44 protein-coding genes and 1 riboswitch (1 of these 45 running past the window's edge) are annotated in these 45,850 nt (G+C 54.4%); of the genes, 30 read left to right on the top strand and 14 right to left on the bottom strand.

Translation table 11 applies throughout. The annotated features are described in order from the left end of the window. The 4 genes from ACLD4K_RS10790 to ACLD4K_RS10775 form a co-directional block, all read left to right on the top strand. Positions 1 to 233, top strand: a 233-nt coding sequence (locus ACLD4K_RS10790; RefSeq protein WP_139654397.1) for a sodium ion-translocating decarboxylase subunit beta, incomplete at its 5' end; no start/stop codon positions are given. Positions 234 to 351: 118 nt separating this feature from the next. Continuing rightward, positions 352 to 1,050: a triphosphoribosyl-dephospho-CoA synthase gene (locus tag ACLD4K_RS10785; RefSeq protein ID WP_411011843.1), complete on the top strand. Its 699-nt coding sequence runs from the start codon at positions 352 to 354 to the stop codon at positions 1,048 to 1,050. Positions 1,051 to 1,428: 378 nt separating this feature from the next. Next, positions 1,429 to 2,508, top strand: a complete 1,080-nt coding sequence (locus ACLD4K_RS10780; protein WP_183059017.1) for a FecCD family ABC transporter permease — start codon at positions 1,429 to 1,431, stop codon at positions 2,506 to 2,508. Then, positions 2,508 to 3,284, top strand: coding sequence for an ABC transporter ATP-binding protein (locus tag ACLD4K_RS10775; protein ID WP_411011842.1), 777 nt, complete (start codon positions 2,508 to 2,510; stop codon positions 3,282 to 3,284). Before ACLD4K_RS10780 ends, ACLD4K_RS10775 begins: the two co-directional genes overlap by 1 nt. 90 nt (positions 3,285 to 3,374) lie before the next feature. Here the strand turns inward: ACLD4K_RS10775 and gpmA are convergent, their stop codons facing one another. From gpmA to modE, 8 genes are all read right to left on the bottom strand, one after another. Further along, positions 3,375 to 4,127, bottom strand: coding sequence for a 2,3-diphosphoglycerate-dependent phosphoglycerate mutase (gpmA, locus tag ACLD4K_RS10770; RefSeq protein WP_000301554.1), 753 nt, complete (start codon positions 4,125 to 4,127; stop codon positions 3,375 to 3,377). 223 nt (positions 4,128 to 4,350) lie between these two features. Then, positions 4,351 to 5,391, bottom strand: a complete 1,041-nt coding sequence (galM, locus tag ACLD4K_RS10765) for a galactose-1-epimerase (RefSeq protein WP_000931428.1) — start codon at positions 5,389 to 5,391, stop codon at positions 4,351 to 4,353. Further along, positions 5,385 to 6,533, bottom strand: a complete 1,149-nt coding sequence (gene galK, locus ACLD4K_RS10760; RefSeq protein WP_411011841.1) for a galactokinase — start codon at positions 6,531 to 6,533, stop codon at positions 5,385 to 5,387. Before galK ends, galM begins: the two co-directional genes overlap by 7 nt. Before the next feature lie 2 nt (positions 6,534 to 6,535). Then, a complete protein-coding gene (gene galT, locus ACLD4K_RS10755) occupies positions 6,536 to 7,582 on the bottom strand; it encodes a galactose-1-phosphate uridylyltransferase (RefSeq protein ID WP_411011840.1) in 1,047 nt (348 codons plus the stop codon). Positions 7,583 to 7,592: 10 nt separating this feature from the next. After that, positions 7,593 to 8,609 carry a UDP-glucose 4-epimerase GalE gene (gene galE, locus ACLD4K_RS10750; RefSeq protein WP_001265465.1) on the bottom strand — a complete coding sequence of 339 codons (1,017 nt, stop codon included), beginning with the start codon at positions 8,607 to 8,609 and terminating at the stop codon, positions 7,593 to 7,595. A 221-nt stretch (positions 8,610 to 8,830) separates the two neighbouring features. Continuing rightward, positions 8,831 to 9,739 carry a DUF2167 domain-containing protein gene (locus ACLD4K_RS10745; protein WP_000885519.1) on the bottom strand — a complete coding sequence of 303 codons (909 nt, stop codon included), beginning with the start codon at positions 9,737 to 9,739 and terminating at the stop codon, positions 8,831 to 8,833. A gap of 170 nt (positions 9,740 to 9,909) precedes the next feature. Further along, entirely contained in the window at positions 9,910 to 11,385 is a 1,476-nt protein-coding gene (gene modF, locus ACLD4K_RS10740) for a molybdate ABC transporter ATP-binding protein ModF (protein ID WP_411011839.1), read from the bottom strand. Between the two features lie 67 nt (positions 11,386 to 11,452). Beyond that, complete coding sequence (gene modE, locus ACLD4K_RS10735; protein WP_001147416.1) at positions 11,453 to 12,241, bottom strand: molybdenum-dependent transcriptional regulator; 789 nt, start codon at positions 12,239 to 12,241, stop codon at positions 11,453 to 11,455. 128 nt (positions 12,242 to 12,369) lie between these two features. Between modE and ACLD4K_RS10730 the strand changes: the two genes are divergently transcribed. The 4 genes from ACLD4K_RS10730 to modC all read left to right on the top strand — a co-directional run bounded on the left by ACLD4K_RS10730 (position 12,370) and on the right by modC (position 15,209). Beyond that, entirely contained in the window at positions 12,370 to 12,519 is a 150-nt protein-coding gene (locus ACLD4K_RS10730; RefSeq protein WP_000891513.1) for an AcrZ family multidrug efflux pump-associated protein, read from the top strand. Positions 12,520 to 12,685: 166 nt separating this feature from the next. Beyond that, positions 12,686 to 13,459 (top strand): molybdate ABC transporter substrate-binding protein, encoded by a 774-nt coding sequence (modA, locus tag ACLD4K_RS10725; RefSeq protein ID WP_000951407.1) that lies wholly within the window; start codon positions 12,686 to 12,688, stop codon positions 13,457 to 13,459. After that, on the top strand, positions 13,459 to 14,148 hold the full coding sequence (gene modB / locus ACLD4K_RS10720; RefSeq protein WP_000604026.1) for a molybdate ABC transporter permease subunit: 690 nt from the start codon (positions 13,459 to 13,461) through the stop codon (positions 14,146 to 14,148). The genes modA and modB overlap by 1 nt, the downstream gene beginning before the upstream one ends. Positions 14,149 to 14,150: 2 nt before the next feature. Then, on the top strand, positions 14,151 to 15,209 hold the full coding sequence (gene modC / locus ACLD4K_RS10715) for a molybdenum ABC transporter ATP-binding protein ModC (protein WP_000891715.1): 1,059 nt from the start codon (positions 14,151 to 14,153) through the stop codon (positions 15,207 to 15,209). Here modC and ACLD4K_RS10710 read toward each other — a convergent pair whose 3' ends face one another. Then, on the bottom strand, positions 15,210 to 16,028 hold the full coding sequence (locus ACLD4K_RS10710; RefSeq protein ID WP_001748281.1) for a pyridoxal phosphatase: 819 nt from the start codon (positions 16,026 to 16,028) through the stop codon (positions 15,210 to 15,212). Between the two features lie 163 nt (positions 16,029 to 16,191). Between ACLD4K_RS10710 and pgl the strand changes: the two genes are divergently transcribed. After that, on the top strand, positions 16,192 to 17,187 hold the full coding sequence (gene pgl / locus ACLD4K_RS10705) for a 6-phosphogluconolactonase (protein WP_411011838.1): 996 nt from the start codon (positions 16,192 to 16,194) through the stop codon (positions 17,185 to 17,187). Positions 17,188 to 17,304: 117 nt separating this feature from the next. Here pgl and ACLD4K_RS10700 read toward each other — a convergent pair whose 3' ends face one another. Beyond that, positions 17,305 to 18,237, bottom strand: a complete 933-nt coding sequence (locus ACLD4K_RS10700) for a LysR family transcriptional regulator (protein WP_183059010.1) — start codon at positions 18,235 to 18,237, stop codon at positions 17,305 to 17,307. A gap of 197 nt (positions 18,238 to 18,434) precedes the next feature. On the opposite strand from ACLD4K_RS10700, the gene ACLD4K_RS10695 reads away from it, so the two are divergent. The 3 genes from ACLD4K_RS10695 (at position 18,435) to ACLD4K_RS10685 (ending at position 23,367) form a co-directional block, all read left to right on the top strand. Next, positions 18,435 to 19,490, top strand: coding sequence for a 4-oxalomesaconate tautomerase (locus ACLD4K_RS10695; protein ID WP_411011837.1), 1,056 nt, complete (start codon positions 18,435 to 18,437; stop codon positions 19,488 to 19,490). Between the two features lie 82 nt (positions 19,491 to 19,572). Beyond that, positions 19,573 to 21,006 carry an anion permease gene (locus tag ACLD4K_RS10690; protein WP_411011836.1) on the top strand — a complete coding sequence of 478 codons (1,434 nt, stop codon included), beginning with the start codon at positions 19,573 to 19,575 and terminating at the stop codon, positions 21,004 to 21,006. A 102-nt stretch (positions 21,007 to 21,108) separates the two neighbouring features. Next, entirely contained in the window at positions 21,109 to 23,367 is a 2,259-nt protein-coding gene (locus ACLD4K_RS10685; RefSeq protein WP_411011835.1) for a hydratase, read from the top strand. Between the two features lie 60 nt (positions 23,368 to 23,427). Here the strand turns inward: ACLD4K_RS10685 and ACLD4K_RS10680 are convergent, their stop codons facing one another. Next, positions 23,428 to 24,711 carry a putative acyl-CoA thioester hydrolase gene (locus tag ACLD4K_RS10680; RefSeq protein ID WP_001094776.1) on the bottom strand — a complete coding sequence of 428 codons (1,284 nt, stop codon included), beginning with the start codon at positions 24,709 to 24,711 and terminating at the stop codon, positions 23,428 to 23,430. A gap of 237 nt (positions 24,712 to 24,948) precedes the next feature. Between ACLD4K_RS10680 and hutI the strand changes: the two genes are divergently transcribed. The 5 genes from hutI (at position 24,949) to hutH (ending at position 31,284) form a co-directional block, all read left to right on the top strand. Then, positions 24,949 to 26,172, top strand: a complete 1,224-nt coding sequence (hutI, locus tag ACLD4K_RS10675; RefSeq protein ID WP_079981580.1) for an imidazolonepropionase — start codon at positions 24,949 to 24,951, stop codon at positions 26,170 to 26,172. After that, positions 26,169 to 27,110: a formimidoylglutamase gene (gene hutG, locus ACLD4K_RS10670; protein WP_411011834.1), complete on the top strand. Its 942-nt coding sequence runs from the start codon at positions 26,169 to 26,171 to the stop codon at positions 27,108 to 27,110. The genes hutI and hutG overlap by 4 nt, the downstream gene beginning before the upstream one ends. Positions 27,111 to 27,154: 44 nt before the next feature. Then, positions 27,155 to 27,880: a histidine utilization repressor gene (locus ACLD4K_RS10665; RefSeq protein WP_411011833.1), complete on the top strand. Its 726-nt coding sequence runs from the start codon at positions 27,155 to 27,157 to the stop codon at positions 27,878 to 27,880. A 196-nt stretch (positions 27,881 to 28,076) separates the two neighbouring features. Then, on the top strand, positions 28,077 to 29,762 hold the full coding sequence (gene hutU, locus ACLD4K_RS10660) for a urocanate hydratase (protein ID WP_411011832.1): 1,686 nt from the start codon (positions 28,077 to 28,079) through the stop codon (positions 29,760 to 29,762). A 1-nt stretch (position 29,763) separates the two neighbouring features. Beyond that, positions 29,764 to 31,284 (top strand): histidine ammonia-lyase, encoded by a 1,521-nt coding sequence (gene hutH, locus ACLD4K_RS10655; RefSeq protein ID WP_411011831.1) that lies wholly within the window; start codon positions 29,764 to 29,766, stop codon positions 31,282 to 31,284. Positions 31,285 to 31,368: 84 nt separating this feature from the next. Here hutH and ACLD4K_RS10650 read toward each other — a convergent pair whose 3' ends face one another. Continuing rightward, complete coding sequence (locus tag ACLD4K_RS10650) at positions 31,369 to 31,845, bottom strand: kinase inhibitor (protein ID WP_000767403.1); 477 nt, start codon at positions 31,843 to 31,845, stop codon at positions 31,369 to 31,371. A gap of 57 nt (positions 31,846 to 31,902) precedes the next feature. Continuing rightward, complete coding sequence (gene bioA / locus ACLD4K_RS10645; protein ID WP_411011830.1) at positions 31,903 to 33,192, bottom strand: adenosylmethionine--8-amino-7-oxononanoate transaminase; 1,290 nt, start codon at positions 33,190 to 33,192, stop codon at positions 31,903 to 31,905. A gap of 86 nt (positions 33,193 to 33,278) precedes the next feature. On the opposite strand from bioA, the gene bioB reads away from it, so the two are divergent. From bioB to uvrB, 5 genes are all read left to right on the top strand, one after another. Beyond that, positions 33,279 to 34,319: a biotin synthase BioB gene (gene bioB / locus ACLD4K_RS10640; protein WP_411011829.1), complete on the top strand. Its 1,041-nt coding sequence runs from the start codon at positions 33,279 to 33,281 to the stop codon at positions 34,317 to 34,319. Then, positions 34,316 to 35,473 carry an 8-amino-7-oxononanoate synthase gene (gene bioF, locus ACLD4K_RS10635; protein WP_411011828.1) on the top strand — a complete coding sequence of 386 codons (1,158 nt, stop codon included), beginning with the start codon at positions 34,316 to 34,318 and terminating at the stop codon, positions 35,471 to 35,473. The genes bioB and bioF overlap by 4 nt, the downstream gene beginning before the upstream one ends. After that, positions 35,457 to 36,212 carry a malonyl-ACP O-methyltransferase BioC gene (gene bioC, locus ACLD4K_RS10630; protein WP_411011827.1) on the top strand — a complete coding sequence of 252 codons (756 nt, stop codon included), beginning with the start codon at positions 35,457 to 35,459 and terminating at the stop codon, positions 36,210 to 36,212. Before bioF ends, bioC begins: the two co-directional genes overlap by 17 nt. Continuing rightward, positions 36,205 to 36,891 carry a dethiobiotin synthase gene (gene bioD / locus ACLD4K_RS10625; RefSeq protein ID WP_411011826.1) on the top strand — a complete coding sequence of 229 codons (687 nt, stop codon included), beginning with the start codon at positions 36,205 to 36,207 and terminating at the stop codon, positions 36,889 to 36,891. The genes bioC and bioD overlap by 8 nt, the downstream gene beginning before the upstream one ends. Positions 36,892 to 37,541: 650 nt before the next feature. Further along, the gene (gene uvrB, locus ACLD4K_RS10620; RefSeq protein ID WP_097363394.1) at positions 37,542 to 39,563 is read left to right on the top strand and encodes an excinuclease ABC subunit UvrB; all 2,022 of its coding nucleotides are present in this window, start codon (positions 37,542 to 37,544) and stop codon (positions 39,561 to 39,563) included. Between the two features lie 86 nt (positions 39,564 to 39,649). Here uvrB and yvcK read toward each other — a convergent pair whose 3' ends face one another. After that, positions 39,650 to 40,558 (bottom strand): uridine diphosphate-N-acetylglucosamine-binding protein YvcK, encoded by a 909-nt coding sequence (gene yvcK, locus ACLD4K_RS10615; RefSeq protein ID WP_001246033.1) that lies wholly within the window; start codon positions 40,556 to 40,558, stop codon positions 39,650 to 39,652. A 264-nt stretch (positions 40,559 to 40,822) separates the two neighbouring features. Next, positions 40,823 to 40,967: riboswitch (molybdenum cofactor riboswitch) on the top strand. Here yvcK and moaA point away from each other — a divergent pair. The 8 genes from moaA to ACLD4K_RS10575 all read left to right on the top strand — a co-directional run. Then, a complete protein-coding gene (gene moaA, locus ACLD4K_RS10610) occupies positions 40,955 to 41,944 on the top strand; it encodes a GTP 3',8-cyclase MoaA (protein ID WP_411011825.1) in 990 nt (329 codons plus the stop codon). Its footprint overlaps the riboswitch before it by 13 nt. Before the next feature lie 21 nt (positions 41,945 to 41,965). Further along, on the top strand, positions 41,966 to 42,478 hold the full coding sequence (gene moaB, locus ACLD4K_RS10605) for a molybdenum cofactor biosynthesis protein B (RefSeq protein WP_000084604.1): 513 nt from the start codon (positions 41,966 to 41,968) through the stop codon (positions 42,476 to 42,478). Between the two features lie 2 nt (positions 42,479 to 42,480). Next, positions 42,481 to 42,966: a cyclic pyranopterin monophosphate synthase MoaC gene (moaC, locus tag ACLD4K_RS10600; RefSeq protein ID WP_000080894.1), complete on the top strand. Its 486-nt coding sequence runs from the start codon at positions 42,481 to 42,483 to the stop codon at positions 42,964 to 42,966. Continuing rightward, the gene (gene moaD, locus ACLD4K_RS10595) at positions 42,959 to 43,204 is read left to right on the top strand and encodes a molybdopterin synthase sulfur carrier subunit (protein WP_000598596.1); all 246 of its coding nucleotides are present in this window, start codon (positions 42,959 to 42,961) and stop codon (positions 43,202 to 43,204) included. The genes moaC and moaD overlap by 8 nt, the downstream gene beginning before the upstream one ends. Before the next feature lies 1 nt (position 43,205). Beyond that, positions 43,206 to 43,658: a molybdopterin synthase catalytic subunit MoaE gene (moaE, locus tag ACLD4K_RS10590; protein ID WP_001209385.1), complete on the top strand. Its 453-nt coding sequence runs from the start codon at positions 43,206 to 43,208 to the stop codon at positions 43,656 to 43,658. A 47-nt stretch (positions 43,659 to 43,705) separates the two neighbouring features. Continuing rightward, positions 43,706 to 44,410 (top strand): Bax inhibitor-1 family protein, encoded by a 705-nt coding sequence (locus ACLD4K_RS10585; protein ID WP_000373611.1) that lies wholly within the window; start codon positions 43,706 to 43,708, stop codon positions 44,408 to 44,410. Between the two features lie 145 nt (positions 44,411 to 44,555). Continuing rightward, positions 44,556 to 45,263 carry a Bax inhibitor-1 family protein gene (locus ACLD4K_RS10580; protein WP_411011824.1) on the top strand — a complete coding sequence of 236 codons (708 nt, stop codon included), beginning with the start codon at positions 44,556 to 44,558 and terminating at the stop codon, positions 45,261 to 45,263. Positions 45,264 to 45,286: 23 nt separating this feature from the next. Continuing rightward, a protein-coding gene (locus tag ACLD4K_RS10575; RefSeq protein ID WP_411011845.1) for a hypothetical protein crosses the window boundary here: on the top strand, positions 45,287 to 45,850 show its 5' portion. 45 nt of this gene lie beyond the right edge of the window; the window shows 564 of its 609 coding nt (coding positions 1-564); its start codon is at positions 45,287 to 45,289; its stop codon lies off the right edge, out of view.

The raw sequence follows: 45,850 nt of genomic DNA, 5'->3' as shown, positions 1-45,850 counted from the left end.
GGGTGCTGATGGCGAAGCTGCTGAACCTGTGCAGTAAGAACAAAATCAACCCGCTGATAGGTTCGGCGGGGGTGTCGGCGGTGCCAATGGCAGCCAGGGTGTCGAACAAGGTGGGCCTGGAATCAGACGCACAGAACTTCCTGCTGATGCACGCGATGGGGCCGAACGTGGCGGGGGTTATCGGTTCGGCCATTGCGGCGGGCGTGATGCTCAAGTACGTGCTGGCGATGTAAATCTGTTCCTTTCCCGGAGGCGGCGCGTTGCGCCTGTCCGGGCTACCGAATTGCATGGATCTGTAGCCCGAACAGATGCGCAGCATCGTCTCCCGGAATGTCCCATAAGGAGACTTTGATGAATGAAACCATAGCATTTCGTCCGGAAGGCCGGGCGTCGACAAAAGATGTGGTTGTCAATTACACGCTGGCGTCACTGGACGAGCTTGAACAACTGCACCCGGCGCTGAATCTGCTGGCGTGCCCGTCAATCGTCCGTGGCAGCCATGATTTCTTTGTCCGTTGTTATGACTCGGGCGTACAGCATGCGCAGGCCGGGGCGGCTGAAACGGTAGCGGTTTTGCCTGATTCGCTGCCACAAGAACGGCAAAGGAGCGGGCTGCTGTGTGCCGCAGCAGGTCGTCTGGATGCCCTGCGCCAGCCGATGACGCACAATCGTTTATGTGACCTGGCCAGTCAGTTCTGTGCTGGCATGGCAGATGTTGACAGCGAAACCCGCAGCGGTTTTTATACCGTGCGCAGCATATCGCTGCCGGTTTACCGGCGGCTGTTGCGGGATCAACATTCTCACAGTGTCTGCCTGCAGCAGGCTCTGCTGCACCTGCTGGCCTGGAAGAGCGATTCTCCCTGGGCGCGGCAGCAGGCGCAGCGGCTGCTCTGGCAGGGCGGCGTGCTGGGCGATAAAGGTGAGTTTGCGCTTATGACGCTGGATGATGAACTGCGGGAGCGCCAGATTGAGTGGCCCGGGCTATGGTCGCTGCTGGCCGTCACCGGGTTTCTGGCGAAATTCCCTGCCGGACCGATATTTGCTGACTGAAAAATGAGGACTGCTGACAATTATCTATTGTGTTGGCATTTCTGCGAGAGGCAGCTAGCGCTTTGCCTGACTTACGAAATGAGAATATCAACAGATTACGTACTTTTTGTAGGTCCGTGGTTGGAACATTGCCACCTGGTTACACGTTGTCAGCAGCCTCAAGCGTGGATGGCTCCACGCTTTTTTGTCTATGGAAAACCCCCAGCCAGGCCCTGTCTCTTGATCAGGAGATCTGATCAAGAGACAGGGCTATGCCGGAGGATATTTATTGGAAACCGGTGAGATAGGCCACCGTGTCACCAATCGAAATATAAATAAATATATAACGAGATAATTCGGCGCTATAATTCTCCTCTGATTAATAACGTAGCCCGAACCATGACCTGTCAGGACAAATCACTTTTAGCCCCCGCTCTCGCTTCCACGCCCATCATTCCGCGCTATCGCCAGATCATACGCAAACGGGCCGTGCTCATGTTAGCTATTGCGCTGGCGATGATGGCTTCACTGATGGTGGATGTAACCAGTGGGTCTTCTGGTTTACCGCTCAGTGCGCTGTGGCAGGCGCTTTTTCAACCGGAAAAGGTGAATGCGGGCATACACGTTATTGTCTGGGATATTCGTTTACCCTATGCCCTGATGGCGCTGCTGGTAGGCATGGCGTTAGGGTTAGCGGGCGCCGAAATGCAAACCATTTTAAATAATCCGCTGGCGACGCCGTTTACCCTTGGCGTATCGTCCGCAGCGGCTTTTGGCGCTGCGCTGGCGATTGTGTTGGGGATCGGTATTCCCGGTATTCCTGCCGCCTGGTTTATCCCGGCCAATGCGTTCATCTTTGCGCTTTTATCCGCGTTACTCCTGGACGGTATTACCCGTTGGACAGGCGTCGCCGCATCCGGAGTGGTGTTGTTCGGTATTGCGCTGGTATTCACCTTTAACGCGTTGGTCGCTATTATGCAGTTTGTGGCTGATGAAGATACGCTGCAGGGGCTGGTATTCTGGACGATGGGGAGCCTGGTCCGCGCGTCGTGGGAAAAATTGGGCGTACTGGCCGTGGTGTTTATTGCTGTGCTTTTTTGCGCGTTACGAAGCGCCTGGCAACTCACGGCATTACGTCTGGGCGAAGAGAGGGCGATGAGCTTTGGGATTCATGTCCGCCGTTTACGCCTGCTGTCATTGTTGCGTATCAGCTTGTTATCAGCGCTGACGGTAGCTTTCGTCGGGCCGATTGGTTTTATTGGTCTCGTTGCGCCGCACATTGCGCGAATACTTTTGGGGGAAGATCACCGTTTCTACCTTCCGGGCAGCGTGCTGATAGGCGGGCTGGTGTTATCGCTGGCCTCTATTGCGGCGAAAAATAGTATTCCGGGCGTCATGGTGCCGGTGGGGATTGTCACCTCGCTGGTCGGGGTTCCGTTCTTTTTAAGCATTGTATTGCGACATCGGGGGAGTCTCTGATGCGCGGGTTAATGCTCCGCTCATTTAGCGCCGGCTATTCCACTCAGCCGGTTATTGCAGATCTCAACGTTCCCTTACTGCCGCGCGGGAAAGTTACCATTTTGCTGGGGCCGAACGGCTGTGGTAAATCGACGTTACTACGTTCGCTGGCCGGGCTGAATAACGCCGACGGCGAGGCGCTGCTTGATGGCGAAGATCTCATGTCGTTATCGTTTGCCGAGCGGGCGCAGAAAGTTGTGTTTTTGCCGCAGTCATTACCGCAGGGCGTACATCTGCATGTACTGGAGTCGATTATCGTGGTACTGCGGGCATCAGGCGGCAGAGACAATGCGCAGGGCAGAGCGCAGATACTGGCTATCCTTGAGCAATTGGGCATAACGCATCTGGCGTTGCAGTATCTCGACCAGCTTTCCGGCGGTCAGCGGCAGTTAGTGGGTCTGGCGCAATCGCTGATTCGTCGCCCTGAACTTCTGTTGCTGGATGAGCCGCTCAGCGCGCTGGATTTAAACTATCAGTTTCACGTAATGGATCTCGTGCGTCGGGATACCCAGGCGCAAAATAGGGTGACGATAGTCGTGGCGCATGACATTAATATTGCACTGCGTCATGGTGACCATGTCCTGATGCTAAAAGACGGCAGGCTGGTCGCCAGCGGCGCGCCGGAGACGGTGATTACTGCGCAGCGTCTGGCTGAAGTGTACCGGGTACGAGGACGCGTGGAGCGCTGTTCGCAGGGTAAATTGCAGGTGGTGCTGGACGGCGTGATCGCTGTTTAAGACATATTGCCTGATGGCGCTGCGCTTATCCGGCCTACCCATTGCTCGTAGGCCGGATAAGGCAGTTATACCGCCATCCGGCAAAGGTGATTACTTCGCTTTACCCTGATTCGCCACGGCAGCCGCTTTCGCGGCGATTTCGTCAGCGTTACCCAGATAGTAATGTTTGATCGGCTTGAAGTTTTCGTCGAACTCATACACCAGCGGCACGCCGGTCGGGATGTTTAACTCAAGAATCTCATCTTCACTCATGTTATCCAGGTATTTCACCAGCGCACGCAATGAGTTACCGTGAGCGGCGATGATCACGCGCTCACCGCTCTTCATACGCGGCAGGATGGTGTCGTTCCAGTAAGGAATAACGCGGTCGATGGTCAGCGCCAGACTTTCGGTCAACGGCAGCTCTTTCTCGCTCAGTTTGGCATAACGTGGATCGTGACCTGGATAACGCTCATCATCTTTGGTCAGTTCCGGCGGCGTCACGGCAAAACCGCGGCGCCACTGCTTAACCTGCTCGTCACCATATTTTTCTGCCGTTTCCGCTTTATTCAGCCCCTGCAACGCGCCATAGTGACGTTCATTGAGTTTCCAGGATTTTTCCACCGGCAGCCACGCCTGATCCAGTTCATCCAGTACGTTCCACAGCGTATGGATAGCGCGTTTCAGTACGGAAGTGTAGGCAAAATCAAAGCTGAAACCTTCTTCTTTTAGCAGTTTACCCGCTGCTTTTGCTTCGCTTACGCCTTTTTCAGACAGGTCAACATCATACCAGCCGGTGAAACGGTTCTCTTTGTTCCATTGACTTTCACCGTGACGTACCAGAACCAGCTTAGTTACAGCCATACTCTCACTCCTATAAATCATATGTAATGATAATAATTCTCATTATATTGCCGCGAGGTGTTGGCGGCAATGCTTACGCATAACCATAGCGAAAATAGTGGCGCAGTGTAAGGTTCTTGTGAACTCAGAGTTGCGATTTTGTCTTTAAGTGGTGGAGGTTTGAGCAGGGCAATGGCGCGTAGGCCCGATAAGCTTGCGTCATCGGGCATGTAGCGGCATATCGTTAGAACGGAATAAACTGATACTCGGTCAGGCTGGCGTACTCCTCGCCAGGGCGAAGGATACAGTCAGGCTGCGGCCATTCAGGATGATTCGGGCTGTCCGGCAGCAGTTCGCTTTCCAGCGCCAGCCCTTGCCAGTCGGCATAAGGTTCCGGCCCGCGGGAAGGTGTACCCGCCAGATAATTGCCGGAATAAAACTGTAGCGCCGGGGCGGTGGTGTAAACCATCATTTGTAGCTTTCCATCCTGTGACCACAGACGGGCCGCCGGCTTTTTGCCATCACCCTGCGTCTGTAGCAGGAAAGCATGATCGTAGCCTTTAACCTTGCGCTGATCGTCATCGGCGAGAAATTCACTGGCAATGACTTTTGGCATCCGGAAGTCAAACGAGGTATTGGCTACCGATTTTAGCCCCTGGCGTGGAATACCGGATTCATCTACCGGCAGATACTCATCCGCCAGAATTTGCAGCTTATGTTGGCGCACGTCGGTCCGATCGCCGTCCAGATTAAAATAGACATGGTTGGTCAAATTCACCGGACAGGGTTTATCGACCGTTGCCCGGTAGGTGATGGAGATTCTATTGTCATCGGTCAGACGATATTGCGCCGTGGCGCAAAGATGGCCAGGAAAGCCCTGGTCGCCGTCATCAGAGGTGAGCGCGAATAATACCTGGCGATCGTTCTGGTTCACAATTTGCCAGCGGCGCTTGTCAAAGCCTTCCGGTCCGCCGTGTAGCTGGTTCTCGCCCTGGCTTGGGCTTAACTGTACGGTTTCGCCGGCAAACGTATAGCGGCTATTGGCGATACGGTTCGCGTAACGGCCAATAGAGGCGCCGAGGAATGACGTCTGTTCAGGGTAGTGTTCCGGGCTGGCGCAGCCCAGCAATGCTTCCCGAACGCTGCCGTCAGACAGCGGAATACGGGCGGAAAGAAGAGTGGCTCCCCAGTCCATCAGCGTTACCACCATCCCTGCGCTGTTGCGCAGGGTTAGCAGGCGGTACGGTTGACCATCGGGGGCCAGTGCGGGCGTTTCATTTAGCACTGTCCTGCTCCTTGTGACGGTTTGCATACATAAAAGGTTTCTTTGATTCCGGTTTTCGCTTCGTACTGTTGCGCAACGGCCTGCTGCACAGCGGGAACCAGATCTTCCGGGATCAGCGCGACAACACAGCCGCCAAAGCCGCCGCCGGTCATGCGCACGCCGCCTTGATCGCCGATGGTCGCTTTGACGATGTCTACCAGCGTGTCTATCTGCGGGACGGTAATTTCGAAATCATCGCGCATTGAGGCATGGGACTCCGCCATCAGTTGGCCCATACGTTGCAAATCACCTTTCTCCAGCGCGCTTGCCGCTTCAACGGTGCGCGCATTTTCGCTCAATACATGGCGAACGCGTTTTGCGACTACCGGGTCCAGTTCGCTGGCAACGGTATTGAACGCCTCAAGGCTGACATCGCGCAGGGCCGGCTGCTGGAAGAAACGGGCGCCGGTTTCGCACTGTTCACGGCGGGTATTATACTCGCTGCCCACCAGCGTGCGCTTAAAGTTACTGTTGATGATCACCACGGCGACACCTTTCGGCATGGAAACCGCTTTGGCGCCGAGCGTACGGCAATCAATCAGCAACGCATGATCTTTTTTGCCGAGCGCAGAGATGAGCTGATCCATAATGCCGCAGTTACAGCCAACAAACTGGTTCTCGGCCTCTTGTCCGTTGAGCGCAATTTGCGCGCCGTCCAGCGGCAGGTGATAAAGCTGCTGGAAGACGGTGCCCACCGCCACTTCCAGCGAGGCGGAGGAGCTTAACCCGGCGCCCTGCGGCACATTGCCGCTGATGACCATATCCACGCCGCCAAACGCGTTGTTACGCTGTTGCAGGTGTTTCACTACGCCGCGCACATAGTTAGACCACTGCTGGCTATCGTGGGTCACGATCGGCGCATCCAGTGAAAATTCGTCCACCTGATTGTCGTAATCGGCGGCAATCACCCGTACGGTACGATCGTCGCGCGGCGCACAGCTAATTACGGTCTGGTAATCGATAGCGCAGGGCAGAACAAAACCATCATTGTAATCAGTGTGCTCGCCGATCAGATTGACGCGGCCTGGCGCCTGAATCGTGTGGGTGGCAGGGTAGCCGAAAATTTCAGCAAACAGCGCGCGCGTTTTCTCTTTCAGATTCATTTTTATACTCCGGATTCGCGAAAATGGATGTCGCTGACCGCGCGCAGGCGTTCAGCCGCTTGTTCTGCGGTTAAATCACGCTGGGTTTCCGCCAGCATTTCATAGCCGACCATAAATTTGCGGACGGTCGCAGAGCGCAGCAGCGGCGGATAAAAGTGCGCGTGCAACTGCCAGTGCGCGTTTTCTTCACCGTTAAACGGCGCGCCGTGCCAGCCCATTGAGTAGGGGAAGGAACACTGAAACAGGTTGTCATAACGACTGGTCAGCTTTTTCAACGCCAGCGCCAGAGAGTCGCGCTGCTCGTCGTTTAAATCGGTAATGCGCAGGACATGCGTTTTGGGTAACAGTAGCGTTTCGAACGGCCACGCCGCCCAGTAAGGCACCACCGCCAGCCAGTGTTCGGTTTCGACCACGGTGCGGCTGCCGTCCGCCAGTTCCCGCTGGACATAATCCACCAGCATTGGCGAACTCTGTTCGGCGAAATAGGCTTTTTGTAAACGATCTTCGCGTTCGGCCTCATTCGGCAGGAAGCTGTTGGCCCAGACCTGTCCATGCGGATGCGGGTTCGAACAGCCCATCGCCGCGCCTTTATTTTCAAAGACCTGCACCCACGGATAGGTTTTGCCTAACTCGGCGGTCTGCGTCTGCCAGGTTCTGACGATTTCCGTCAGCGCGGGCAGGCTCAACTCCGGCAGCGTTTTACTGTGATCGGGAGAAAAACAGATCACGCGGCTGGTGCCGCGCGCGCTCTGACAGCGCATCAGCGGATCGTGGCTGTCCGGCGCATCCGGCGTGTCGGCCATCAGCGCCGCGAAATCGTTAGTAAAGACGTAAGTCCCTTTGTAATCGGGATTTTTATCGCCGGTGACACGCGTATTGCCCGCACACAGGAAGCAGTCCGGATCGTGGGCCGGCAGCATTTGCTGAGACGGCGTTTCCTGCGCCCCCTGCCAGGGGCGTTTTGCGCGATGCGGCGAAACCAGAACCCATTGGCCGGTAAGCGGGTTATAACGGCGATGCGGATGATCGATGGGATTAAATGGGGTCATAACAACGTCCTTAATCTGGGTATCCCTGCGGATGGCGTGACTGCCAGTGCCAGGTGTCCTGCGCCATTTCGTCAAGCGTGCGGGTGACGCGCCAGTTCAGCTCGCGATCGGCTTTGCTGGCATCTGCCCAATACGCCGGGAGATCGCCGTCGCGACGCGGCGCGAAGTGGTAATTAATGGGTTTACCGCAGGCTTTACTAAAGGCGTTGACCACATCCAGGACGCTACTGCCGACACCCGCGCCGAGGTTATAAATATGTACGCCGGATTTGTCCGCCAGTTTTTCCATCGCCACGACGTGCCCGTCGGCTAAGTCCATAACGTGAATGTAATCGCGTACGCCGGTGCCATCCTCGGTCGGGTAATCGTTGCCGAAAACGGCGAGCGATTCGCGACGACCCACGGCGACCTGGGCGATATAGGGCATCAGGTTATTCGGAATACCTTGCGGATCTTCTCCCATGTCGCCCGACGGGTGCGCGCCGACCGGGTTGAAATAACGCAGCAGAGCAATACTCCACTCCGGCTGGGCTTTTTGCAGATCGGTGAGGATCTGTTCTACCATCAATTTACTTTTGCCGTAGGGGCTTTGCGGCGTGCCGGTAGGAAAACTTTCGACGTAAGGAATTTTGGGCTGATCGCCATAAACGGTGGCAGAGGAGCTAAAAATAAGGTTTTTAACGTTGGCCGCACGCATGGCGCTGACCAACCGCAGCGTACCGTTGACGTTGTTGTCATAGTACTCCAGCGGCCTGGCGACCGATTCGCCGACGGCTTTCAGGCCGGCAAAGTGAATCACGGTATCAATCGCGTGATCGTGCAGAATTTCGGTTATAAGCGCTTCGTTGCGAATATCGCCTTCGACAAAGGTCGGGTGCTTACCGCCCAGACGTTCAATAACGGGCAGCACGCTGCGCTTGCTGTTGCAGAGGTTATCGAGGATGACGACGTCATGACCATTTTGCAGCAATTGTACGCAGGTATGACTTCCAATGTAACCGCTACCACCTGTAACCAATACTCTCATAATTCGCTCCGTTAAGCCTATGGTATGGAATAACCATAGCATAACAAAGATGCGAAAAGTGTGACATGTAATAAATTAGTGGAATCGTTTACACACTGGTGATTTTACGCATTTGTATCAATTAAATGATTAAAAATCATCTGGCTTGAGAATGCTTCTGCTTTTTATCCGAAAAAAAGCGCGTTACGCGCCTGGAAATGAAACGGACGGGGCAGGAGCTGTCAGTCTTTTTTACGCGAGAGTAGCTTCCTGGCGAGCGCCCCGACAGCGACGACGCCGATGGCGGTCACTTTCCAGAATTTAAGTAACGCGATACCGAGCATAGCAAGCAGTCCTACTTTCTTGGCCGCGATACCGCCAATCAGCGCGGCGAGCCCATACTCCGCTATTTTGTCCGTTGATTCGTTGAAGTCAGCGTAGCGTTGTCCAGCGTTGAACTTGACGGAACTGAGAATTCTTTTCGCCAGAGGGATTTCGTGGTCAACAGAACCTCTGTCGGTCACCAGATTTAAAGAAAAATAACCTTCACGTCCCAGCAGATAGGTGTTGTAGTTCACGCCTTGTTCATTCAGTGGTTCGTTGGTGCCGATATCCTGGATGGCGGCGGACCAGATCAGACGATGATTGGTTGCATCGTAGGTAGGCTTCTCGATCCAGCCAATAATTTCTATCGGCTCAATGCCTTTTGCAATACGATCTTTATTCGCTTCTTTTGTGCCTTTGCGCAGGTTATCCATTAATTCATCGGCATCCCAATTTTTTGCATCATCATCTTTTACATAACCAGAATCATCATATTCGATAGAAATAAATCCATTCATTTCCTTTTTAAATACGAGACCGTAAAAATATTCATCGTCAACATAATTACCAATTTCACGCATAAATACCGCCGCTTCTTTTGCGGGTATCCAGGTAAATCCTTCCGGCAGATTAAGCGTGGCTTTATCACCTAAACTAATTTTTGTCGGACCCGCAACGGCGGCGCGACTCATGCCTTCAACAGCGACCTCAACGGCGGTTTTACGCGCTTCCTGCGCAGCGGTCGGCTTTTGCTCAGCATAACTGCCGGGGCAAAATAACATGGCTGCCAGTAAAAATAGTATTATTTGTGGAAAACGAAAAGCCATAATGAATCCCTTATATTCACATACGACATCATTGTCGAAAATTTCAGGATTATTATGACAATGAGGCGGTCAGCGATTCAAGAGATAGTAAGCTTATCGACCGTTATTATTATTCTTAATAAAAGGATAGTGGTTCCAGAATGGCGCGCGGCGCCATTCTGATAATACATTTAATTATTGCATCGTCCGGAAACGTACTTATAACGTTCGCCCTCTGGTACAAATTCCAGTCGGTGGGTAATACAGGCAGGCGCATCCTCTGCATGATGGGAAACGAACAGCAGTTGAGTCTCTCCCTGGCGAATTAATACATCCACAAAACGGCGTACCAGTTGGCGGTTCAGCGGATCCAACCCTTGCAGCGGCTCATCCAGAATTAACAATGTCGGATGTTTAACCAGCGCGCGCACGATCAGCGCCAGCCGCTGCTGTCCCCAGGAAAGACTGTGGAAGGGGGCATCCGCCGTACGCTTATCGATTCCCAGAATATCCAGCCACTGTTGCGCCAGTTTTCGTTGCCTGTCTGAAACGGCCTGGTAAATGCCGATAGAATCGAAATAGCCGGAGAGAATGACATTGCGCACCGTGGTACTGACGCGGTAATCCAGATGTAAACTGCTGCTGACGTAGCCGATATGTTTTTTGATATCCCAGATTGTTTCGCCGCTTCCTCGCCGCCGCCCGAACAGCGTAAGATCGTTGCTGTAGCCTTGCGGATGATCGCCAGTAATAAGGCTAAGCAACGTAGACTTACCCGCTCCGTTAGGACCGACGATCTGCCAGTGTTCGCCCGGATTGACTCGCCAGCTTAGGTGGTGGAGGATAGGGCGATCGTTATACGAGACTACGCCATCGTTAAGTACGATCCGTGGTTCGCCATCGGGTAACGCATGGCGGGCGGAAGGTTCGTCCGGTTCGGGTAATTGTACGTCGGTCAGACGCTCGCTGTGCGCGAGTTGAGCGACCAACGCCCGTTGCAGCAACTCTGTCGTCGTTCCGGTCTCCGCCAGCGTACAGTCGGCAAGCACGCCGGCAAACTGCACGAAGTCCGGGATTTCATCAAAACGGTTGAGTACCAGCGCCAGGGTAATACCCGCCTGGTTCAACGCCGTCAGGCGTTGAACCAGTTGTTGACGGGCGGTCACGTCAAGCCCGTCGAACGGTTCATCAAGGATTAATAACTCCGGCTCAGACATCAGCGCCTGACACAGCAGCGCTTTTCGCGTCTCGCCGGTAGAAAGGTATTTAAAACGCCTGTTGAGTAAAGCGGAAATGCCGAACTGCTGCGCCAGCATCGCACAGCGGGCAGGATGGTGAACTTCATCCTGAATAATTTCCGCGGTAGTGCGCCCGGTATCGTCTTCGCCAGGACTGAGCATATCGGTGTTATTACGTTGCCACTCATCGCTGACCAGCTTTTGCAATTGTTCAAAGGACAGACGCGTAATGCGGGTAAACTGACACTGGCGCTCGCCTGTTAATAATGGCAGTTCACCCGCCAGCGCGCGGGCGAGCGCCGACTTCCCGCTCCCGTTAGCCCCAACGAATGCCCAGCTATCGCCCGCATTGAGCGTCAGCGAATCCAGATGAAGTGTTTTTGTATCGCTCAGACGAAACGTGCCTTGCGAAATTTGCAACGATGACATTTTGCATCCCATTTTTTGCAGCGATGAATGACAGGGATACGTCTTTCGGCAACGGATGTCAATGTGCTTAGCACAACGTTGCAATAATCACTCTGTCCGCATTAAACCAGGCAATCACGTCATCGCCTTCCTTTAACGTGGCGGCATCCGCAGTCGGTATCGTGGCGCACAGCGTCTGGCCGTCCGGCAGCGCCATCAACACTTCACACTGTTCCGCGCCGCGCTCGATATGGCTGATCGTTCCCGACAACTGATTGTCAGCGGCGCGTGCAACGGCAGCATCCCGGGTAATGCCAACCCACGGCGCTTTTAGCAGGATCAGCACCTCTTTACCTTCCTCCAGGCCGAGACGCTCGCCGCTTTGCGCCGTCAGCGCGACTTTGAGCCGCGTTTTGCCGTCGGCCAGCAGCACGTCGACATGCTGTTGCACCTGATCGCGATCGCGGGCGGTAATGGTGCCGAACCACTGATTTCGGGCGCTGGTTTGCAGTGAAAAGCGGGAGATAGCGGCCAGCAGACTGTCAAGCGGCAGGGCGTCATCGTCGCTTAACACATCGAACGCTTTTTGCTGAATTTGGCCCAGCAAATCGTAAAGCTGGATCAGACGCTGACCATAGCGGGTTAATACCGCGCCGCCGCCGCCTTTGCCGCCCGTTGCGCGTTCAACCAGCATATGTTCGCTAAGCTGGTTCATGTCGTTTATCGCATCCCAGGCGCTCTTATAGCTGATTCCCGCGTCTTTCGCGCCCTGACTAATCGAGCCGGAAAGCGCAATGTGTTTCAGCAGAGAGATACGTCGGGGATCGGCAAAAAGCTTTTGCTGAAGTTTCAGGGTAAGAAGGATTTCGGCCTGCATAACCAGCTCCTGGTAAAAAGACTATTGTGACTGAAAAGCGCGTCAGCGCAAAGCCGACCGCACAAAAGGGGAGTGCTTTTCTGTGTGATGCGGTTAAAATACAAAAAGGACTATATCTGGAGTTGCCCATGTTAGAGTTATTAAAAAGTCTGGTATTCGCCGTCATCATGGTACCGGTAGTGATGGCCATCATCCTCGGTCTGATTTACGGTCTGGGTGAGGTGTTCAACATTTTTTCCGGTATCGGTCAGAAAGACCAGTCCAGACAGAACCGCTGATTTCCCCAAACGCCCGCTCAGTCGGGCGTTTTTGTTACTCAAGATCCTGCTTTTCCTGCCGATATTTTCTGTGTTTAATCGTTAATGGGTATGAATAACCGCTGGGAAACCCCTGAGATTATCGTTATATTGTCGTTTACATAACGAAACGCACAAGGAGTTACAGATGGCGCATTCCTGGTTACGCCTGGTCGCAGGGGCGACATTATCTTTCATCATCGCTGGTCATGCGCTGGCGGATGAAGGCAAGATCACCGTATTCGCCGCCGCGTCGCTAACGAACGCGATGCAAGACATTGCGGCAGAATATAAAAAAGAGAAAAATGTGGACGTGGTCTCCTCATTCGCCTCCTCTTCAACGCTGGCGCGCCAGATAGAAGCGGGCGCGCCGGCGGACCTGTTCATCTCTGCTGACCAGAAATGGATGGATTACGCCGCCGATAAAAAAGCGGTGGATACCACGACGCGCGAAACATTGCTTGGCAACAGCCTGGTGGTGGTGGCGCCGAAAGCCAGCGAGCAGAAACCGTTTACCATCGACAACAAAACGGACTGGATTCGTCTGCTGAACGGCGGGCGTCTGGCGGTGGGCGATCCGCAACACGTACCGGCGGGAATTTATGCCAAAGAAGCGCTGCAAAAGCTGGGCGCATGGCAAACGCTTGAACCGAAACTGGCGCCGGGCGAGGATGTGCGCGGCGCGTTGGCGCTGGTCGAACGTAACGAAGCGCCTTTGGGCATTGTATACGGTTCTGATGCGGTCGCCAGCAAGGGGGTTAACGTGGTGGCGACGTTCCCGGAAGATTCACATAAAAAAGTGGAATACCCCATCGCTATCGTGGAGGGGCATAAAAATGCGACCGTCAGCGCGTTCTATGATTACCTGAAAGGACCGCAGGCCTCGGCAATCTTTAAACGTTATGGATTTACGACGAAGTAATGATACTGACCGATCCAGAATGGCAGGCTGTCCTTCTTAGCCTGAAAGTGTCTTCCCTGGCCGTGCTGTTTAGCCTGCCGTTTGGGATCTTTTTTGCCTGGTTACTGGTGCGATGCCGGTTTCCGGGCAAAGCCTTACTTGATAGCGTCCTGCATCTGCCGCTGGTGCTGCCGCCGGTGGTGGTCGGCTATCTGCTGCTGGTGTCGATGGGGCGACGCGGGTTTATTGGCCAGTGGCTGTATGACTGGTTCGGTCTCACGTTTGCCTTTAGCTGGCGCGGCGCCGTGCTGGCGGCGGCGGTGATGTCCTTCCCGCTGATGGTGCGGGCCATTCGGCTGGCGCTGGAGGGGGTGGATATCAAGCTTGAACAGGCCGCCAGAACGCTGGGCGCCGGGCGCTGGCGCGTTTTTCTGACTATCACCTTACCGCTTACCCTGCCGGGTATTATTGTTGGTACGGTGCTGGCGTTTGCCCGTTCGCTTGGCGAATTTGGCGCGACCATTACCTTTGTTTCCAATATTCCGGGCGAAACCCGCACCATACCTTCCGCCATGTATACTTTGATTCAGACGCCTGGCGGGGAGAGCGCGGCGGCGAGGCTGTGCGTGATTTCGATTGTATTAGCGCTGATTTCGCTGTTGATTTCTGAATGGCTGGCGCGGATTAGCCGTGAACGGACGGGGCGCTAACCATGCTGGAGCTTAATTTTTCCCAGACGCTGGGAACGCACTGTTTAACCCTCAACGAAACGCTGCCAGCCAGTGGGATCACGGCTATCTTTGGCGTCTCCGGCGCGGGAAAAACCTCGCTGATTAATGCTATCAGCGGTTTGACTCGCCCGCAAAAAGGACGCATCGCGCTGAATGGCCGGGTGTTGCATGACGCGGAAAACGGTATCTATTTAACGCCGGAAAAGCGCCGCATCGGTTATGTTTTCCAGGATGCGCGCCTGTTCCCCCATTACAAAGTACGCGGCAATTTGCGCTACGGCATGGCGAAAAGCATGACCGGTCAGTTTGATAAGCTGGTGTCGCTGCTGGGAATTGAAGCGTTGCTTGATCGCCTGCCGGGGAGCCTGTCCGGCGGAGAAAAACAGCGCGTAGCGATAGGCCGGGCATTGCTCACCGCCCCGGAGTTGCTGCTGTTGGACGAACCGTTGGCCTCGCTGGATATCCCGCGTAAACGCGAATTACTGCCGTACCTGCAACGGCTGGCGCGAGAAATCAATATTCCCATGCTGTATGTCAGCCATTCTCTCGATGAAATTCTCCACCTGGCGGATAAAGTCATGGTGCTGGAGGATGGACAGGTTAAAGCGTTTGGCCCGCTGGAGGAGGTCTGGGGAAGCAGCGTTATGCACCCGTGGCTGCCGAAAGAGCAACAGAGCAGTATTCTGAAAGTTAGCGTGCTGGAGCATCACCCACATTATGCCATGACCGCTTTGGCGCTTGGCGACCAGCACCTGTGGGTAAATAAACTCAATCAGCCGCTGCAATCCACACTGCGTATTCGCATACAGGCGTCGGATGTCTCGCTGGTACTACAGCCGCCGCAGCAGACCAGTATCCGCAACGTATTGCGGGCAAAAGTGGCGAATTGTTATGACGATAACGGACAGGTGGAAGTCCAGCTTGAGATAGGCGGCAGAACGCTGTGGGCGCGAATAAGCCCGTGGGCCAGGGATGAGCTGAATATCAAGCCTGGCCTGTGGCTTTACGCGCAGGTGAAAAGCGTTTCTATCACCGCCTGACTATAGCAGGTGGGTGTAAATAAATTTGGCGATGCTATCGGTAGTGTTATCGCCGATCACAACGTCAGCACGCGCTTTCACCGCCTCATCGGCGTTGCCCATCGCAACGCCGGTGCCTGCCGCCTCCAGCATACTGATGTCGTTGTAGTTATCGCCGAAAGCGATCACATTTTTCATTGACCCTCCCTGCGCTTCTATCCACTGGGTAAGGCGCTTGCCTTTACTGTTGCCTTTGCGCGCAATATCCACCTGATCGTGCCATGACCATTCGCACTCCAGGCCAAGCGCCTGTTCAACATGCTGACCGAACCGCTGTAGCCTGGGAATATCTTCATCGGTAAGCGCAAACTTCCACACGGCATTCACGTCGCGCGCCGCCTGCGCCAACGAAGAGACCTGTGTAAAGGTCGGACGTTGCTCCGGCGGCAAGGTTTGCGCCCACCGGGAGGTACGCACGACGTGACCGGTTGGGTGTTCGTAAAGCATAGCGTCATCAACATACATCAGGCCGTGAATCTGATGCTCATCCAGTAAATCAATCAACTGCAACGCCTTATCCACGGGCATAGGATCGGCATCCAGGACAGTTTTAGCTTGATAATCATACAAATAGGTGCCGTTGCAGCAAATAGCAGGTGTTTCCAGCGCCAGCGCCTGATAAAAAGGATGAATAGCAACGTGATGGCGACCCGTGACAATGATAAGTTGAAAGCCCGCCTCTTTGGCGCGTGATAGCGCGTCAAGCGAGGAGGGGAGTAAGGTTTTATGCGGGGTTAATAACGTTCCGTCTAAATCAAGGGCAATCACGCGTGCAGTCATAATTTTTTCCAGATTAAGTGTAATAATTCCGTCTGTCGGCATGGTACACCGGGACGGTAAGCAGACAAAATTCTGCGTCTGAATTCAGCATTCGCCGTCAAAAGCGACTACGTTAAGCTGTGTCCTGTTATTGCAGCTACATGCTATATGCAAAGGAGTATTCATGAAACAAACAGTCTATACCGCCAGCCCTGAGAGTCAGCAAATTCACGTCTGGAGCCTGAACCACGAAGGGACGCTGACGCTGGTGCAGGTCGTGGATGTGCCCGGTCAGGTTCAGCCGATGGTGGTCAGTCCGGATAAACGCTACCTCTATGTCGGCGTGCGCCCGGAGTTTCGTGTCCTGGCGTATCGTATTGCGCCGGATGATGGCGCGCTGACGTTTGCCGCCGAATCCGCCCTGCCGGGTAGCCCGACCCATATTTCTACCGATCATCATGGTCGTTTTGTCTTTGTCGGATCGTATAACGCCGGTAATGTCAGTGTGACGCGCTTACAGGATGGCCTGCCGGTTGAGCTGGTGGATGTGGTGGAAGGGCTGGACGGCTGCCACTCGGCAAATATTACGCCTGATAACCGTACCCTGTGGGTGCCGGCGCTAAAACAGGATCGCATTTGTCTGTTTACGCTAAGCGATGACGGCCATCTGGTGGCCCAGGAGCCGGCGGAAGTAAATACAGTTGAAGGGGCAGGCCCGCGTCATATGGTCTTCCACCCGAATCGACAATATGCGTATTGCGTCAATGAACTGAACAGTTCGGTGGATGTCTGGCAGCTTAAAAATCCGCATGGCGAGATAGAGTGCGTGCAAACGCTGGATATGATGCCCGCCGATTTTTCCGATACCCGCTGGGCGGCGGATATTCATATTACGCCGGATGGACGGCATCTGTATGCCTGTGACCGCACCGCCAGTCTGATTACCGTCTTTAGTGTCTCCGAAGATGGCAGCGTACTGAGCGTTGAAGGCTTCCAGCCGACGGAAGCCCAACCGCGCGGCTTTAATATCGACAACAGCGGGAAATACCTGATTGCTGCGGGTCAAAAATCACATCATATCGCGGTCTATGAAATTACGGGCACTCAGGGGCTGCTGACGGAAAAAGGCCGTTATGCCGTCGGCCAGGGGCCGATGTGGGTTGTGGTGAACGCGTTCTAAAGACGCTGTGTGCCGGAGGGCGACGGCCTGTTGCTGTAGGCCCGGTAGGTGGCTGCGCCACCGGGCAATCCGGCATGGGCCGGCCGCCACGTAGCGCGCGAAAGCCGCCATCCGCCGTTACTGCTGCGGTTTGGCAAAATGCGTCCAAAGGTTGTCTTTGCCATCGGCCCAGACATTTAACAGCAGTGAGAAAAAACGCTCCGCTGGCGGCGAAAGCATGGCGTCTTTCCGGCGAATAATGCCCAGAGTGCGCCTGATCACCGGTTCTATCAGGGGAATGCCAATGAGCGTAGGATGCGGTGCCTGCGGCATTGCCAGTCCTGGTAATGCGGAAATACCTAAACCTGCCTCTACCAGACCAAGCGAAGTGGATAAATGGCGAACCTCGTAAAACCACTCCAGCTTCCAGGGCTTATCCGCAAGTTGCTGCTCAATTAACAGGCGGTTGCCGCTTGAAGCGCGTACGCCTATCAGAGTGTGATTGACTAATTCCTGCCATTCAACCAGTTGTCTGGAAGCTAACGGGTGATCCCGTCGGCAGGCCAGAACAAACGGTTCATTTACCAGCGGGGTAAAATCAATCGCGGAATTTGTGATGCTATTCATATTTATGCCAAAATCCGCCTCTTTGCAGAGTACGGATTCCATACAATTATTGGTGCCTTTTTCAAGTATCCGTACTTTAATGTTGGGGTATAAAGCATTAAATTTGCCAATCGCGAGCGGTAAAAAATAGAAAACGGCGGTTGGAATACAGGATAGTGTAATTATACCGTGATGGTAATTATTGAGTTCACGAACATTAAAAATAGTTTCATCCAGTCTTCTGATTAATTCACGCGCTTCGGGTAACAACATTTTTCCCGCTTTTGTTAATGTTACTTTACGCGTAGTTCTCTCAAAAAGGAGCGTATGTAAATCATCCTCCATGTTTTTTATTCTGCGAGTTAATGCGGGTTGCGTAATATTGAGTAATTTAGCTGCTTTGTTAAAAGAGGTAGTCTCCGCCAGAGCGACAAACGCTTTCATACTTGATAGTTCGTGTTTCATTATAACTCCAGCATATAGAAATAATGTTGTCCCATTATCAGACGCATAGCGGGTATTGCAGAGAGTGTACCTGCCGTGTCTGGCTTTTGATTAATAAAAAAAGCTGATTAATCACATCACGAAAGTCATTAGCCTCGCCATTTTTTACATGCAACCATAGTCACAGCAAAAATAAGATGATGATTAAGGATTGTGTTATGAAAAAAATACCCTGTGTATTAATGCGAGGGGGAACCTCCAGAGGCGCTTTTTTATTAGCGGAACATTTACCCGAAGATAAAACCCAGCGAGATAAAGCGTTAATTGCAATTATGGGATCGGGCAATGCGTTAGAAATTGACGGCATTGGCGGCGGGAATCCGCTGACCAGTAAAGTTGCGATTGTCAGCCGTTCGGATGATCCGCAGGCGGATATTGATTATCTTTTCGCTCAGGTCGTTGTACAGGAGCAACGCGTCGATACCACGCCAAACTGCGGCAATATGCTTTCCGGCGTCGGCGCATTTGCTATTGAGCAGGGGCTTATTACCGCGACGTCGCCGGTCACGCGAGTGCGCATACGTAATGTGAATACCAATACCTATATTGATGCCGATGTGCAGACGCCAGGCGGCAGGGTTACGTATGAAGGCACCACGAAAATCGATGGCGTGCCGGGAACGGCAGCCCCGGTAATGCTTACGTTTTTGAATGCCGCAGGCGCAAAAACCGGCACCGTTTTCCCCACCGGATGCCGTATCGACTATTTTGATGGTATCGCCGTTACCTGTATGGATATGGCGATGCCGGTGGTCGTCATTCCCGCTGCCAGCGTAGGGAAAACAGGCTACGAGTCGCCTGCGGAATTAGACAGTGATACCGAATTTTTACGCCGTATTGAATCTATTCGTCTACAGGCCGGTAAAGCAATGGGCCTTGGCGATGTCCGTTCCATGGTTATTCCTAAACCTGTACTTATTTCTCCTGCACAATATGGCGGCACAATCAGTGTACGCTATTTTATGCCGCATTCATGTCATAAAGCGCTGGCGATTACGGGCGCTATCGCCATTGCCAGCAGCAGTGTTATTGACGGTACAGTGACCCGGTCGCTTACCACAGATAATGGCTACGGCAATATAACTATTGAACATCCCGGCGGCTGTCTTGATATTCATTTAAACAATGATGGCGATACTCCTGATTCCATTCGGGCGGCAGTCATTCGTACCGCAAGAAAAATCTTTTCTGGCGATGTCTATCTCCCGGAATAATATAGGCACATTGCGCTGGTATCAAAATGGTAGAGCCGACACGATTCTGTATTTGATATACGGAAATATCAGGATATATAAAATGAAGCGAAACTCTTTATGGAAGCTAATAATGATATTAGCTATCCCTTGTATTATTGTCTTGCTGCCGGTGCCGACTGGGTTAAGCCAGTTGGCGTGGGTACTCTTTGGTATTTATCTTGCTGCAATAGTGGGATTAGTCATTAAACCTTTCCCGGAACCCGTCGTTTTATTAATGGCGGTCGCGGCGTCGATGGTTGTCATCGGTAATTTAGGCGGCGGCGCGTTTAAAACCTCCAGCGTATTGAGTGGTTATGCCTCCGGGACAACCTGGCTGGTATTTTCCGCCTTTACCCTGAGCGCCGCGTTTGTCACTACCGGGCTGGGCAAGCGTATCGCCTACCTGTTGATTGGTAAAATCGGCAATACCACATTAGGTCTGGGTTATGTTACCGTTTTTCTCGATCTTGTCTTATCTCCGGCAACGCCGTCTAATACGGCGCGGGCGGGTGGAATCGTATTGCCGATTATTAATAGTGTTGCGGTAGCGCTAGGGTCTGAGCCGGAAAAAAGCCCGCATCGCGTGGGTCATTACTTGATGATGTGCGTCTATATGGTGACGAAAACCACCAGCTATATGTTTTTCACCGCCATGGCGGGAAATATCCTGGCGCTGAAAATGATCAACGATATTTGCCATCTGCAATTAAGCTGGGGCGACTGGGCGCTGGCGGCAGGGGTGCCAGGAATAGTTATGCTATTGGCGACACCGCTGGTGATTTATATGATGTACCCTCCGGAGATAAAAAAGGTCGATAATAAGATCATTTCCAGAGCCGGGCTTCAGGAATTAGGGCCGATGCAGGCGCGGGAAAAACTATTATTAGCGATTTTCGTTCTGGCGCTCCTCGGCTGGATTTTTAGCAGCTATCTGGGTATTAATGAGTCAGCCGTCGCCATTGTGGTGATGGGCGCTATGCTGGTGCTTGGCGTCGTGACCTGGGATGACGTAGTAAAGAATAAAGGCGGCTGGAATACGTTAATATGGTATGGCGGTATCATCGGTCTGAGTTCATTATTGTCAAAAGTTAAATTTTTTGACTGGCTGGCGGAGTTATTCAAAAATAATATCTCATTTGATCATCATGGTAATGTTGCTTTCTTTGTTATTCTCTTTATGAGTATCGCCGTGCGTTATTTTTTCGCATCCGGCAGCGCCTATATTGTGGCAATGGTGCCGGTATTTGCGATGCTGGCGAATGTGTCTGGCGCGCCGCTTATGTTAACCGCCCTGGCGTTGTTATTTTCTAACTCTTACGGCGGCATGGTGACGCATTACGGCGGTGCCGCCGGACCGGTTATTTTTGGCGTTGGCTATAATGATATAAAATCATGGTGGCTGGTGGGCGCTGTACTGACTATTTTTACCTTCCTTGTTCATATTACCCTGGGCGTCTGGTGGTGGAAGCTATTAATAGGCTGGCACGTGCTATAAGTAAATTATCTCTCTTGCGTTTAAAAAATATTATTGACTGTCATTATTCATGGCGGCGGTACGTTAGCGCTGCGGGAAAGCGATAGCCAAATGGAGTAAGTCATGGTTACGTTATATAAAAAAGGTATTTATCTGTCAGGAAATGAGGTTATTGCAGAAGAGCAATATGCCGGACCAGTCGATAAAACACAGGCTAAAAAAGGCACTATTAGCTGGTCAATCCTCGCCTCGCATAATACGTCTGACAATATGGACAAACTGAAAATTAAGTTTGATTCATTAACCTCACACGATATTACCTATGTGGGCATTATTCAGACGGCAAAAGCGTCGGGGATGGAACGCTTTCCCTTACCTTACGTTTTGACCAATTGCCACAACGCGTTGTGCGCTGTCGGTGGAACCATTAACAGCGACGACCATATGTTTGGTTTATCGGCGGCGCAGCGGTATGGCGGCATTTATGTGCCCCCGCACATTGCCGTTATTCACCAGTATATGCGTGAGATGATGGCCGGCGGCGGTAAAATGATTTTGGGCTCCGACAGCCATACACGCTATGGCGCGCTGGGAACGATGGCGGTAGGCGAGGGCGGCGGCGAGCTGGTTAAACAACTGCTGAATGATACCTGGGATATTGATTATCCCGATGTGGTCGCCGTGTATCTGACCGGCAAGCCGGCGGCGTATGTAGGGCCGCAGGATGTCGCGCTGGCGATTATCGGCGCGGTGTTTAAAAACGGTTACGTCAAAAATAAAGTGATGGAGTTTGTCGGTCCTGGCATCCGTCATCTTTCTACCGATTTTCGTAACAGCATTGATGTGATGACCACCGAAACGACCTGCTTGAGTTCAGTCTGGCAAACGGATGAGGAAACCCGAAGCTGGCTGGCGTTGCATGGGCGCGAGCAGGATTATCGCTCGCTACATCCGCAGCCGATGGCCTGGTACGACGGTTGTATTTATGTCGATCTTAGCGCTATCAAACCGATGATCGCGCTGCCTTTCCACCCCAGCAACGTCTATGAAATCGATACGTTAAATGAAAATCTGGCGGATATTCTTCGCCAGACGGAAATAGAATCGGCGCGCGTGGCGCACGGACAAGCGACACTCTCACTGGTGGATAAAATTGAAAACGGTCGTTTAAAAGTGCAGCAAGGGATTATCGCTGGCTGTTCCGGCGGTAATTATGAGAACGTGATTGCCGCAGCCAATGCCTTACGTCATCGTTCATGCGGTAATGACGCGTTCTCGCTTGCCGTTTATCCGTCTTCCCAACCGGTGTTTATGGACCTGACGAAAAAAGGCGTTGTGGCGGAGTTGCTGGGCGCAGGCGCGATAATCAGAACGGCATTTTGCGGTCCCTGTTTTGGCGCTGGCGATACGCCTGTCCACAACGGACTGAGCATTCGTCATACCACGCGTAACTTCCCGAACCGGGAAGGGTCGAAACCGGGGAATGGACAGATGTCCGCCGTCGCGCTGATGGATGCCCGCTCCATTGCCGCAACGGCGGTGAACGGCGGCTATTTAACGTCAGCGGCGGAATTGGATTGTTGGGATAATGTGCCGGATTATGTTTTTGATCCTACGCCGTACAAAAATCGGGTTTATCAGGGATATGTAAAAGGCGTGACGCAGCAGCCGCTTATTTATGGACCCAACATTAAAGACTGGCCGGAGTCAGGCGCGCTGACAGAGAATATTTTGCTCAGGGTCTGTGCGAAAATTCTTGATGAGGTGACGACCACCGATGAGCTGATCCCCTCCGGCGAGACCTCCTCTTACCGCTCTAATCCGGTGGGGCTGGCGGAATTTACCCTCTCGCGCCGCGATCCGGACTATGTTGGCAGAAGTAAAGCCGTCGCCGCGCTGGAAAAACGGCGACAGGAAGGCGAGATCGCCGAACTGGCCCCGGTGTTTGCGTGTATTCAGCAGATTGCCGGTCAGGAAAACGTACGCCCTGAGACTACTGAGGTAGGGAGCCTGATTTATGCCGTCAAACCGGGGGACGGCTCGGCGCGGGAACAGGCGGCAAGCTGTCAGCGAGTGATTGGCGGTCTGGCGAATATCGCGCAGGAATACGCCACCAAACGCTACCGCTCTAATGTGATCAACTGGGGAATGCTGCCGCTGCAAATGAAGGAGACGCCGAATTTTACGGTGGGGGATTATATCTATATTCCGGGCATTCTTGCGGCGCTGGAGACCGCACATCCTGCCGTGACGGGATATGTGATTCGCGATAATGCGCTGGTCGAGGAAATTGCGCTGTATATAGAAAATTTGACCGCTGAGGAGCGGGAAATCATTAAGGCGGGATGCTTGATTAATTTCAATAAACATCGCTTGCAGTAAAGCCACGGGCCGCCACATCTGCTGCGGCGGCCCGTTTATAAGCCTGAACCGGAACGGCAATTACTGCTTAGGTTCCGCCACCACTTTACTGCCTACACCGCGGTTGTTGTATTCCCACATGCGGTTGTAGTTCGTGTCGTTCAGATTACGCTGCACCTCGTCTTTGTCATCCACGGTTCCCGTATTTCCGGCAAACGGACGTTTCGAGATGACCGCGTCGGCCCACGGTTTGGCAACGTTGAAGCCCTCGTTAATCACGCTGTCGCGGATCACTACCTGACCGTTGGTGTTGGCGTCGACATCCAGCGAGCGGCCAAGCTGCGCAACGCCATCGCCGGAGGCGTTAAAGCGGCTGTTGATCGCCAAAAAGCCATAGTAAATATTGGACAGCGTCGCCGGGGCGAAGACGTAGGCTTCCTGCTGTGTGCGGGAGTTGACGACCTGGAAGTTGGTGTTATCGAACACCACGGCGCCGCGTCCGGAAACCATGTCCACATCGCCTTCAATATAGCTGTTCGTCACCAGCGTACGCGGCTGGCGATCGGTCTGCAGACGGTTCTGCACGCCACTGTTGGTCACAAAGAAGGTGTTCTGGCGGCCAAGGATATTGACCTTGTTAATCTGGACTTTGTCGCCATCGGTACGCAGCGCCACCGCCGGATGGTTTCCGGCATCGACGCTGTCGCCCAGCGTGTTCTCGATGGTCAGATTTTGTAGCTGCAGACCGTTATTCTGCGACCAGAACGCGGCAGAACACATCACACCGATCGTCGCGGCGTGTTTGCTTTGGCAGTTATCGAACATATACCAGGCGGGTTTACCAGGCATATATTTCCCGCCGGGATTCACCGCGCGGCGCCAGTCAGCGACGCTCATTTCACCATCAATCGCCATCCCAATTTTCACATCGATCGGTTTTTCACCGGTCCCGTACAGGGTCAGACTTCCCGGCGCGGCGGGAACATACACGGTCCCCTGATAGTCGCCCGGCATAATAGCAATGTACTGGCGTTTGTTCGTGCGTTTAACCATTGCCGCATCGACCGCGGCCTGAATCGAGGTGTGCGTAACGCCTGGCGTACCAGCCGGCCCCACCACAAAGTCAGGCTGTGCGGGCAGGGTAATCGGCGACGGCGACCACGGGGCGGTATTTGGCGTCAGGGAGGCAAAATAGCGCGCCGCAACGAAGTTTTTCGCTTCATTTGCCGACAGAATGGGGCGCGAGGCGGTGCCAGGCGCGGTTTGATCGGAAGGGATCTGATCGGGTGGCGTAGAGCTACAGGCGCTCAGCGTCACGCCAAAAGCCAGTGCCAGCGCCAGACGGGAAACCGATAATGTATTCACAGGTTGCTCCGGGCTTGAAAAAGTTAAATGACATCCATTGAAGCCTGCTTTTTTATACTAAGTTGAACGAAACGGGAAGGCGAAAAGGTAAAAAGTTCCTTTTCAGGCTGGAAACACCTGTAGCATCAGATAGTTTTATCACAATTAAGCAACAACTTTCGCGCTTTGAGTTGACAATCCGGAGCAGAAAGAAAATAAATGTCTATACAACTCATGACAGGCAAGAGAGCGACAGGAATGCGGCAACTTTTACCGGGCGATACTGTCTGGCGAAACATCAGGCTGGCGACAATGGACCCGCAGCGGCAAGCCCCGTACGGGCTGGTGGATAACCAGGCGCTGATTGTACGCGAAGGGCATATTTGCGATATCGTGCCAGAGACGCAGCTTCCTGTCAGTGGGGACAATATCCATGATATGCAGGGACGACTGGTAACCCCGGGACTTATCGATTGCCACACGCATCTGGTGTTTGCCGGTAACCGCGCCGCAGAGTGGGAGCAGCGGCTTAACGGCGCGTCATACCAGCATATTAGCGCTCAGGGCGGCGGCATTAACGCGACGGTATCAGCAACCCGCGCCTGTGCGGAGGAGCCGCTCTACCTGCTGGCGCGCGAACGCATGATGCGCCTTGCCAGCGAAGGCGTTACGCTGCTGGAGATTAAATCCGGCTATGGTCTGGAGCTGGCGACAGAAGAAAAGCTGTTGCGCGTCGCTGCAAAACTTGCCGCCGAAAACGCTATCGACATTAGCCCCACGCTATTGGCCGCTCATGCTACGCCAGCGGAGTATCGTGACGACCCGGACGGCTACATCACTCTGGTCTGCGAGACGATGATTCCGCAGCTCTGGCAAAAAGGGTTATTTGATGCGGTAGACCTCTTTTGCGAGAGCGTCGGCTTTAATGTGGCGCAGAGTGAGCGCGTGTTGCAGACGGCGAAGGCGTTAGGTATTCCCGTTAAAGGCCATGTTGAGCAGCTTTCGCTGTTGGGCGGCGCGCAGTTGGTGAGCCGTTATCAGGGCTTATCGGCGGATCATATCGAATATCTTGATGAAGCGGGCGTCGCGGCGATGTGTGACGGCGGTACTGTCGGCGTATTATTGCCCGGCGCGTTTTATTTTCTGCGCGAGACGCAGCGCCCGCCGGTAGAACTGCTGCGCCGCTATCAGGTGCCTGTCGCCGTCGCCAGCGATTTCAATCCCGGCACCAGCCCGTTTTGCAGTTTGCATCTGGCGATGAATATGGCCTGCGTACAGTTTGGTCTGACGCCGGAAGAGGCATGGGCGGGCGTTACGCGCCATGCCGCTCGCGCGCTGGGAAGACAGGCGACGCATGGGCAGATCAGGGCCGGCTACCGGGCGGATTTTGTGGTGTGGGATGCTGAACAGCCGGTAGAGATTGTGTATGAGCCGGGGCGTAACCCTTTATATCAGCGGGTATACAGAGGACAAATCTCATGACGCAATGGTATCCGGCTTCTCCGGCGCTCTGGCAGGGGCGCGATGACAGTATAGAAGCGCCGGATGCGCGGCGTCTGTTTCAGACCGTCACGCGCAGCGAGACCTTTTCCCCCGAAAACTGGCAGCAAAAGATCGCGTTAATGGGATTTGCCTGCGACGAGGGGGTAAAACGCAATGCAGGTCGTCCCGGCGCGGCAGGCGGCCCGGACGCGTTGCGTAAAGCGCTGGCGAATATGTCCAGCCATCAGGGACATGAACGGCTGGTGGATTTAGGCAATTGGGTTGCGCCGACGCCCGATCTGGAAGGCGCGCAGCAGGCCTTGCGCGATGCGGTAAGCCGCTGTCTGCGGGCCGGGATGCGCACGCTGGTACTGGGCGGCGGGCATGAAACCGCGTTTGGACACGGCGCGGGGGTGCTGGACGCGTTTGCGCAGGAAAGCGTAGGGATCATTAATCTTGATGCGCATCTGGATCTCCGTCAGACCGACCGGGCAACATCCGGGACGCCGTTTCGTCAACTGGCGCAGCTATGCGACGCGCAGAGCCGCGCGTTTCATTATGCTTGTTTCGGCGTGAGCCGTGCGGCGAATACGCAGGCGTTGTGGCGGGAAGCGCAGTGGCGGAATGTTACCGTGGTGGAGGATCTGGACTGCCATGACGCGCTGGCGCAGATGGCGCAGTTTATCGACAAGGTGGATAAAATTTATCTGACTATCGATCTCGACGTATTGCCTGTCTGGGAAATGCCGGCCGTCTCCGCTCCCGCAGCGCTGGGCGTGCCGCTGATACAGGTTCTGCGTTTAATTGAGCCGGTTTGCCGCAGCGGAAAATTACAGGCGGCGGATCTGGTTGAGTTTAATCCACGCTTTGATGACGATGGCGCAGCGGCGCGCGTGGCGGCGCGGCTTGGCTGGCAAATCGCGCACTGGTGGCGTTAATCTGTCATCCGGAAAACACTCTCCGCATAAGGAAGGCTTCACGCATGTATTCATCCCGATCCCGTTCTGCGCCTGCGCCTTTTTACGAAACGGTGAAACAGGACATCTGTAAAAAAATAGCCGGCGGCGTCTGGCTGCCGCACGATCGCATTCCGTCGGAAGCAGAACTGGTCGCCCAGTATGGCTTTAGCCGAATGACCATCAACCGGGCGCTGCGTGAGCTGACGGATGAAGGGTGGCTGGTGCGTTTACAGGGCGTGGGGACGTTTGTCGCCGAACCAAAAGGCCAGTCCGCGCTGTTTGAAGTCCGCAGCATCGCCGAGGAGATTGCCGCCCGCCGTCATCAGCATCGTTGTGAGGTGCTCACGCTGAAGCGCGTGCGGGCAAACGCCATCCAGGCCAGCGCTCTCAACGTCAATGAGAGCGATGTCATTTTCCATTCCATCATGGTGCATTATGAAAACGATCTGCCGGTACAAATTGAAGATCGCTGCGTGAATGCGGATATTGCCGTGGATTACCTGACGCAGGATTACCGTCAGACCACGCCGCACGCTTATTTGTCGCGGATCGCGCCGCTAACGGAAGGGGAACATATTGTGGAGGCGGTGCGCGCCACGGCGCAAGAGTGCGCGTGGTTAATTATCAAAGAGCATGAGCCTTGTCTGCTCATTCGTCGTACAACCTGGTCCGCATCGCAGATTGTTTCTCACGCCCGCTTACTTTTCCCCGGATCGCGCTATCGGCTACAGGGACGATTTATCTCCTGAGTGGGCCGCTGCCGGAAAACGTGATTGCTGACACAATATAACAAAATTGTATCATTTTTGTTAATTCTATTCTTGTGCTTACTTGTATAGACAAGTATATGTCTGATTCTTATCTGTGGGTCTGCGGCGGTGCCTGATAGTGGCGTTTTAGCGTTATTTGGCGATGGCAGACCGATAATAATGAGGAGTCATTGCTATGCCTGAAAGCAAGTATCGTCAGCAGACTATCCGCGCGCCCCGAGGCACGGTATTAACGGCGAAAAGCTGGCTGACAGAAGCCCCGCTGCGGATGTTAATGAATAATCTCGATCCTGACGTGGCGGAAAATCCGCATGAGCTGGTGGTCTACGGCGGGATTGGTCGCGCCGCGCGCAACTGGGAATGCTATGACGCTATTGTTGATGCGCTCACCCGGCTGGAGGCGGACGAAACGTTGCTTATTCAGTCTGGCAAACCGGTCGGCGTATTTAAAACGCACGACAACGCGCCGCGGGTATTAATCGCCAACTCCAACCTGGTTCCCCACTGGGCGACATGGGAACACTTTAACGAACTGGATGCGAAAGGGCTGGCGATGTACGGTCAGATGACGGCCGGAAGTTGGATCTATATCGGCAGTCAGGGAATCGTGCAGGGAACATACGAAACCTTTGTCGAGGCGGGGCGTCAGCACTATAACGGCACGCTGGCGGGACGCTGGGTGTTGACCGCCGGACTGGGCGGCATGGGCGGCGCGCAACCGCTAGCCGCGACGCTGGCCGGAGCGTGTTCGCTGACGATTGAATGCCAGCAAAGCCGTATCGATTTTCGTCTGCGTACTCGCTACGTGGATGAGCAGGCCGCCACGCTGGATGACGCGCTGGCCCGCATTACGCGCTACACCCGCGAGGGGAAAGCCGTGTCCGTCGCCCTGTGCGCGAACGCGGCGGATATCCTGCCGGAACTGGTTAATCGCGGCGTGCGCCCGGACCTGGTGACCGATCAGACCAGCGCCCACGATCCGCTACATGGCTATTTACCCTCCGGCTGGCGCTGGGAGGAGTATCAGAAAAACGCGCAATCCGATCCCCACGGGACGATGCAGGCAGCGAAACGTTCCATGGCGGCACATGTTCGGGCGATGCTGGCGTTCAGTAAAATGGGCGTGCCGACCTTTGACTATGGCAACAATATTCGCCAGATGGCGAAAGAGATGGGGGTGGAAAACGCCTTTGATTTTCCGGGATTTGTGCCAGCCTATATTCGTCCGCTGTTCTGTCGTGGCATCGGGCCGTTTCGCTGGGTGGCGCTGTCCGGCGATCCGCAGGATATCTATAAAACCGATGCCAAAGTCAAAGAGATAGTGGCGGAGGATAAACATCTGCATCACTGGCTGAATATGGCGCGCGAGCGCATTCATTTTCAGGGGCTACCGGCGCGTATCTGCTGGGTAGGTCTGGAGTGGCGGCAAAAACTGGGGCTGGCGTTCAACGAAATGGTGCGTTGCGGCGAGGTATCCGCGCCCATTGTGATTGGCCGCGATCACCTGGATTCCGGTTCTGTCGCCAGCCCTAACCGTGAAACCGAAGCGATGCGCGACGGTTCCGACGCGGTTTCCGACTGGCCGCTGTTAAATGCGTTGCTGAATACCGCCAGCGGGGCGACATGGGTATCGCTCCATCATGGCGGCGGGGTGGGGATGGGTTTTTCGCAACACGCCGGTATGGTGATTGTCTGTGATGGCACTGACGAGGCCGCCGCGCGTATTCGCCGCGTGTTACACAACGATCCGGCGACGGGCGTCATGCGCCATGCCGATGCCGGATATGATCTCGCGGTGGAATGCGCTGTTGAGCAAGGTCTGAATTTACCGATGGTTGCGGTGACGCAGGGGAAAGGCTGATATGAACACCATGACACTCACTCCGGGGCAGTTAAGCCTCTCTCAACTGTACGATGTCTGGCGTCATCCGGTACAGCTTCGGCTGGACGCCAGCGCCATTGACGGCATTAACGTCAGCGTCGCGTGCGTCAATGATATCGTTGCCGAAGGGCGTACCGCCTACGGCATCAACACCGGTTTCGGCCTGCTGGCGCAGACGCGCATCGCTGATGAAGACTTGCAAAATCTACAGCGATCGTTGGTGCTGTCTCACGCCGCGGGCGTAGGCGACCCACTTGATGACGCGATGGTGCGTCTGATTATGGTATTGAAAATCAATAGCCTGGCGCGCGGGTTTTCCGGGATTCGGTTGAGCGTGATAGAGGCGCTCATCGCTCTGGTGAATGCCGGCGTGTATCCGCTGATTCCGGCAAAAGGCTCGGTTGGCGCGTCGGGCGACTTAGCGCCGCTGGCGCATCTGTCTCTGACGCTGCTTGGCGAAGGAAAAGCGCGCTGGCAGGGTGAATGGCTTCCGGCGCAGACAGCGCTAAAAAAGGCCGGACTGGAGCCTGTCGCGCTGGCGGCCAAAGAGGGGCTGGCGCTGCTTAACGGCACCCAGGCGTCAACGGCCTTCGCGCTGCGCGGTTTGTTTGAGGCACAGGAGCTATTTGCCTCCGCCGTCGTCTGCGGCGCGCTGACCACCGAAGCCGTACTGGGATCGCGCCGTCCTTTTGATGCGCGCATTCATGCCGCGCGCGGACAACAGGGGCAAATTGACGTCGCGCGGTTGTTCCGGCATCTGCTGACCGATACCAGCGCCATTGCTGAATCACATCACCACTGTCATAAAGTTCAGGACCCGTATTCCCTTCGCTGCCAGCCGCAGGTCATGGGCGCTTGTCTGACCCAGTTACGTCAGACGAAAGAGGTACTGCTGGCTGAGGCCAACGCGGTTTCCGATAATCCGCTGGTCTTTGCCGAGGCGGGGGAGGTGATCTCCGGCGGTAACTTCCATGCTGAACCGGTTGCCATGGCGGCGGATAATCTGGCGCTGGCGATAGCGGAAATTGGCGCGCTATCGGAGCGGCGCATAGCGCTGATGATGGATAAACATATGTCGCAGTTACCGCCGTTCCTGGTGAAAAATGGCGGCGTTAATTCCGGTTTTATGATTGCCCAGGTCACCGCCGCGGCGCTCGCCAGCGAGAATAAAGCGCTGGCGCACCCGCACAGCGTGGATAGCCTGCCGACCTCGGCGAATCAGGAAGATCATGTCTCAATGGCCCCGGCGGCAGGGCGGCGACTCTGGGAAATGGCAGCGAATACCCGCGGCGTCATTGCCGTGGAGTGGCTGGCTGCCTGTCAGGGGATAGATTTACGGGAAGGGTTAACCTCCAGCCCGTTACTGGAACAGGCGCGACAGACACTGCGCCAGCGGGTGGCGCACTATACGCAGGATCGTTTTTTCGCACCCGATATTGAGTGTGCGACGGCGCTGCTGGCGCAAGGCGCGTTACAGCGTCTGGTGCCGGACTTTATGTGAATGCTGCCGGATGGCGAGGCGCTTATTCGGCTTACCCAACCCGTTGGCAGGGTAAGACGTTTACGCCGCCATCCGGCACAGCGTTTAACTGAACATCGCCGTGATCGAGGCGCTGGCGAGCGAATGGAAATGCACGTTAAAGCCGACCATCGCGCCGCTGGCGTCTTCATCAACGTCAAGACGCTCGACGTCCAGCGCGTGAACCGTAAAGATATAGCGGTGCGTTTCCCCTTTAGGCGGCGCCGCGCCGCCGTAGCCCGCTTTACCGAAATCGGTACGCGTCTGAATGACGCCGTCTGGTACGGCCACCAGGCCTGAGCCGAACCCCTGGGTCAGTACGCGCGTATCCGCCGGGAGGTTCACCACCACCCAGTGCCACCAGCCGGAGCCGGTCGGCGCGTCGGGATCGTAACAGGTCACGACAAAACTTTTGGTGCCCATCGGCACGTCGTCCCAGGCCAGATGCGGCGAAATATTATCGCCATCATAGCCCATACCGTTAAAAACGTGGCGATGAGGAAGTTTATCTCCATCGCGCAAATCGTTGCTGATAAGTTTCATGCGCTCTCCTTTTGACTCACCAGAAGTGTAGCCAGAAGCAGCATCGCTTACCGCTGATTAATGGCTAAAAAATGTTTCATTGTGTACCGCGTCATTGACCGCCTGGGTCAAACGGCGCAGTTGATCCGGACGAATAATGTAGGGCGGCATCAGGTAGATTAGCTTGCCGAACGGCCTGATCCAGACGCCTTGCCCGACGAAGAAGCGTTGAAGCGCCGCCATATTGACCGGGTGCGTGGTTTCAACCACCCCAATCGCGCCCAACACCCGCACATCCGCCACCCAGGGCGAACTTTGCGCGGGGGCTAACTCAGCGCGTAACTGAGACTCGATAGACGCCACCTGCTGACGCCATTCGCCGCTTTCCAGCAGCGTCAGGCTGGCGCAGGCGACGGCGCAGGCCAGCGGATTCCCCATAAACGTCGGGCCATGCATAAAACACCCCGCCTCGCCGTTGCTAATAGTCTCTGCAACCTGGCGTGTCGTGAGCGTTGCCGAGAGGGTCATGGTGCCGCCGGTTAAGGCTTTGCCAAGACACAGAATATCCGGCGCGATCCCGGCGTGCTCGCAGGCGAACAGTTTACCGGTACGGCCAAACCCGGTGGCTATTTCATCGGCAATCAGCAGAATGCCTTCGCGATCGCACATGTTACGAATACGCCTGAGCCATTGTGGATGATAGATGCGCATCCCGCCCGCGCCCTGAACGATAGGTTCCAGAATCACGGCGGCTATTTCATGGCGATGCGCGGCCATCAGGCGGGCAAATGGCGCGATGTCGCTTTCATCCCATTCGCCATCCATCCGGCTTTGCGGCGCCGGCGCGAACAGATTTTCCGGCAGATAGCCTTTCCATAAGCTGTGCATGGAGTTATCCGGATCGCACACCGACATCGCGCCGAACGTGTCGCCATGATAACCGTGGCGAAACGTCAGAAAACGCTGACGCGATTCGCCGCGCGCCTGCCAGTATTGCAGCGCCATCTTCATGGCCACTTCCACCGACACCGAACCGGAGTCGGCCAGAAAGACACACTCCAGCGGCTCAGGCGTTATCGCGACCAGCTTACGGCACAGATTCACCGCAGGTTGATGGGTTATGCCGCCGAACATGACATGCGACATGGCGTCAATTTGCGCTCTCATCGCCGCGTTCAATTGTGGGTGGTGATAACCATGAATGGCCGCCCACCAGGAGGACATCCCCTCAATCAGGCGTTCGCCCGAGGCGAGAACCAGCTCGCAGCCTTCAGCACGCTCAACGGGATATACCGGCAGCGGCGAGGTCATGGAAGTGTAAGGATGCCAAATATGGCGTTTATCGAAGGCCAGATCGTCCGTTGTCATAATCGACTTGTAAACCAAATTAAAAAGATTTAGGTTTACGAGTCTACACCATATCAAAAACAAACAACATATTTTGGAGAAGCCCGATGGCTCGCCACCCACGCTGGACACTGTCGCAAGTAACCGAATTATTTGAAAAACCACTGCTGGAATTGCTGTTTGAAGCGCAGCAAATTCATCGCCAGCATTTCGATCCGCAGCAGGTACAGGTTAGTACGCTGCTGTCGATCAAAACCGGCGCCTGCCCGGAGGATTGTAAATACTGCCCGCAGAGCTCGCGCTATAAAACCGGGCTGGAAGCCGAGCGTTTAATGGAAGTGGAGCAGGTACTGGACTCCGCCCGCAAAGCGAAAAACGCCGGTTCGACCCGCTTCTGTATGGGGGCGGCCTGGAAGAATCCGCATGAACGCGATATGCCTTATCTGGAGCAGATTGTACAGGGCGTCAAAGCGATGGGGCTGGAAACCTGTATGACGCTCGGCATGTTGAACGAGAGCCAGGCGCAGCGTCTGGCTAACGCCGGGCTGGATTACTACAACCACAACCTCGATACCTCGCCGGAGTTTTACGGCAATATCATCACTACCCGTACCTATCAGGAGCGCCTCGACACGCTGGAAAAAGTCCGTGAAGCAGGGATTAAAGTGTGCTCCGGCGGCATTGTGGGTCTGGGCGAAACGGTTACCGATCGTGCCGGACTGTTGTTGCAGTTGGCGAACCTGCCGACGCCGCCGGAAAGCGTGCCAATCAACATGCTGGTGAAGGTGAAAGGCACACCGCTTGCGGATAACGATGACGTGGATGCGTTTGATTTTATTCGTACTATCGCCGTGGCGCGCATCATGATGCCGACCTCATACGTGCGTCTTTCCGCAGGACGTGAACAGATGAACGAGCAGACCCAGGCGATGTGCTTTATGGCCGGGGCGAACTCGATTTTCTATGGCTGCAAATTGTTAACTACGCCAAATCCGGCAGAGGACAAGGATCTGCAGTTATTCCGTAAGCTGGGGCTGAATCCGCAGCAGACCAGGGTGCTGGCGGGCGATAACGAGCAGCAGCAACGTCTGGAGCAGACGCTGATAACGCCTGACACCGATGATTATTACAACGCGGCAGCCTTATGAGTTGGCAACAACGCGTCGACGATGCGCTGACGGCGCGTCGGGCGACGGATACGTTGCGCCACCGCTATGTGGTGTCGCAGGGCGCCGGACGCTGGCTGGTAGCAAACGGGCGACAGTATCTTAACTTCTCCAGCAATGATTACCTCGGCTTAAGTCAACACCCGCAGATTATTCGCGCCTGGCAACAGGCAGCGATGCGTTTTGGCGTCGGCAGTGGCGGGTCGGGTCATATCAGCGGTTATTCCGTGGCGCACCAGGCGTTAGAGGAGGAACTGGCGCAATGGTTAGGATATCCACGCGCGCTGCTGTTTATCTCTGGCTTTGCGGCGAATCAGGCGGTCATTACCGCCTTAATGAAAAAAAATGACCGGATTGTGGCCGACAGGTTGAGTCATGCTTCGCTGCTGGAGGCCGCCAATCTGAGTCCGGCGCAGCTTCGCCGCTTTATCCATAACGATACGCAGCATCTGTCCCGTTTACTGCAATCGCCCTGTGTGGGTCAGCAACTGGTGGTGACAGAAGGTGTATACAGCATGGACGGCGACAGCGCGCCGCTGGCGGAAATCCAGCACATTGCCCGCAGGCATCATGCCTGGCTGTTGGTTGATGATGCGCACGGCATCGGCGTGACTGGCGATGAGGGGCGGGGCACCTGCTGGCAACGGGGGGTGAAGCCTGAGTTGCTGGTGGTGACTTTCGGTAAGGGGTTTGGCGTCAGCGGCGCAGCGGTGCTCTGCTCGGAAAGCGTCGCGGATTATCTGCTGCAATTTGCCCGCCATCTGGTTTACAGCACCAGTATGCCGCCCGCCCAGGCGCAGGCGTTAAGCGCCTCGCTGGCGGTAATCCGTAGCGATGAAGGTCGTGAACGGCGCGAAAAACTGGCCGCTCTGGTTCAGCGCTTTCGGGCCGGCGTTAACGCGTCCCGATTTACGCTACTGAATGCCCATAGCGCCATCCAGCCGTTAATCGTGGGCGATAACAGCCGTGCATTGCGCCTGGCGGAGGCGCTGCGTCAACAAGGATGCTGGGCGACGGCGATTCGTCCGCCGACGGTGCCTGTCGGTACGGCGCGCCTGCGCTTAACGTTAACGCAGGCGCATGAAGCGTGCGATATCGACCGTCTGCTGGAGGTGCTGCATGGCGCAGGTGAATAAGCAGGCTATTGCGGCGGCGTTTGGCCGGGCCGCATCGCAATATGAACAGCACGCCTCTTTGCAGCAACACAGCGCGGATGCGCTGCTGACGCTGTTGACAGGCCGCCAGTTTGCCAGTGTGTTGGACGCAGGCTGCGGCCCCGGACGTATGAGTCGTTACTGGCGAGAGCAGGGGAGCGAAGTGACCGCCCTGGATCTTTCGCTGCCGATGCTGCAACAGGCGCGCGATCGTCAGGCGGCGCATCACTATTTGCTGGCGGATATCGAAGCGATTCCCCATGACGCCGAAGTTTTTGACCTGGCCTGGAGCAACCTGGTGGTCCAGTGGTGCGGCGATTTACGCGATGCGTTGAGCGAGTTGTACCGGGTTGTACGGCCCGGCGGCGTGGTGGCGTTTACCACCTTATGCCAGGGGTCGTTGCCGGAGCTGCGTCAGGCATGGCAGGCCGTCGATAATCGAGCTCACGCGAATAGCTTTTTGCCGGAAGAGGCCATTGACCACGCGCTGCGCGGCTGGCGGGCGTCTCGTCATACTCAGGCGATGACATTGTGGTTTGAGGATGCCCTGAGCGCGATGCGCTCGCTTAAAGGCATTGGCGCCACCCATCTTCATGAAGGGCGGGAGTCGGATGTATTAACCCGCGCCCGGCTTAGACAGATTCAGTTGGCATGGCCGCAGCGGCAGGGGAAATATCCGCTGAAGTACCATCTTTTTATGGGAGTGATTGAACGTGACTAAACGCTATTTTGTCACCGGTACTGATACTGAAGTCGGTAAAACGGTCGCCAGTTGCGCCTTATTGCAGGCCGCAACGCAGTTAGGTTATCAAACCGTAGGCTATAAGCCCGTCGCTTCCGGCAGCGAAATGACAACCGATGGGCTACGCAATAGCGATGCCCTGGCCTTGCAGCGTAACAGCAGCCTGCCGCAACCTTATTCCGCTATCAATCCTTATACTTTTGCCGAGCCTACCTCTCCCCACATCGTTAGCGCCGACGAAGGCCGGTCGATAGACGCGGCGGTGTTATCACGCGGATTGCGAACGCTGGAGGCGCAGGCAGATTGGGTGTTGACAGAAGGGGCGGGCGGCTGGTTTACACCGCTCTCTGCCACGCTGACGTTTGCCGACTGGGTACAGACGGAGCAGCTGCCAGTGATTCTGGTTGTTGGCGTCAAGCTGGGCTGTATTAATCACGCCATGCTGACGGCGCTGGCGGTAGAACAGGCCGGATTACCGCTTGTCGGATGGATAGCCAACGACGTACAGCCGCCGGGCGCGCGTCATGGTGAATATCTCGCGACGCTTCGCCGCGTCATACCTGCCCCGCTATTAGGGGAAATCCCGTGGCTGGGCGTTTCTCCATCGCAGGCGGCGACAGGACAGTATCTGGACCTTAGCCTCCTGGAACGCGCCTGACCGCGCTTAAAAACCGCCTTCTTGCAGGATCAGACGATCCTGCTGTTCTTTCGCCAGACCCTCCTGACGTCGCCAGGCTAAAAATGTGCAAAATGTGAGCGTCTACGCCTCAATTTTTCCCTTCTCGTTAGCCAATAATCTGCCAAAAATAGCGATAATTTTTTTTTATCGCCCGGCGAAAACGTCAGGGGCTGATTTTGCCAGGCGGCAGGGGATACGGGCTGGAAGCAGTTATCCACTATTCCTGTGGATAACCTTGTGTATTAGAGTTAGAAAACACAACGTAAGCGAGAGGCGACGCGGCCTGCGACTAAATTGGCGCGAAAGACGGCTTGAGAAAATATCCCTTTTTAGACAGCAAGTTATATAAAATCAATGGTTGTAAAGGAAGGGGGATACGTTGACATAAAACTTTCATCATCCCACTTGACAAATGTTAAAAAAGACTCTGGTCTGGGGATAACCCGCACACTGCTGGAATTTTACCCCGCGACTGTCTATGTTTTACCTCTAAATAGCGTGGGGTATCTGCCGATAGCCATTATACACTGAATTGTTACTGTTTTTTCATCCAGTATTTTTTATTGGCAATATTCACCGTCGAGAGTAAAATTACACCCCTGCCCGCTCACTCCTTCAGGTAGCCGCTCATGAGTAAACCGTTCAAACTGAATTCCGCTTTTAAACCTTCTGGCGATCAGCCGGACGCTATACGTCGTCTGGAAGAAGGGCTGGAGGACGGGCTGGCGCATCAGACGTTATTGGGCGTGACCGGCTCCGGGAAGACATTCACCATTGCCAACGTCATTGCGGACTTGCAGCGGCCAACGATGGTGCTTGCGCCCAATAAAACCCTGGCGGCGCAGCTCTACGGCGAAATGAAAGAGTTTTTCCCGGAAAACGCGGTGGAGTATTTCGTCTCCTACTATGACTACTATCAGCCGGAAGCGTATGTGCCAAGTTCGGATACGTTTATCGAAAAAGACGCTTCGGTAAACGAACATATTGAGCAAATGCGGTTGTCGGCAACGAAAGCGTTGCTTGAGCGACGCGATGTCGTGGTGGTGGCTTCCGTGTCCGCGATTTACGGTCTGGGCGATCCGGATCTCTACCTGAAAATGATGCTGCATCTGACGGTGGGAATGCTGATTGACCAGCGCGCGATTTTGCGTCGGCTGGCGGAATTGCAATACACCCGTAACGATCAAGCTTTTCAGCGTGGTACCTTTCGCGTGCGCGGCGAAGTGATCGACATCTTCCCGGCTGAATCTGACGACATCGCGCTACGCGTTGAGCTGTTTGATGAAGAAGTGGAACGCCTGTCGTTGTTCGACCCGTTAACCGGGCAGGTAGCGTCAACGGTGCCACGTTATACTATCTATCCCAAAACGCACTACGTGACGCCGCGCGAGCGTATTCTGCAGGCGATGGAAGAGATAAAAGATGAGCTGGCGGACAGGCGTAAGGTCTTACTGGCAAATAATAAGCTGCTTGAAGAGCAGCGATTAAGCCAGCGCACGCAGTTCGATTTAGAGATGATGAACGAGCTGGGTTACTGCTCAGGCATTGAAAACTATTCCCGCTTTCTGTCGGGCCGCGGGCCGGGCGAACCGCCGCCAACCTTGTTCGATTATCTTCCCGCCGACGGACTGCTGGTGGTGGATGAGTCTCATGTCACCATCCCGCAGATAGGCGGCATGTACCGCGGCGACCGGGCGCGCAAAGAGACGCTGGTCGAGTATGGCTTCCGTCTGCCTTCGGCGCTGGATAACCGTCCGCTGAAGTTTGAGGAGTTTGAAGCCTTAGCGCCGCAAACTATCTATGTTTCCGCCACGCCCGGCAACTATGAGCTGGAAAAATCTGGTGATGAGGTGGTGGATCAGGTCGTGCGACCGACCGGGCTGCTGGACCCGATTATTGAAGTGCGCCCGGTGGCGACCCAGGTGGACGATCTGCTGTCCGAAATTCGTCAGCGTGCGGCCATTAATGAGCGTGTCCTTGTCACTACGCTCACCAAACGGATGGCGGAAGATTTGACCGAATATCTGGAAGAACACGGCGAGCGCGTGCGTTACCTGCACTCAGATATTGATACCGTGGAGCGCATGGAAATCATCCGCGATTTGCGTCTGGGCGAGTTTGACGTTCTGGTGGGGATTAACCTGCTGCGCGAAGGGCTGGATATGCCGGAAGTCTCGCTGGTGGCGATTCTGGACGCCGATAAAGAGGGCTTCCTGCGCTCCGAGCGCTCCCTGATTCAGACCATAGGCCGTGCGGCGCGTAACGTTAATGGTAAAGCGATTCTGTATGGCGATAAAATCACGCCGTCGATGGCGAAGGCGATTGGCGAAACCGAGCGACGTCGCGAGAAGCAGCAGAAGTACAACGAAGAGCACGGTATCACTCCGCAGGGGCTGAATAAAAAAGTGGTCGACATCCTGGCGCTGGGGCAGAACATTGCGAAAACCAAAGCGAAGGGGAAAGGCAAGGGCCGTTCTACGGCAAAAGCCGGGATTGTCGAACTGGAGATGACGCCGAAAGCGTTGCAGCAGAAAATTCATGAACTGGAAGGGCAAATGATGCAGCACGCGCAAAATCTGGAGTTTGAAGAAGCCGCGCAAATCCGCGACCAGTTGCACCAGTTACGCGAGCTGTTTATCGCGGCGTCGTAATTTCTTACCGGTGGCGCTGCGCTTACCAGGTCTACCCAGGCCGGATAAGGCGTTTACGCCGCCATCCGGCAATGGCGTCTAAATCATTAACCCAACGCCTGTAGCGCTTTTTCCAGCGCATTGTGTAATAACTGACGATCGTGGCGATAGGGGATATCGCTGGCCTCCAGCACTTCCTGAATCACCAGCCGATCGTTCACCGCACTGACGTCAACTCGCGGCCCAACCACTACTGCGTCAATGACTTTTTTGCCAATATATTGCTCCATCATCGCCAGCTTATCGACCAGCGTTAAACTGGCGGCGGGCAGACTCAGTTCGCGACCCAGATTGCCGATATACACCATTGGCGCTGGGGTGCGCCGCAGCGCCTGCGCCAGTTCATCCAGCAGCAGGCAAGGCATCAGGCTGGTATAAAAACTGCCAGGGCCAATCAGAATCAGATCCGCGTCATTAATGGCCTGTACCGCTTCCCGCGTCGCCGGAACGTTTGGCGTTAACATGATCTCCTGCGGCGGCGTCGCTAACTGATCGATATTCACCTCGCCATAAATCTCATGCCCCTGATCGTCAATCGCCATCAGATCTACCGGTAGCTCCGACATCGGGATCAGTTGCGCGTCCACTTTAAGCAGATTACGAATTAAATTAATCGCTTCCAGAGGCCGCACGCTCAGGTGATCTAACGCCTTTAACATCAAATTTCCGAGGTTATGACCAGAAAGTTCGCCATTACCGCCAAAACGGTACTCAAACATAGCGGATGCGACGCTGGGTTCGGTAATTAACTGATTCAGACAGTTGCGCATATCGCCCCAGGCGATCCCGCCTTCCGAGCGGCGAATACGGCCAGTTGACCCCCCGTTATCTGTGGTAGTCACAATGCCGGTCAGGCGCGAACCTAATGAAGAAAGCGAGGAGAGGACGCGTCCTAATCCATGCCCTCCGCCGAGGGCAACGACACGATCAAGGTCAGCCAGCGTACGATTGCGCATAAAAATTCCTGAAGTCAAATAAGCAGCGCTACAGTAGCGCAAGTCGCGGGTTTTCAGCAATTAGCCGACCGGCTAAAAGACAATTAATTATTCCCGACTACCCCTTTATAGCGAGGGCGTTACCACGGCTAAATGATATATATCAATGTAAAAGTGTGATTTTCACGTATTCTGTCGCTAAATAGCACGATCATATCGCTATGTATATGTTTATATAGCGAAAGCGTGATGGCGAAATTGTCATTTACACGCTAGTATCGGCGTAACCACAGTAAACACTCTAGCCTCTGCACCTGGGTCATTTTTGATATGGTGCTTTGGCCGTGACAACGTTTAACGTTTGCCACCAGGGCGCAGGAAGAAATGACTTCGCCTCCCGTATTTGGAAAGGTGTACATGGCTTCACAACTTACCGATGCTTTCGCGCGTAAGTTTTACTACTTACGTTTGTCGATTACCGATGTGTGCAACTTTCGTTGCACCTACTGTCTGCCGGATGGCTACAAACCTGGCGGCGTCACTAACAACGGTTTCCTTACCGTCGATGAAATTCGTCGCGTTACGCGCGCTTTTGCCAGTCTTGGCACGGAGAAGGTGCGTCTTACCGGCGGCGAGCCTTCATTACGCCGCGATTTTACCGACATCATTGCCGCCGTGGGTGAAAATGATGCTATTCGCCAGATCGCGGTGACCACGAACGGTTATCGACTGGCGCGCGATGCCGCGAACTGGCGCGAAGCGGGGCTGACGGGCGTCAATGTTAGCGTGGATAGTCTGGATGCGCGTCAGTTCCATGCGATTACCGGTCAGGACAAATTCCGCCAGGTGATGGCGGGCATCGATGCCGCCTTTGACGCCGGTTTCGAAAAGGTGAAAGTCAACACCGTGCTGATGCGCGACGTAAATCACCATCAGTTGGATACCTTCCTTGCCTGGATTCAGCCTCGCCCCATTCAGTTACGCTTCATTGAACTTATGGAGACGGGCGAGGGGAGCGATCTCTTCCGCAAACATCATATTTCGGGTCAGGTATTACGCGACGAGCTGATTAAGCGCGGCTGGATCCACCAGCTCCGCCAGCGTAGCGATGGCCCGGCGCAGGTTTTTTGTCATCCCGATTACGCCGGTGAGATCGGCCTCATTATGCCGTATGAAAAAGATTTCTGCGCCACCTGTAACCGCCTGCGTGTTTCGTCCGTCGGTAAGCTGCATTTATGTCTGTTTGGCGACGGCGGCGTGAGTTTACGCGACCTGTTACAGGATGACGCGCAGCAATGCGCGCTTGAGGAACGTATTTCCGACGCGTTGCGGGAGAAAAAGCAGACCCATTTCCTTCACCAGAGCAATACTGGTATTACGCAAAATTTATCTTACATTGGCGGTTAATCCTTAATAAGGAGATTTCAGATGAGTCAGGTCAGCGCTGAATTTATCCCGACCCGCATCGCTATTCTTACTGTTTCCAGCCGACGCGGCGAAGAAGACGACACCTCCGGTCATTATCTGCGTGATTCGGCGCAGGAGGCCGGGCATGAAGTGGTGGCGAAAGCCATCGTTAAAGAGAACCGTTACGCGATTCGCGCCCAGGTTTCCGCCTGGATCGCCAGTGATGAGGTGCAGGTCGTATTGATAACTGGTGGGACCGGTTTGACCGAAGGCGATCAGGCGCCGGAAGCGCTGTTGCCGCTGTTCGATCGTGAAGTGGAAGGATTTGGCGAAGTGTTTCGCATGCTCTCGTTTGAAGAGATCGGCACCGCAACTCTGCAGTCGCGCGCGGTAGCTGGCGTGGCGAATAACACCTTGATTTTCGCCATGCCGGGATCCACAAAAGCGTGCAGAACCGCATGGGAGAATATCATTGCGCCGCAGCTGGATGCCCGTACACGCCCATGTAATTTTCACCCTCATTTAAAGAAATAACGATGTCGCAATTAACCCATATAAACGCCGCAGGCGAAGCGCACATGGTGGACGTTTCCGCGAAAGCGGAAACCGTTCGTGAAGCACGGGCGGAAGCATTCGTTACCATGCGTAGTGAAACGCTGGCGATGATTGTTGATGGCAAACACCACAAGGGCGATGTTTTCGCGACCGCCCGAATTGCTGGTATTCAGGCCGCCAAACGCACCTGGGAGCTGATCCCGCTGTGCCACCCGCTACTGCTAAGTAAAGTGGAGATTCAGCTTCAGGCCGAGCCGGAGCATAACCGCGTGCGTATTGAGTCTCTGTGTCGTCTGACCGGTAAAACCGGCGTCGAAATGGAAGCATTAACCGCGGCGTCCGTCGCGGCGTTAACCATCTACGACATGTGTAAAGCGGTACAAAAAGATATGGTAATTGGTCCGGTGCGCCTGCTGGCGAAAAGCGGCGGCAAATCGGGGGATTTTAAGGTGGATGCGCATGATTAAGGTGCTTTTCTTCGCCCAGGTTCGCGAGCTTACAGGAACTGACGCGCTGGATCTTCCAGCAGATTTTTCCACCGTTGAGTCGCTGCGACAGCATCTGGCGACAAAGAGCGATCGCTGGGCGCTGGCGCTGGAAGACGGCAAGCTGTTGGCGGCGGTCAACCAGACGCTGGTAAGTTTTGACCATCCGCTGACGGCGGGTGATGAAGTGGCGTTTTTCCCGCCAGTCACGGGGGGCTAACATGCGCGAAACGCGAATTGTAGTCGGCCCTGCGCCGTTTAGCGTCGGGGAGGAATATTCCTGGCTGGCGGCGCGCGACGAAGACGGCGCGGTCGTCACCTTTACCGGAAAAGTGCGCAATCATAACCTGGGCGATAGCGTTAAGGCGCTGACGCTGGAGCATTATCCCGGCATGACCGAGAAAGCTCTGGCGGAGATCGTCGCGAAGGCGCGTTCCCGCTGGCCGCTGGGGCGGGTCACGGTGATTCATCGCGTTGGCGAATTATGGCCGGGCGATGAGATTGTGTTTGTCGGCGTCACCAGCGCGCACCGCAGTAGCGCGTTCGACGCCGGTCAGTTCATTATGGATTATCTGAAAACCCGTGCGCCGTTCTGGAAGCGTGAAGCTACGCCGGAAGGCGATCGCTGGGTCGAAGCGCGCGACAGCGACCAGCAGTCGGCGAAACGTTGGTAGCAGAATGTGATACGCTTTAGGGTATCATTTCCACACAGGAGTTCATCATGGACAGATTTCCACGATCTGATTCAATAGTGCAGGCGCGGTCCGGCCTGCAGACCTATATGGCGCAAGTGTATGGCTGGATGACGGTCGGACTGTTACTGACCGCGTTTATCGCGTGGTATGCGGCTAATACGCCAGCCGTCATGATGTTTGTCTTTTCCAGTAAGATCACCTTCTTTGGCTTAATTATTGCCCAGCTTGCGCTGGTGTTTGTTCTGTCGGGACTGGTGCATAAGCTTAGCGCCGGAATGGCGACGACGCTGTTTATGCTCTATTCGGCGCTAACCGGATTGACGTTATCCAGTATTTTTATCGTTTACACCTACTCCTCTATCGCCAGCACCTTTGTGGTGACGGGGGGAATGTTTGGCGCCATGAGCCTGTACGGGTACACCACTAAGCGCGATCTTAGCGGTTTCGGCAATATGCTGTTTATGGCGCTTATTGGTATCGTTCTGGCGTCGTTGGTCAATTTCTGGCTGAAGAGTGAAGCGCTGATGTGGGCGGTAACCTATATCGGGGTGGTGGTGTTTGTCGGCCTGACGGCCTATGACACGCAGAAACTGAAAAATATCGGCGAGCAAATAGATACCCGCGATAGCGCTAATCTGCGTAAATATTCGATTCTCGGCGCGTTAACGCTGTACCTGGACTTTATCAACCTGTTCCTGATGTTACTGCGTATTTTTGGCAATCGCCGCTAATTATAGCGATCTCTTAAAATCCTGGCCCTGCGTCAGGATTTTTTTAGGACTATATTTAGGGCGAAACAGCATAAATATCATAGAAATATTTTCCTGCGCTTGCCATTCTTATCACCGTGATCATGTGAAGAGTGATAAATGACAAGTGGGACCTCTGGCTGCAATACGTATACGGCAAATAGCATTTATTCCCGCGACAATGTTATCCCTTACCTATTGGTATACTGCGTTGGGACTATGGTGTACCGCCGGCATTATATGGTTAACGTTGTATACTCATTTTTTGATAACCCACGTTCAACCTGTTGTTGTTTTGTGGGTATCAGCACTTTTGCTTGGCCTGGGGTATGGGGCCGTTACCTGTCTTTCCCGCTTTGGCACTGTTGTCGTAACGTTGATATATATTGCCATCATTACACTTACCGGCGTGTCATTAGCTTACCTTTTCTCAGGTGGCGCGACCATTTTCATGATTGTTGGAATCATGTTTAGTCTTAATGCCTTATTTATTTTCTATCTGAATATCAGTTCTGGTCTGTTCAGGCCGTTAATTTTTATGGCGGTAAGCGGGATCATCGCTGCGATAGTTGTCAATAGCCTGGTGGCCAGTAGCACTCTGGTCTGGATAGTCAGTGTGCTGACGGTATTGGTGTGGACATTGATTACAGCACTAGAAAAATCGACACTTCACGGTTATGCCCGCATGTTATACCACGGCGAGTTTTCATCGCTGCCTCGTTGCGCTTTACTTGGCGCGCTGACGCTTTACCTTGGCATTATTAATGCTGTGGTTACGCTGTGTCGTTATATCATTTTGATGATTCTGGAAATACTATTATCTTTCAGGCCATAGGCGTTACAGGTTTTTTATTCAGGTTGGTAATAATGGGTATAATGATTAAAATATGTGGCGAAAAATTTTGGTTAGCGTTTTGTGAAGCTAAGGACGTCACTCGCGCCATTAAAAATGGCGGCGAGGATTTTAATAAGAAATGTTCACCAGCGCTGATTTCTCATTTTATTACCGGTTCGTCATGGGAACATTCATTACCCAATCCTGCGCCTGTTTGCGCGTTTAGTTTTATGCTTATTGTGGGGGGGGTGTGCAGTGCGCATTTTGCTTTCGATAAGTTTATTCTATATTGGCCGCTAAATATAATCATTTATTTTGGCAGTGCTATAGGTATGGTGTTATGCGTTATGGCTGAGCTATGGCTTATTGCCAAAGGTTTTATCCTGGGTTTGCGCCTCTGCGTTTTACTGCTTTTATTAAACATTGTATTCTGCGGTACTGGATTATTTGACGTGTTGTGCCAGCAAAATGGTGAATTAAGGGGCGATCTGGTTATCGCGATTATTATGGTTGTGCTTTGCCGCTGGGTGATGAATGGCGAAACGTTTACGATGATGATTCGGTTCTGCCTGGGGCGTCGATTAGTG

Origin of the sequence: Salmonella sp. 741265055_HSA (assembly GCF_046569525.1) — a bacterium.
Lineage (GTDB): Bacteria > Pseudomonadota > Gammaproteobacteria > Enterobacterales > Enterobacteriaceae > Salmonella > Salmonella enterica.
Note: the sequence above shows the minus strand (reverse complement) of the source record. Positions and strands in the feature narration are given on the sequence as shown.

What these genes read in the sequence shown, in the direction of transcription:
- ACLD4K_RS10785 (WP_411011843.1), top strand. Translation starts at nt 352, where the DNA reads ATGAATGAAACCATAGCATTTCGTCCGGAAGGCCGGGCGTCGACAAAA.
- ACLD4K_RS10780 (WP_183059017.1), top strand. Translation starts at nt 1,429, where the DNA reads ATGACCTGTCAGGACAAATCACTTTTAGCCCCCGCTCTCGCTTCCACG.
- ACLD4K_RS10775 (WP_411011842.1), top strand. Translation starts at nt 2,508, where the DNA reads ATGCGCGGGTTAATGCTCCGCTCATTTAGCGCCGGCTATTCCACTCAG.
- gpmA (WP_000301554.1), bottom strand. Translation starts at nt 4,127, where the DNA reads ATGGCTGTAACTAAGCTGGTTCTGGTACGTCACGGTGAAAGTCAATGG.
- galK (WP_411011841.1), bottom strand. Translation starts at nt 6,533, where the DNA reads ATGAATCTGAAAGAGAAAACGCGCGCGCTGTTTGCTGAAATTTTCGGC.
- galT (WP_411011840.1), bottom strand. Translation starts at nt 7,582, where the DNA reads ATGACCCCATTTAATCCCATCGATCATCCGCATCGCCGTTATAACCCG.
- galE (WP_001265465.1), bottom strand. Translation starts at nt 8,609, where the DNA reads ATGAGAGTATTGGTTACAGGTGGTAGCGGTTACATTGGAAGTCATACC.
- ACLD4K_RS10745 (WP_000885519.1), bottom strand. Translation starts at nt 9,739, where the DNA reads ATGGCTTTTCGTTTTCCACAAATAATACTATTTTTACTGGCAGCCATG.
- modF (WP_411011839.1), bottom strand. Translation starts at nt 11,385, where the DNA reads ATGTCATCGTTGCAAATTTCGCAAGGCACGTTTCGTCTGAGCGATACA.
- modE (WP_001147416.1), bottom strand. Translation starts at nt 12,241, where the DNA reads ATGCAGGCCGAAATCCTTCTTACCCTGAAACTTCAGCAAAAGCTTTTT.
- ACLD4K_RS10730 (WP_000891513.1), top strand. Translation starts at nt 12,370, where the DNA reads ATGTTAGAGTTATTAAAAAGTCTGGTATTCGCCGTCATCATGGTACCG.
- modA (WP_000951407.1), top strand. Translation starts at nt 12,686, where the DNA reads ATGGCGCATTCCTGGTTACGCCTGGTCGCAGGGGCGACATTATCTTTC.
- modB (WP_000604026.1), top strand. Translation starts at nt 13,459, where the DNA reads ATGATACTGACCGATCCAGAATGGCAGGCTGTCCTTCTTAGCCTGAAA.
- modC (WP_000891715.1), top strand. Translation starts at nt 14,151, where the DNA reads ATGCTGGAGCTTAATTTTTCCCAGACGCTGGGAACGCACTGTTTAACC.
- ACLD4K_RS10710 (WP_001748281.1), bottom strand. Translation starts at nt 16,028, where the DNA reads ATGACTGCACGCGTGATTGCCCTTGATTTAGACGGAACGTTATTAACC.
- pgl (WP_411011838.1), top strand. Translation starts at nt 16,192, where the DNA reads ATGAAACAAACAGTCTATACCGCCAGCCCTGAGAGTCAGCAAATTCAC.
- ACLD4K_RS10700 (WP_183059010.1), bottom strand. Translation starts at nt 18,237, where the DNA reads ATGAAACACGAACTATCAAGTATGAAAGCGTTTGTCGCTCTGGCGGAG.
- ACLD4K_RS10695 (WP_411011837.1), top strand. Translation starts at nt 18,435, where the DNA reads ATGAAAAAAATACCCTGTGTATTAATGCGAGGGGGAACCTCCAGAGGC.
- ACLD4K_RS10690 (WP_411011836.1), top strand. Translation starts at nt 19,573, where the DNA reads ATGAAGCGAAACTCTTTATGGAAGCTAATAATGATATTAGCTATCCCT.
- ACLD4K_RS10685 (WP_411011835.1), top strand. Translation starts at nt 21,109, where the DNA reads ATGGTTACGTTATATAAAAAAGGTATTTATCTGTCAGGAAATGAGGTT.
- hutI (WP_079981580.1), top strand. Translation starts at nt 24,949, where the DNA reads ATGCGGCAACTTTTACCGGGCGATACTGTCTGGCGAAACATCAGGCTG.
- hutG (WP_411011834.1), top strand. Translation starts at nt 26,169, where the DNA reads ATGACGCAATGGTATCCGGCTTCTCCGGCGCTCTGGCAGGGGCGCGAT.
- ACLD4K_RS10665 (WP_411011833.1), top strand. Translation starts at nt 27,155, where the DNA reads ATGTATTCATCCCGATCCCGTTCTGCGCCTGCGCCTTTTTACGAAACG.
- hutU (WP_411011832.1), top strand. Translation starts at nt 28,077, where the DNA reads ATGCCTGAAAGCAAGTATCGTCAGCAGACTATCCGCGCGCCCCGAGGC.
- hutH (WP_411011831.1), top strand. Translation starts at nt 29,764, where the DNA reads ATGAACACCATGACACTCACTCCGGGGCAGTTAAGCCTCTCTCAACTG.
- ACLD4K_RS10650 (WP_000767403.1), bottom strand. Translation starts at nt 31,845, where the DNA reads ATGAAACTTATCAGCAACGATTTGCGCGATGGAGATAAACTTCCTCAT.
- bioA (WP_411011830.1), bottom strand. Translation starts at nt 33,192, where the DNA reads ATGACAACGGACGATCTGGCCTTCGATAAACGCCATATTTGGCATCCT.
- bioB (WP_411011829.1), top strand. Translation starts at nt 33,279, where the DNA reads ATGGCTCGCCACCCACGCTGGACACTGTCGCAAGTAACCGAATTATTT.
- bioF (WP_411011828.1), top strand. Translation starts at nt 34,316, where the DNA reads ATGAGTTGGCAACAACGCGTCGACGATGCGCTGACGGCGCGTCGGGCG.
- bioC (WP_411011827.1), top strand. Translation starts at nt 35,457, where the DNA reads ATGGCGCAGGTGAATAAGCAGGCTATTGCGGCGGCGTTTGGCCGGGCC.
- uvrB (WP_097363394.1), top strand. Translation starts at nt 37,542, where the DNA reads ATGAGTAAACCGTTCAAACTGAATTCCGCTTTTAAACCTTCTGGCGAT.
- yvcK (WP_001246033.1), bottom strand. Translation starts at nt 40,558, where the DNA reads ATGCGCAATCGTACGCTGGCTGACCTTGATCGTGTCGTTGCCCTCGGC.
- moaA (WP_411011825.1), top strand. Translation starts at nt 40,955, where the DNA reads ATGGCTTCACAACTTACCGATGCTTTCGCGCGTAAGTTTTACTACTTA.
- moaB (WP_000084604.1), top strand. Translation starts at nt 41,966, where the DNA reads ATGAGTCAGGTCAGCGCTGAATTTATCCCGACCCGCATCGCTATTCTT.
- moaC (WP_000080894.1), top strand. Translation starts at nt 42,481, where the DNA reads ATGTCGCAATTAACCCATATAAACGCCGCAGGCGAAGCGCACATGGTG.
- moaD (WP_000598596.1), top strand. Translation starts at nt 42,959, where the DNA reads ATGATTAAGGTGCTTTTCTTCGCCCAGGTTCGCGAGCTTACAGGAACT.
- moaE (WP_001209385.1), top strand. Translation starts at nt 43,206, where the DNA reads ATGCGCGAAACGCGAATTGTAGTCGGCCCTGCGCCGTTTAGCGTCGGG.
- ACLD4K_RS10585 (WP_000373611.1), top strand. Translation starts at nt 43,706, where the DNA reads ATGGACAGATTTCCACGATCTGATTCAATAGTGCAGGCGCGGTCCGGC.